This window comes from Microvirga sp. HBU67558 (assembly GCF_018069605.1).
GTDB lineage: Bacteria > Pseudomonadota > Alphaproteobacteria > Rhizobiales > Beijerinckiaceae > Microvirga > Microvirga terrae.
Genome location: NZ_JAGPUP010000534.1, coordinates 1 through 54,726, shown reverse-complemented (window position 1 = coordinate 54,726; position 54,726 = coordinate 1). Strand labels below are relative to the sequence as shown.

Annotated in this window: 43 protein-coding genes, 1 tRNA gene and 2 pseudogenes; 26 read left to right on the top strand and 20 right to left on the bottom strand. The window is 60.5% G+C overall.

The features are described from left to right. Positions 1-425: 425 nt before the first annotated feature. The 3 genes from KBI52_RS18900 to KBI52_RS18890 all read right to left on the bottom strand — a co-directional run bounded on the left by KBI52_RS18900 (position 426) and on the right by KBI52_RS18890 (position 4,017). Complete coding sequence (locus KBI52_RS18900) at positions 426-1,367, bottom strand: ABC transporter substrate-binding protein (RefSeq protein WP_173946892.1); 942 nt, start codon at positions 1,365-1,367, stop codon at positions 426-428. 104 nt (positions 1,368-1,471) lie between these two features. After that, entirely contained in the window at positions 1,472-2,467 is a 996-nt protein-coding gene (locus KBI52_RS18895; protein ID WP_262265675.1) for an ABC transporter permease, read from the bottom strand. Positions 2,468-2,472: 5 nt separating this feature from the next. Continuing rightward, on the bottom strand, positions 2,473-4,017 hold the full coding sequence (locus KBI52_RS18890; protein ID WP_210810272.1) for a sugar ABC transporter ATP-binding protein: 1,545 nt from the start codon (positions 4,015-4,017) through the stop codon (positions 2,473-2,475). A gap of 1,782 nt (positions 4,018-5,799) precedes the next feature. Here KBI52_RS18890 and KBI52_RS18885 point away from each other — a divergent pair. Further along, positions 5,800-6,438, top strand: coding sequence for an SGNH/GDSL hydrolase family protein (locus tag KBI52_RS18885; protein WP_173946894.1), 639 nt, complete (start codon positions 5,800-5,802; stop codon positions 6,436-6,438). A gap of 601 nt (positions 6,439-7,039) precedes the next feature. On the opposite strand, the gene KBI52_RS18880 is transcribed toward KBI52_RS18885, so the two are convergent. After that, positions 7,040-7,354 (bottom strand): hypothetical protein, encoded by a 315-nt coding sequence (locus KBI52_RS18880; RefSeq protein ID WP_173946895.1) that lies wholly within the window; start codon positions 7,352-7,354, stop codon positions 7,040-7,042. A 771-nt stretch (positions 7,355-8,125) separates the two neighbouring features. Beyond that, positions 8,126-9,640, bottom strand: a complete 1,515-nt coding sequence (locus KBI52_RS18875) for a hypothetical protein (RefSeq protein ID WP_173946896.1) — start codon at positions 9,638-9,640, stop codon at positions 8,126-8,128. A 3,385-nt stretch (positions 9,641-13,025) separates the two neighbouring features. On the opposite strand from KBI52_RS18875, the pseudogene KBI52_RS18870 reads away from it, so the two are divergent. After that, positions 13,026-13,207 (top strand): annotated as a pseudogene (locus KBI52_RS18870) (IS6 family transposase); the annotation flags it as partial. A 198-nt stretch (positions 13,208-13,405) separates the two neighbouring features. Here KBI52_RS18870 and KBI52_RS18865 read toward each other — a convergent pair. The 4 genes from KBI52_RS18865 to KBI52_RS18850 form a co-directional block, all read right to left on the bottom strand. Beyond that, positions 13,406-13,678 carry an SWIB/MDM2 domain-containing protein gene (locus KBI52_RS18865; RefSeq protein ID WP_247654499.1) on the bottom strand — a complete coding sequence of 91 codons (273 nt, stop codon included), beginning with the start codon at positions 13,676-13,678 and terminating at the stop codon, positions 13,406-13,408. A 143-nt stretch (positions 13,679-13,821) separates the two neighbouring features. After that, positions 13,822-14,091: a hypothetical protein gene (locus KBI52_RS18860; RefSeq protein WP_173946898.1), complete on the bottom strand. Its 270-nt coding sequence runs from the start codon at positions 14,089-14,091 to the stop codon at positions 13,822-13,824. Positions 14,092-15,473: 1,382 nt separating this feature from the next. Beyond that, a complete protein-coding gene (locus KBI52_RS18855; protein WP_173946899.1) occupies positions 15,474-15,728 on the bottom strand; it encodes a hypothetical protein in 255 nt (84 codons plus the stop codon). Between the two features lie 657 nt (positions 15,729-16,385). Then, on the bottom strand, positions 16,386-16,883 hold the full coding sequence (locus KBI52_RS18850) for a 3'-5' exonuclease (RefSeq protein ID WP_259060296.1): 498 nt from the start codon (positions 16,881-16,883) through the stop codon (positions 16,386-16,388). A gap of 441 nt (positions 16,884-17,324) precedes the next feature. Between KBI52_RS18850 and recA the strand changes: the two genes are divergently transcribed. Continuing rightward, positions 17,325-18,368: a recombinase RecA gene (gene recA / locus KBI52_RS18845; protein WP_285892598.1), complete on the top strand. Its 1,044-nt coding sequence runs from the start codon at positions 17,325-17,327 to the stop codon at positions 18,366-18,368. A 332-nt stretch (positions 18,369-18,700) separates the two neighbouring features. Here the strand turns inward: recA and KBI52_RS34215 are convergent, their stop codons facing one another. Next, complete coding sequence (locus KBI52_RS34215) at positions 18,701-18,856, bottom strand: hypothetical protein (RefSeq protein WP_173946902.1); 156 nt, start codon at positions 18,854-18,856, stop codon at positions 18,701-18,703. Positions 18,857-20,256: 1,400 nt separating this feature from the next. On the opposite strand from KBI52_RS34215, the gene KBI52_RS18835 reads away from it, so the two are divergent. Next, positions 20,257-20,394: a hypothetical protein gene (locus KBI52_RS18835; RefSeq protein WP_173946903.1), complete on the top strand. Its 138-nt coding sequence runs from the start codon at positions 20,257-20,259 to the stop codon at positions 20,392-20,394. Between the two features lie 296 nt (positions 20,395-20,690). After that, positions 20,691-21,572, top strand: a complete 882-nt coding sequence (locus tag KBI52_RS18830; RefSeq protein ID WP_210810264.1) for a hypothetical protein — start codon at positions 20,691-20,693, stop codon at positions 21,570-21,572. Positions 21,573-21,778: 206 nt separating this feature from the next. Here the strand turns inward: KBI52_RS18830 and KBI52_RS33060 are convergent, their stop codons facing one another. Further along, entirely contained in the window at positions 21,779-22,468 is a 690-nt protein-coding gene (locus KBI52_RS33060) for a hypothetical protein (RefSeq protein WP_247654497.1), read from the bottom strand. Between the two features lie 220 nt (positions 22,469-22,688). Continuing rightward, a complete protein-coding gene (locus tag KBI52_RS33055) occupies positions 22,689-23,753 on the bottom strand; it encodes a DEAD/DEAH box helicase (protein WP_247654496.1) in 1,065 nt (354 codons plus the stop codon). 88 nt (positions 23,754-23,841) lie between these two features. Here KBI52_RS33055 and KBI52_RS18820 point away from each other — a divergent pair. The 8 genes from KBI52_RS18820 to KBI52_RS18785 all read left to right on the top strand — a co-directional run bounded on the left by KBI52_RS18820 (position 23,842) and on the right by KBI52_RS18785 (position 29,728). Continuing rightward, positions 23,842-23,917: transfer RNA gene (locus tag KBI52_RS18820), tRNA-Lys, on the top strand. 205 nt (positions 23,918-24,122) lie between these two features. Further along, on the top strand, positions 24,123-24,749 hold the full coding sequence (gene nthA / locus KBI52_RS18815) for a nitrile hydratase subunit alpha (protein WP_210810260.1): 627 nt from the start codon (positions 24,123-24,125) through the stop codon (positions 24,747-24,749). Next, the gene (nthB, locus tag KBI52_RS18810; RefSeq protein WP_210810254.1) at positions 24,746-25,405 is read left to right on the top strand and encodes a nitrile hydratase subunit beta; all 660 of its coding nucleotides are present in this window, start codon (positions 24,746-24,748) and stop codon (positions 25,403-25,405) included. The genes nthA and nthB overlap by 4 nt, the downstream gene beginning before the upstream one ends. Then, entirely contained in the window at positions 25,392-25,775 is a 384-nt protein-coding gene (locus KBI52_RS18805; protein WP_371823191.1) for a nitrile hydratase accessory protein, read from the top strand. Before nthB ends, KBI52_RS18805 begins: the two co-directional genes overlap by 14 nt. Further along, the gene (locus KBI52_RS34210; RefSeq protein WP_371823190.1) at positions 25,702-26,043 is read left to right on the top strand and encodes a DUF3565 domain-containing protein; all 342 of its coding nucleotides are present in this window, start codon (positions 25,702-25,704) and stop codon (positions 26,041-26,043) included. Before KBI52_RS18805 ends, KBI52_RS34210 begins: the two co-directional genes overlap by 74 nt. 277 nt (positions 26,044-26,320) lie before the next feature. Further along, positions 26,321-27,046 carry an IclR family transcriptional regulator gene (locus KBI52_RS18795; RefSeq protein WP_262265674.1) on the top strand — a complete coding sequence of 242 codons (726 nt, stop codon included), beginning with the start codon at positions 26,321-26,323 and terminating at the stop codon, positions 27,044-27,046. A gap of 84 nt (positions 27,047-27,130) precedes the next feature. Beyond that, positions 27,131-28,357 (top strand): MFS transporter, encoded by a 1,227-nt coding sequence (locus KBI52_RS18790; protein ID WP_173946910.1) that lies wholly within the window; start codon positions 27,131-27,133, stop codon positions 28,355-28,357. 93 nt (positions 28,358-28,450) lie between these two features. Then, a complete protein-coding gene (locus tag KBI52_RS18785; protein ID WP_173946911.1) occupies positions 28,451-29,728 on the top strand; it encodes an alpha-hydroxy acid oxidase in 1,278 nt (425 codons plus the stop codon). Positions 29,729-29,828: 100 nt separating this feature from the next. On the opposite strand, the gene KBI52_RS18780 is transcribed toward KBI52_RS18785, so the two are convergent. Beyond that, a complete protein-coding gene (locus tag KBI52_RS18780) occupies positions 29,829-30,776 on the bottom strand; it encodes a LysR family transcriptional regulator (protein ID WP_247654495.1) in 948 nt (315 codons plus the stop codon). A 127-nt stretch (positions 30,777-30,903) separates the two neighbouring features. Between KBI52_RS18780 and KBI52_RS18775 the strand changes: the two genes are divergently transcribed. The 7 genes and pseudogenes from KBI52_RS18775 to KBI52_RS18745 form a co-directional block, all read left to right on the top strand. Further along, complete coding sequence (locus tag KBI52_RS18775; RefSeq protein ID WP_247654494.1) at positions 30,904-31,896, top strand: hydroxyacid dehydrogenase; 993 nt, start codon at positions 30,904-30,906, stop codon at positions 31,894-31,896. A 49-nt stretch (positions 31,897-31,945) separates the two neighbouring features. Further along, positions 31,946-32,620 (top strand): RraA family protein, encoded by a 675-nt coding sequence (locus KBI52_RS18770; protein WP_173946913.1) that lies wholly within the window; start codon positions 31,946-31,948, stop codon positions 32,618-32,620. Positions 32,621-32,791: 171 nt separating this feature from the next. Beyond that, entirely contained in the window at positions 32,792-33,748 is a 957-nt protein-coding gene (locus tag KBI52_RS18765) for a tripartite tricarboxylate transporter substrate binding protein (RefSeq protein WP_173946914.1), read from the top strand. Further along, entirely contained in the window at positions 33,748-34,212 is a 465-nt protein-coding gene (locus KBI52_RS18760; RefSeq protein ID WP_210810233.1) for a tripartite tricarboxylate transporter TctB family protein, read from the top strand. Before KBI52_RS18765 ends, KBI52_RS18760 begins: the two co-directional genes overlap by 1 nt. Positions 34,213-34,222: 10 nt before the next feature. Continuing rightward, on the top strand, positions 34,223-35,731 hold the full coding sequence (locus KBI52_RS18755) for a tripartite tricarboxylate transporter permease (protein WP_173946916.1): 1,509 nt from the start codon (positions 34,223-34,225) through the stop codon (positions 35,729-35,731). Between the two features lie 78 nt (positions 35,732-35,809). Continuing rightward, a complete protein-coding gene (locus KBI52_RS18750; protein ID WP_210810227.1) occupies positions 35,810-36,790 on the top strand; it encodes a D-2-hydroxyacid dehydrogenase in 981 nt (326 codons plus the stop codon). 3 nt (positions 36,791-36,793) lie between these two features. Then, positions 36,794-38,060, top strand: a pseudogene (locus KBI52_RS18745) (glycerate kinase); the annotation flags it as partial. Between the two features lie 304 nt (positions 38,061-38,364). Here the strand turns inward: KBI52_RS18745 and KBI52_RS18740 are convergent. The 3 genes from KBI52_RS18740 to KBI52_RS18730 form a co-directional block, all read right to left on the bottom strand. Beyond that, complete coding sequence (locus KBI52_RS18740) at positions 38,365-38,769, bottom strand: nuclear transport factor 2 family protein (RefSeq protein ID WP_173946918.1); 405 nt, start codon at positions 38,767-38,769, stop codon at positions 38,365-38,367. Between the two features lie 54 nt (positions 38,770-38,823). After that, positions 38,824-39,891 (bottom strand): aldehyde reductase, encoded by a 1,068-nt coding sequence (locus KBI52_RS18735; protein ID WP_210810221.1) that lies wholly within the window; start codon positions 39,889-39,891, stop codon positions 38,824-38,826. A gap of 139 nt (positions 39,892-40,030) precedes the next feature. Further along, the gene (locus tag KBI52_RS18730; RefSeq protein ID WP_173946920.1) at positions 40,031-40,477 is read right to left on the bottom strand and encodes a hypothetical protein; all 447 of its coding nucleotides are present in this window, start codon (positions 40,475-40,477) and stop codon (positions 40,031-40,033) included. 98 nt (positions 40,478-40,575) lie between these two features. On the opposite strand from KBI52_RS18730, the gene KBI52_RS18725 reads away from it, so the two are divergent. Beyond that, positions 40,576-41,256 carry a TetR/AcrR family transcriptional regulator gene (locus KBI52_RS18725; protein ID WP_173946921.1) on the top strand — a complete coding sequence of 227 codons (681 nt, stop codon included), beginning with the start codon at positions 40,576-40,578 and terminating at the stop codon, positions 41,254-41,256. Positions 41,257-41,736: 480 nt separating this feature from the next. On the opposite strand, the gene KBI52_RS18720 is transcribed toward KBI52_RS18725, so the two are convergent. After that, positions 41,737-44,169 carry an AI-2E family transporter gene (locus tag KBI52_RS18720; protein WP_210810213.1) on the bottom strand — a complete coding sequence of 811 codons (2,433 nt, stop codon included), beginning with the start codon at positions 44,167-44,169 and terminating at the stop codon, positions 41,737-41,739. A 238-nt stretch (positions 44,170-44,407) separates the two neighbouring features. On the opposite strand from KBI52_RS18720, the gene KBI52_RS18715 reads away from it, so the two are divergent. Beyond that, positions 44,408-45,433 (top strand): IS110 family transposase, encoded by a 1,026-nt coding sequence (locus KBI52_RS18715; protein WP_210810204.1) that lies wholly within the window; start codon positions 44,408-44,410, stop codon positions 45,431-45,433. Between the two features lie 512 nt (positions 45,434-45,945). Here the strand turns inward: KBI52_RS18715 and KBI52_RS18710 are convergent. The 3 genes from KBI52_RS18710 to KBI52_RS18700 form a co-directional block, all read right to left on the bottom strand. Continuing rightward, entirely contained in the window at positions 45,946-47,385 is a 1,440-nt protein-coding gene (locus tag KBI52_RS18710; protein ID WP_210810197.1) for an amidase, read from the bottom strand. 126 nt (positions 47,386-47,511) lie between these two features. Then, complete coding sequence (locus KBI52_RS18705) at positions 47,512-48,708, bottom strand: MFS transporter (RefSeq protein ID WP_210810191.1); 1,197 nt, start codon at positions 48,706-48,708, stop codon at positions 47,512-47,514. An 81-nt stretch (positions 48,709-48,789) separates the two neighbouring features. After that, a complete protein-coding gene (locus KBI52_RS18700; protein ID WP_173946925.1) occupies positions 48,790-49,437 on the bottom strand; it encodes a GntR family transcriptional regulator in 648 nt (215 codons plus the stop codon). Between the two features lie 206 nt (positions 49,438-49,643). Between KBI52_RS18700 and KBI52_RS18695 the strand changes: the two genes are divergently transcribed. The 4 genes from KBI52_RS18695 (at position 49,644) to KBI52_RS18680 (ending at position 54,552) form a co-directional block, all read left to right on the top strand. Next, positions 49,644-51,026, top strand: coding sequence for an SLC13 family permease (locus KBI52_RS18695; RefSeq protein WP_173946926.1), 1,383 nt, complete (start codon positions 49,644-49,646; stop codon positions 51,024-51,026). A gap of 52 nt (positions 51,027-51,078) precedes the next feature. Next, entirely contained in the window at positions 51,079-52,455 is a 1,377-nt protein-coding gene (locus KBI52_RS18690; protein WP_210810282.1) for a malonyl-CoA decarboxylase, read from the top strand. 62 nt (positions 52,456-52,517) lie between these two features. Continuing rightward, entirely contained in the window at positions 52,518-54,041 is a 1,524-nt protein-coding gene (locus KBI52_RS18685) for a malonyl-CoA synthase (protein ID WP_210810277.1), read from the top strand. Between the two features lie 274 nt (positions 54,042-54,315). Further along, entirely contained in the window at positions 54,316-54,552 is a 237-nt protein-coding gene (locus tag KBI52_RS18680) for a hypothetical protein (RefSeq protein WP_173946927.1), read from the top strand. Positions 54,553-54,726 lie beyond the last annotated feature (174 nt).

The window sequence follows — 54,726 nt, the reverse complement described above, 5'->3', positions numbered from 1 at the left end:
TGAGAGAGCGATCACGGTCATTTCTGCGGTGAGCGGTTCAAAGGAAAGGCTTTCCTTTGGTCCTCACGAACAGAATTCAACCGTGTCGCCGTTGCTGTCGATCACCCGGGAATGGTCCATCCAGCGATCTCCCAGCTTGATAGAGGTCTCGTCGAATACCTGTTCCTCCGCCCTCTGAGACCTCCATCTCAGTCGCTGAAACGCCGAGACAAGACGTTGCGATAGCGCCTTGCTTGGTGCTTGCAACACAACCCAAGCGAATACCCACAATGGTATCCGCTTGGGCCATCCCGTGGAGTCACATGGTTCACATGATCCACAAACGACCTGTGAAGCCCGCCTTCAGTCCACGTCACTTGCTCGCGAGTTGTCATGAGCCAATTGCCGCAAAGCTAGAGGCTTGTCCCTGTCACGACTACTGCCGCCTAGTCATACAGTACGGCTGCGATCTTCGGATCGCTAATATTGGACTTGTCGTAGTAGAAGAAGCCTGTGTCGATGATCTTCTCGAGCTTCTCGCCCTTGAGTGCATTGACGGCAGCCTCAACCGTCTTATATCCGATACCAACAGGGTTCTGCGTGATGGCTCCCGCCATTAGGCCTTCCTGGATAGCTTGCTTCTGCTGCTTACCGGAATCGTAGCCAATGATGACGATCTTGCGGTTCATTTCCCTGGCACCATTGACGACTCCGATTGCCGAGCCCTCATTCGCGCCAAAGATTCCCTTGAGTTTGGGGTTGGCCTGGAGGATCGATTTGGTGATCTCGGTCGATTTCAGGTGATCGCCTGAGCCGTATTGGATGCTTACGATATTGATCTTCGGATACTTTTCCTTGATCCGGTTCGCAAATCCATCTCGCCGATCGATACCCGTACGACTGGTCTGGTCATGCACCACGAGAGCAATGTCGCCCTCGCCTCCGATGAGCTCCGCCATCTTGTCAGCAGCCAGAGCCGCAGCCGCCAGATTGTTGGTCGCTGCTGTGGTCAGCGGAATGTCGCTGTCGACGCCGGAGTCGAACGCGATGACGGGAACCTTGGCGGCCTGCGCCTTGCGCAACAGAGGGATTGCGGCCTGACTATCGAGGGCTGCGAATCCGATGGCCTTCGGGTTCTTGGCAAGCGCTGCCGATAGCATGTCGATCTGCTTGTCAACCATGGTTTCGCTGTCTGGACCTTCGAACGTGATGCGCACGTTATAGTCCTTGGCTGCCTGCTCGGCTCCGGTTTTGACAGCCTGCCAAAATTGATGCTGGAATCCTTTCGAAATAAGTGGGATGTAGGTCTCCTGGGCCGCTGCAGGTCCGGCAAAACCGACTAATGCACCAATGCTGATGGCACCAATCAAAGTGCGTCTGTTCCACATCGTTTCCTCCTGATCGTTGTATACTTTGGCCTATTGGTGAATGAGTTAGGACAGATTACCGGGTCGCGTGCTCCTTTGGACTCGTGAGAAGTAAGGGGAGATCCTCAGGCCTTGCGGCGCAGGATGTCGGCATACACGGCGAGAATGATAATCACTCCGGTCACGACCGTCTGCCACTCCTGAGCCACCGAGAGAATACGTAGGCCGTTGGTGAGCACGCTGATGATCAGAGCTCCGATGATTGTCCCGAGAATGGTGCCGCGTCCACCGCTCAAGGAAGTGCCTCCGATGACGACGGCCGCAATGGCGTCGAGCTCGTAGCCTTGACCGAGCGCCGGTTGGGCAGAATTGAGTCGCGAGGCGATGATGAGGCCGGCAATGCCGCAGATCCCGCCTGAAACTGTGTAGACTATGATCTTCCAGAAGTCGGTATTCACCCCGGAGAGTCGCACCGCCTCCTCATTGGATCCCAGGGCAAATGTGTATCGGCCGAAGGCGGTGCGCGTAAGAACAAAACTGGAGGCAATCGCAACTATGAAGAGGATCAGGACGCCATTAGGGATCGGGAGAAACGGGAGGATCGCCCCGATCAAGGACTCTTGCGAGATCAGCGGAAAACTCGGCGTATCATTGAAATAGATTGGACGGGTTCCCGAGATCACAAGCGCGAGTCCCTTCAGCAACATCATCATGCCCAGAGTTGCGATGAACGGCGGGATCTTCATCTTGGCAATGAGGGTGCCGGAGACTGAGCCGCAGAGAGCGCCGGCGGCAATAGCCGCCACGATGCCGACAGGCATCGGCAGTCCCCAGTATGTGAGGAATACGCCGGCAATGACTGCGCAGAACGTCATCAACGTTCCAACCGACAGATCGATTCCGCCGGTGATGATGACGAATGTCGCCGCCACGGCGAGAACACCGTTCACAGCTGTTGCCTGCAGAATGCCGATGAGATTGTCAGGCTGAAGGAAGTTCTCGGAGGCAACGCTGAAGACAGCCATCAGGGCGATCAGGCTGGCGAAGGCCAGGATCTTCTGCCATGCTCCTTGGCTGAACGCGGCAGACTTGATGACGGTCTGGGCTTCCTTTTCTGCGATGGTCGTCACGTAGTTGATCCCTCGGTCGCCGCGTTTGATGTATTGGTTGTGAGACTATGCCGCTGCGTTGCGAGGCGCATGATGTCCTCCTGCGTGGCTCTCTCAGCAAGGAGTTCGCCGGTCAGCCGACCCTCGCACATCACGGCGATCCGGTGGCTCATGCGCAGGATCTCAGGCAGCTCGGAGGAAATCATCACGATCGCTCTGCCCTCGGCGGCGAGTGTATTGAGGAGCTTGTAGATCTCACTTTTTGCTCCGACATCAATGCCACGAGTCGGTTCGTCGAAGAACAGGATCTCGCAGTCGCGGGCAAGCCATTTTGCAATCACGATCTTCTGCTGGTTGCCGCCTGACAGAAACCGCACCTCCTGGGCATCAGAAGGCGTCTTGATCCGTAGCTGCCGGATACAGGAGCCTGCCATTTCACGGATGGCGCGCTTTTTGAGGAACATGTTCATGGAAAGGAAGCGTCCAAGGCATGGCATGACGATGTTGGCCGCCACGTCCATGCCTGTCGCTAGACCAAAGCGCTTCCGATCTTCGGATAGATAGCCGATGCCGAGCCGCACGGCATCCTGCGGTGACCGGATCGTCACGGGTCTGCCCCGGATTAGAATCTCGCCACCATCAAGGGGGTCCGCGCCAAAAATGGCGCGCGCGACCTCTGTCCGCCCAGCTCCCATCAAACCAGCGAATCCCAGGATCTCGCCCTTCCGCAGTTTGAAGCTTACATCCTTAATGACATTGCTGCGTCGAAGATTGCGGACCTCCAGCACGACGTCGTGGCTCGACAGATCCGGGACCTCCGTCTTCCCTTCGGAAAGACTTCGGCCAACCATCATTGAAATAATTGTATCAACGCTCGCAGCAGCGGTAGGAACAGTTCCAACATGCTCGCCATCGCGCATGACAGTGACGCGATCGGAGATTTTCTTCAACTCATCCATCTTGTGGGAAATATAGACAATGCCGACACCTTGAGCCTTGAGCTTCCGGATAATGCTGAAAAGCTCGCCAATTTCCGCATTGTTGAGAGCCGCAGTGGGCTCGTCCATGATCAAGACCCTGGATTTGAAGGACAGGGCCTTGGCGATCTCGATCATCTGCTGCTTGGCCACGGTGAGTTGGCCAACCTCGACCCGCGGATCAAGTTTGAGATGCATGCGTTCGAAAATTTCGGCAGCGGCTTGGTTTAGAGCCTCTTCATCGAGCAGAAGTCCTCCAACTCGCTTAGGTTCGCGGCCGATGAAGATGTTCTGTGCCGCCGTGAGATCGCTCATCAGGTTCAGTTCCTGATGGATGATGCTGATCCCAAGATCCTGCGCGGCCCGCGGCGAAGGAATATCAAGGGCAACGCCCTCAATGCAGATCTCGCCGGCATCCTTTCGATAGATTCCGGCTAGAATCTTCATCAGGGTGGACTTGCCGGCGCCGTTCTCGCCCATCAGGGCATGAACTTCCCCAGGAAGGAGTTCGAAGCGTGCCTTCTTGAGCGCCTTCACGCCCGGAAAAGATTTATCGAGGTCTTTGATCACGACAAGCGGTGTCATGAGCCGGGATCCAGCTGGCTGGGGCTCCTCACCTGCACGACGCTACAGAGTGAGCATGCAATAGCGACGACACCTGCCGCATCCATTACGTCTGGGGGATCGCTACACGTACGCCGGATCTCGCTCGGACACTTGAGATCCCAAGCCATCGCGGTCTCCGGCAGGAAGTATTCCTGTACCCGCATCGATCGCTCCCGATCACCATCCTGCGGCGATCTCGCGCTCTTGGCGGCTTTTCAGTTCGACCTCTTGCGAAGCCAGATCTGATTAAGACGCAGTAGCTCACGATATTTCGAGGATGATATTCATGAAGGCCAAGGGCAGGCAACTGAAAATATGGATCTGATCGACCTGCGAAGGGGACGTTCTGCAACACTATCCTGGCGGACCGGTGGCCGCCCTGAATGGATTGTTCTTCGGATAGGATGGCGAGCAGGAGAGGAGTGTCTTCGTCGTTTGAACCTGCGGATTTGCATCGGCCCGTTTAGGTCTGTTCCAACGGAACCGGCCAAGGCGTTCGGATGAGCATAGGAATACGCTCTTCTGAATCTGGTTCAAAAGCTTGAGGCAGCGGAGGTTGAGGGAGTTCGATGGCGCCGACGCTGTCAACCCAATCGAAACGCGGCCTTAGAGAAACGTATGATGGAAGGTCTGGGAATGGAATCGAGGTTGGAGTTGCAGGAACGACCTGCTCGGGTGAAGGCAGAGACGGCTCAACTGGCTCTGGGAGTGCAGGCATCAAGGTAGCCAGAGGAAAACTTGTCTCGGCCGTAGATGGCGGCGGTGGCATTGCGGCCTCCGATGGCACCTCTGGCAGGAAGGATGTGGGCGGCTCCGGCGGTGGCATTTCGACCAGCGATGTGGAAGGGAAGGTCGGTTCGGCAGGCTCCAGAGGTGGCGGCATCAGCTTGGTCACCGGAACCTCGAGTTCGGTCCTTTCCGAGAGCGACGGCGTTATGGCACCTATGGACGGTTCGTGCTTGACTGGAAGCTCCGTTGGCGATTGCGGTCCATGCACCAAATCAGCCTGATGTTGAAGCGATTGAACTCGCCTCACGGTTGCACTTCGGGTGACCAGATAGGAACGGATACCCGGACGGTTTCCGTCGTTCTCGGATATCGTCCCAGCCCGACGCCTCTCCCCCACGTTGTTCGGCTGTGGATTGGGCGCAGCCTTCAAAGGATGGAAATGAGGTATGTCGATCGCATTCACCACTCTTTCGGCGCAAGATGCGTTGGCCCAACTCACCGTAAGGGCAGTAAATACCCAAAACTTATGCATCCCCTCGCCAACCCTCCTGATCTAGTCGTCAGGGTAGCGAAGAAAAACTGCGCGGAGGAGATCCCGCGGCAATTTGCGCTCGGAATCAACAAGACTTTCTGAAAATCGTTGCACAAAGGGCGATCTGCGAACTGGGATTTGACCCTCGTTCCACTCTCGCGACATGCCATGCGGCATCAATACTCCTAAGCGTTGGATCAGCATCTTCTTCGCTGGTCGGCCCGGGACGAGGCAAGGGTCGAATCGTCACCTTGAGTGTTGCTTCAGAACCCATTCTAGCTCGTGGTGCTTGTGGTGACGTCGGCCTCGTTCCGAAGGCATTTTGGGAGACCCTCACGTACAGACCCGATTGTAACCTACAAACGTTTGAGCTTGTCCGACGGGCAAAAGCATTCGGCAATCCGTAGCATCCGTCGGCAGAGTTGGCTTTTACTCGTCGTGAGAGTGTTGACCGGCCAAGGACGCGGCCCTAGCGTGAAGTGTCAATGACAGATGTCTCCATGGCCCGCACCCTTCTCTGCTTCGGCGACAGCAACACCCACGGATCCCCACCAATTGTTACACGGGGAGAGGCCTACCACCGCTTTGATGCGGACACGCGTTGGCCGCGTCTGGTAGCATCAACACTCCCGGACTGGGAGGTCACGGAGGAAGGACTTCCTGGACGGACGGCTCAGTTCCCCGATCCGGTGGCAGGGGCCCACATGGACGGACGCGAGGGCCTGAAGATCGCTCTTCAGAGTCACGGTCCCATCGACGCTCTGGCGATTATGCTTGGGACGAACGATACCAAGACCCGCTTTGGCGCCACACCCGGAAAGATTACGGCAGGGATTGCCAGTCTCCTCGACATCGCCATGGGTCTTGAGATGCAGCAACGACATGGCGGCTTTCGCATCCTGGTGATCTGCCCGCCGCCGGTTCTCGAGCAGGGGCCGATCCGCTCCGAGTTTGTTGGCGCGCGCGAAGTGTCACTCAAGCTTCCCGCGCTTTATGCCGTACTGGCGGAGGCACGGGGAGTGGGCTTCATCGATGCCGGAGCGCTGATCCAGGTAAGTCCGGTTGACGGTATCCACTTGGAGCCTGACGCACATCGGAAGCTCGGCAAGGCTGTAGCGGAGACGGTCGGCCGGTTCTGAAAGCGCAGTGTCGAAGTCGACACTTCGTCGCGGGATCGACCGTGGCCAAGGTAGCACCTGGAGAGTAGCTGTCCTGATGACAATGACGGCAATTCTCATCCACAACCAGAACACGGGGGACGACGCCCCGCCCGGCGGGCGATCTCGCAATCGAGAAGCAAGCCGCGAGGTGCGCCGAGGTCATTGGAGCTAGGCGCGAGATCAGCTTCGCGAGACGGAGCGCAGCGAGGGCGGAGGCCATCCGCGATGTCGAGATCGTATCGTTCAGTTCTCTGTGTCCTGGCGACACCCTTCAAACTCGGTTCAAGGGATTATGCCAGCCGGGTAGGCTCCGGTCACCCGCTCAATCTGCTGGACGACGCTCGTATGGGTTCTGGCCGACCATTGGCTCGGGTCCTCGTCACATTCACCCAAAACTGCCTTTCAGGCGTGTCGCCGCCACCATAAGTTGGCATACGGCACCCCTCTGCAGCATGGGAACGAGTTGTCTCCTGCTCGTAAATCGTCCAGCGCACCCGCGTCGGCTCGCGCCTTGAGCTGCGCTGGCTTATGTTGATGAATTCTCTGCTGTTGTGTCAACGTCGCTGTGATGCAGCAATGTCTAGTCAGTAAAGCGAAGTGTTCCATCCTTACATGTATCGAGTTCAGGGAGTTCGGCCGTTGATTCATCCTCAAAGGTTGCGGCGACAGCTACCATGCAGCCGGTGACCCTTGGAAGCCTTAAAGTGGCTTTCGCCTTTGGAGCGAGTGGCTTTGTCAGCCGAACGGTCTGTCCATTCGCGCCAATAGCGATATCGGTTGCCGAGACATCGCGAGCATTGGTGACGACGACGGAAGAATTCGGCTTTGAAGGTGCAGCGAAGACACCAGTGGCAGCGAGCAGGAAGCTAGTGACAATCAGGGTTCGAACAATCATGGCAATTCCTCATTTTGCTGTTTGGAATGCATCGTTCATGGGAGGGATCAAACCCCGGCCCGTCTTCAGATCCGCCGCTTCGTTTGTTGCTGACGGACAGGCGCAACCTAGCTTAAGTGTACCGTCTTCATAATGGAGCGGTCATCAAAGTAAGAGCGCCGGTTGCGCTTGGCGCTCCAGGTAGACCTCCTTTCACGGCCAGTTTCAGAGGGAACAAGGACCATGCCATCTCGGCACGCAAGGAGGCTGCGCCTGCGGGGTTCACAAATGGTTTAAGTTCTTGACCAGAAGTTCCCTTCTCTCAACAACTCTCCCGGCAGGTATCTAGCGCATCGTGCGAAAAAGTGGACCCGGTTCTTCGCGGTCAGCGATGCGCCAGCCAAACGTGGAGCATCGTGCGGACCCAGCGGGCCACGCAAGTGAAAAGTGGATCCGGTATTCGCTGGCGTGGCCCGGCGGCAAGCCCTTTGGATTGAGCGGAAGATCTCCATCATCCGGATTATCACCGTCGAGCGCAGACGACTTCCCCACTTGGAACATCGCGGACTCAAGGCAGTGTCAACGAAACAGTGGATTGACCATAGCGGTGGTGTGCTACAAGCTAATCGCGCGTGCTTCCGAAAAAACCTGTTTGCGTACCCTGTCGAGGCCAAGCGCTCCCTTGGCTTCTGGAGCGGGCGCATCGGCCACAATCTTTCTCCTGGGCATTAGATTCACGTGACCGCGCGCCCGACGTCCGTTGGGCAACCTGCTTGCAAAGCAAACGGGTACCTAATAGAGCGCCCACAGCCCATCGACCGGCCGCAGAGTCACTGGAAGATCCGGAGTGAAGGGCCCAGGAGGAGCGGAGTTCCGGTTACTTGGCAGGCGAGCGCCGCGCTTGAGCTTAACGGGAGCGTCTCTGCTTGCCACGTCATCCGACTTAGGTTTGCTGGTGGGTGGCACAACCGGCTTCTGTGAAGTTTTCTGCGGGGGATCGCGGTGGATTCGCATCGTTCCGTCATCAGGCAGTTTGCGCTCCGTCTCGACGTTGAGAGGTGATGGCACCTGTCGATCCCTGGGTTGCAGGCTGGCGCCATCGATGCTGGTTCTGTTGTTCGACCGGACGCCACTCCGGAATGTTTGGATCACGGGCTCGAGTAGGATCGGTGTGGTCTGGAAAATCAATGTACCAGGGATGAAAGCTGTGTACGTCTCGAAAGCCTTCACTTGTCTCTCCAAGGCTTCTCGGTCCCGGAGGACCGTAGCGCTATTCTCCTTCTCCTGACGGAGGGCTTCCTTGATCGCAGCGCTGCCCGCAACTTGGGCTTTCAGAGCCAAAATTTCTCTTTGAGAGGCGCTTAGCTGCTGAACGACCGAAGCACTGCGCTCTCTCTCTTTATTTAGCTCATTCTGCAACTTGGCCTCACTCGCTCGGAGATCAGCGGGCTCACCCTGTCCGACTCTCGAGTGCTCTGGCGTCACATTTGCTGGTTCGTGCCCATTATGCGTTGAGTTTCTCGCCCCGGCTGAGCCAACTCTATCTGTCTCCCGCGAGACCAGTTCTCGCCTCAACGAGTCGATTTCGCCTGCTGACGCCTTTGCTGCATCTCTTTCCCGCGCGAGAGCCAACCGCAACTCGGTCACTTCTGCGGCGCTCCCCTCAAGGGCCGCAAGTTGTTCTTGCGCAGCAGTCAATTTGGCTGCGAGTTCTACCAGCGCAGCTTTACTCCTCTCCGCTTCTCTGGCATAGGCGTCGCGCGCGTCCGAGGCGCTTATCGCGTTTTGAGCCATTGCGGTCAGCTGCCCTCGCATGAGGTTCAGGTCATGGGCGGCTGAAGCCGTCCGTCCTCTTTCCTGCTCCAGTGATTGCTCTAGCTCTACCGCTCTGGCCCCCTTTTCTTTCAATGTTGCGAGTTGCTCTCGCACGGTGCGCAGCTCTTGTACCGCTGCCTCGGCACGCACCCTCTCCTTTTCAGCCATATCGTTCGGGCCTTTGCCATTCATGGCATTTGACGTGACCTCACCGGCTTCGATCCGTGCAGTCAACTGAGAGTCATGTTGCTCACGCGCTACAGCCAACAGCAAACTCTGTAGTTCCGGGTTATGAATATCATCTCCGATGAGTATGGCGAGTGTCCCGGCGTTGACAGCAAGGATGAGCCGCTGTCGTGCCCCGTCGAAATCATTCTGCTGCAGAGCTTTTCCAACATCAGCAGCAAGCTCGGTTCGGCCAGGGCTTGCTAAGAGGCTGTGGAGGAGCGACGGCCAATCCCTTTGCGAGGCATCGATGCGAGGGGATACCACATTGTCCCGCTCCGCGTGATTCGTTGGTGATTGTGCTGAGTCCCGTGGTGAGACCTCACTACTTTGAGGCAACCGGGGAACTGCTCCCACCAGCTCGTCACGTGCGAAACTGTGCGAGGAGCACGCAAATATAGCTGCGGCAACGATCGAGAGTATAAGGCGGCCCCGTCCGCTTTCCTCCATTGGTACGGATCGGATGCGGGTTGAGGTGCCTGAAAGCCAACTGATCTGTGGAACCATGACTTTCCTCCCAGGACGGTTATTGGTAGGCGAAATGCAGGTAGAGCACTGAAGCGAGTGGGGAGTTTCATGCTTGAAACAAGCGGGCTCCTGTAGTCTCCTCATGTAACTTTCAGCGATCCGCCCTGCGTGTAGCTCTAAGCCGTCTAGTCACGCCCCGCTTGAAGGGGAAGTCTGCAGTACTTTCTCAAAATTGCTTTCCTCCATTGGCCGTGACGTTGTCGTGGGCTAAGGCTTAGAACATCGCGGTGACGCGGCCTGCTTGATCCATGCGGCAGGTGACCCTGGCTTGCCGGATCTGCACGAGGCTACCTCGCTGGAACAGGATTCTCGCCTCGACGGGAGCTGACAGGCTGCCATCTTTGAGGTGGGAAACACGTCCCGCGCTGGCGACATCAACATGCAACGCTCCGTAGCGAACGGCGCCTGAGACAAGTGCGTCTCGGCAGGATTGAACGACGCTCAGCGACGTACCGGGCTTAGGTCGCAGAGGCTTGAGCAGGTATATGCTGCGAAACCATCCCCCGTCCCCTCCGCCGTTTTGAACCGGCAACAAGGATCTTGGGATGGCGGTCCCACTCAAGGAGGATATTGGAGGAGCGGTGGGAGCAATACTGGCAAGAAGCCCCGGATTCGGTGCCGCGGACGGAGCATGCTGATCAAGATTGGTCCCGCCTCTTGAGGCCGATGTACCTGTCCCGTCGAAGCCTGTTGCAGAAATTGCGCTCCCATTGGTTGCCAGACCTGCAGAATTCATATTGCCGCCAGTGAGTGTTCCGTTCCCGGCTGGGCTATGTCCCGCTCCGCGACTGGAGCCGAGTGACCCACCTGCGTTGACTGCACCGCTCGCGCTTCCCCTCGCGCTAACGCTATTTGTCCCGATACCTGCATTGGCGGCCACCCCTGTCGAGCTACTATCGACTCCCAGTGCGCCACTTATCCCATTCGAGCCGACGGCGGCGCCAACCGAAGCGCCGCTTCGTCCAGCACTAGCACCTCCGCCTGCACTGAGCCCATTAGACCCAGCACTTACACTAGCCGAGACTCCTCCTGCGGCTGTATCAACTTCACCTCCAGTACCACTGCGACCAAGGCTGCCGCTCGCGGAGGCCTGATTGCCGCCGCTGCCGAGCCCTGCTCCCGCACTGAGCCCGTCGGATCCAATGCTGGCGCTCGCTCCCGCGCCTAGACCGACTGCACCTGCGCTCACTCCAACATCGAACGCAGCCCCCTCCCGGACCTGCGCAACCGTAAAGACTGATAGGAACAGAGCCATAAGGGAGAACTTTGCACCCAAAACTGGTTGAGCTCGGTCGATCGCGAGACTACCCGCCACTGTCACGCTCCTGCAGGCACGACGAAGTACGTTCGGATCTTCAGACTATTGACCAAACGAGCGTGAGCAAGGCGGGCATAAGGCGATGTAGAGTACCCACTGCGGGTAGGGGCCGACCATGTGCGAACGGGTCTGCTCCTAAGTTGGCCAAGAAAGATGCTCATAACGGACATAGAGCGCACCTAGAGTCGGAGAACCTCTTGCACTTGGCGGGGGGCTCAGACAGGTAAATGAGGTTGTTGCAGAGTTTCGCATCGGTTTCTGTCGAGTTGGCTCATTGTTGCGACAAACCCGCAATCAGCGGAGTGCCGTCACTGCGCCGGATACGTTGAGCAGGCACATAATGCCGGACTGGCGGACCTGGCGTGCATTCGCCCGGGCGTACACGACTCTCACCGCCATCGGAGCCATGAGCCCACCGTCTGAAGTGCGGCTCACCCGCCCAACGCTGGCTGTGTCTACCTGCAGAGCCCCGTAAGGAAGCGCTGCCGTAACAATGGAGGCGCGACAGGCTTGTACAATCTGACCTGGAACGCCGGGTCGCTGAGCAAGTGGCTCTTGGAAGTCTGCAGTCGCTGAGCCTGACGCTTCAAGCCGGGGTAGAAGGGAGAGCGGCAGAGCTAATCCGGCGCTAGTTCCCTTGACCTGCAGTGCGGTCGAAGTTGGCGCAGCTGGCAGACTTGTCGCATTTGCGGTCGGGTGCAGACCTGCGGCGGCCTGGGTCGCGCGTAAACTCGTAGTGCTTGTCGTAGCTGGTGCTGCTGGCGGGGATGCTGAAGCCGGCGTGTTTCCGGTTTTACCCCCACTGTTACTGCTAGTCTGACTGGTTATGCCTCCACCGCTTGCGGCGCCTCTGGGGTCAACACTGCCTCCTCCCGCACCGCCGTCGCGGGAACCGTCACGGTTCCCGGCACTTTGATTGTTAGGTCCACCAATGCTCCCGCCACCTTTGCCGCCACCTGAGGGACTGTCGCCGGTGCCTCCACTTCTTTGGCTGGCGCTGCCACTGTTCCCGGAACCAAGACTCCCGCCGCCTCCGCTGTTCCCACCACCTTTGCCCACGCCATTTCCGTTGGCTTGTCCACCGCCGCCACTGCTCCCGGTGCTGCCGCCGCTACTCACGCTGCCCTGGCTGCCGCCACCGCTATTTCCGTTGCCTCGGCCGCCTCCACTCCCGCCACCATCTCCCGCTTTCCCGCCGCCCCCATGATCATTGCCGTGTCCTCCGGCTCCAGAACTGTCGCCCCTGCTACCTTCTCCGTCTCCACCCTTGGCGAAGCCGGGCTGCGTTGCCAGGAATGAAATGGTGATGATGGAAATGAGTGACACCCGAAGCATGGCTACTCCAGAAAGCCGCTGTGGTCACACGGGCGTGCGCAGGCTTCCGCGGCATGGTCTTGTGCCAACCTGTTCTCGTGGGGTGCCATGCTCCGAGACCTAGTTTCGAGGATAATCCCCGGGAGGTTGCCGTTGGAGCCCCCGAGAGATCCGCGGTAAGCAGAGTTGCGCTCTGCTAGCTAATGAGCCATCTGCACTCGTGATATGTCCGGTATTGGAACCGAATTGTGGCGTCAGGGAACGTTTTATTGGCAATTCGGAAGGATGATCCTTTTGGATGCTCCCAATAAAGAAGGGGAAAGGAGCCACGTCAGACCAAAACTCCGTCAGCGTTGCCGCTGCTGACCAATCATCGCACCCCCATAAGCCTCTCGAGGGTCACTCTGACCCACTTACTATTAAGGGAATTGTCGCAAGAGTTTGTTTCAGAGTTTCAGTTAATCCTCCCTGGGCTCAGGGATGGAGTGTAGCGTGTTCAAGGGCAGGCATTTTGATCGCTCAGCCATCCTGCTCTGTGTCAGGTGGCACTTGGCTTGCAGCTGAGCCTGCGTGATCTTGAGGAGATGATGGCCGGGCGCGGCATCACCGCCGACCATGCTACGATCCACTGCCGGACAGTCCGCTATGCGCCGCTCCTGCTGGAGCAGTTCAATTGCGGAGCAGTGTGAGCTGCTCACCTTATGATCGCTTCACAGAACTCTATCTCCTCTTTTGCCCCGTTCCGAATTTGCCACGCAACCTGGGGAGATCGTTTGGGCTGATACGCATCGCGCCCGGCATCTGTCCATTGAACGACCCAGCTTGAAAACTCATGCTCGGGCACGAACCCTGGCCTGCATCGATCTGTCTGATCAGGAGAGATGCTGAGCGAAATGCTTGTTCATCTCGAACATGCTGACCATGTCCTTGCCGCCGAAGACAGCCCGAAGCTTGTCATCGGCCAAGATCTCGCGCTTGTTCGCGGGATTCTGCAGATTGTTGGCCTTGATGTACTCCCAGACCTTGCTCACCACCTCCGTCCGCGGGAGCGGTGCCGATCCGACAACGGCCGCGAGTTCGCTCGAAGGCTGGAGCGGTTTCGCCAGGGCAGGGTTCGGCTTCTTGGCTGCTTTGGCTTCGGTCATGGTGAAACTCCTCAAGGACGCCTCACTGCCATCTGCAGAGGCAAAGGGGGCGGGACCATGGCCAGCAAGAGCTGAACACTTCCTTAATTCCACTCTGGCAATGCAGATCTCAGGGTGGTGGGTTCACATGACCTGCCCGATCGTCACCACCCACGCCGTTTGCCTTGTGGCTTGGCCATCATCTGCCGCATCGCTTCCTCCGCCCGAGCTTTGGCTTCTGCGTCATGGCTGAGGTTGCGGACTTCCGACGGCTCCTCTTGTTGACTGATGCCATTCTTGCGGGCGCGCCACTGCTTCGCCTGCGCAGCATTGGCCGCCGCGTTGGCCAGCTTCTCCAAGCGATCCAACTGGGGCGTACTGGCTGTCTCGTTCATTCCGGGTTGTTCGTCCTCTTGCTCGGGGCGCTTTGCCATCTCTTTAGCTTCCTTAGGATCAGCGTCGTGACGTACGATCAGCTGTTATGCGACTCCATCTCGGGCGTTATGGGTTAACTTCGTCTTAACCATAAAGGTCCGAGGTAAGCCGATGCGGAAGATACATCCCGGCTTCATCGCTCTCGCCGTCCTCCTGGGCCCTGCCACATTGATCGTTGCCCACGAGACAATCACCCGCTCTCCAGCCCAGCAGGTGTTCGAGGCGTTCGATCCTCCACCGACTGTGCGGCAGGCATACACACAGTGTGCCGTGACCCCAAAGACACAACGGTCACGCCAGTGTGACGAGTACGTCAGCTTCTTCGAGCAATGCGCGGCTCGGACGCATGAGTGCGACCCGCAATCCGTTTACGAGGTTCTTACCAAGCTCATTCTCTCGGGACGCCCGGAAAGTCCGAAGGATGATAGATTGGCCATCCGAACCGACATCTGATTGCGTCTCCGGTGGCAGCACGAAAGCAAAGCAGGAAAATGCAGCCGGTATGCGGGGCACTGCAACCAAGCCGCAAGTCGCCCCTCGATCCAGGGCGCCCGCCTCGAAAGCGCAGTTTCAAGGTGGTACTCGGCCTGCGACAGAGGCCTGAAGCGCTCGGCCAGATCGCCAGCCTCGATCTGCCGATCATCGGACGCCTTCGTTTCGTGGAAGCGCATCACCTCGAGGTTCGTCAGGACCGCGCCGCATCATCGTGTTCCGAACCGATGGTGTGCGTCGTCACACAGCGGCTCGTCGTGCGCGAATCTATATGGATCATGCGATGCCGGAACACATCGCACGCGCTCTGGTGAGAGGTCTGGTGCTCAGCCCCTCGCCGGGGCGCTTCGTACTTGTGCACAGGGTTCAGTTGCACTTCCAGCGTTCCTGGCGCATTGTGGTGGCGTGATGTTGCAACCGGCATCACAAAAGCGCCCTGACAGTGAGCTCCGCACGGCTAATTCTGTCAGGGCGTTGTCGTTTGTGAGCGCCTTGCTGTCATCGGCGGGAAGCATATCTTCATCGTGCCGTTTCTCTCCCTTGGACCAACAACGCCTTGACCGAGGCTTCAAGACAGCATCTCGGCCAAGGTGTCGTTGTATCTCCGCACAGGCTAATTCAGATCGACTACATCTCACTCCGTGATCAAGTGTTGAATCCAAAGCTCGGCAAACTGAGCAGGGCAACGATTTCTTTGAAATCGGCTTACCTGGTCCGAGCGGCCCATCATCGAGAACTTGAGGGGCAAAGGCCGGCGGCTGAGCGGAAACCATAGTGCGCGGTTCAAGATTGCCTCCCGCATCGTCCGCCATATACGAGTAAGAAGTTCCTCGATCCCTTGCATTCACTGGGTTCCAAGACCATTCGCCGCCGTTTTCTCCTCACCCCGTCATTCGCCCGCCTGATCCAGCGCGAGAGGGGCGGGCTGCACCACCTTGAGGGCTTCTTCCCCGAGCAGCGGGATCGGTCGTCCTGGGTCCGCCTCGAAGAGGAAAGAGGCCTGCTGATCCTCAAGACGGGCGGCCCGGTCAGCGAGGTTGAGGATCAGACGGAAATTCCGGTATCCCATGCCCATGTGCTTCTCGATGTCTGCGCCGGCGAGGTCGACTATACCCGGACAGCTCTGCCAATCGGCGACGGTCATGCTCTTGTTGACGAGCTTAGCCGGCCTCGCGTCCTGCACCTCGTCACCGTGGAGTTTGACGGCGTCGAGGAGGCGAGGGGCTTCCGTCCTCTAGAGTGGTTCGGGCCTGAGGTGACGGCGGATCCTCGCTATACCAACCAGGCCATCGCTCTGAGAGGCCTCGATCAGGTTCCTGAGATCGGCCCTGTATCCCGTTTTATCGCCCAGGCAGTTAAGGATGTTCGCAAAGTCTCATATCATTCGATCGCGGGTCCTGCCTACACTCGCCTGAACCTTGCAGAAAGGCGATGGCATGAAGCGGTTGGTCACGGTCACCGGTCCTATCACAACCGCCCAGCTGCATGGGTACCTCCTCGAGGAAAGGCTGTTGGATCAAATAATGATCCAGGTCAGCGACAGGGAGAACGGCAACTTGGAGGTTGCCTTTCACGAGCGGGATCGGCGCTACCTGTCGCAGTTCTCTGCCGCACAGCAAGCCGAATGGCTGCAGGACGCAATGACCCATATTGAATCTGGGTGTCCGTTGAAGACGCCTGATGGGAGGTCAGCCTGGATCACTGATGAAGTGCCAGCCAGACCAAGTTCCTCCATCAAAGCCATGAGGCCAGCGCGACAGGAGCACGACCTACCACCAGGCTTGGAGTTCTTGAGGCGAAGCTAACTCTTGTTCTCGGGGAGACCGAGCTTCTGAAACAGATGGGCTGCCAACAGCGCATCGTTCAAAGCATCGTGCTCGGCACGCAGGTGAGCAATGCTGATGCCGGCCTGCGAGCAAGCCTGACGGAGCTTGCCAGGAAGCCCGGATCGCTTGGCCAGAGCCATGGTGCAATAAAAGCGCTCTCGTGGATAGATCGGCTGTCCTGTGCGCTCGAACTCCCGTTTGAGGGTGTTGTACTCGTAGGCATAGTTGTGGGCGATGATTGTATCAGCGCCGACGAAGTCGATCAGGTCGTGAATCACATGCTCAAAGTACGGCTCATCCTCCAAGTCAGCCAATGAAATGCGATGCACTGCGTAGCAGAAGGGGCTCATGGATGACCGGGGCTTGACCCGTCGGACGAACGAGCGCGGGGAGATAGCCCCGCCGATGACTTCAACAGCGGCGATTTCGATGACATGATCGTAAGATTGTGCTGTTTCGACGTCGATAACCACATGTCTAATCATGATGGACTGCAAGGCAAGAGACAGAGAAATCGGCTCACGAGGAGGTTTCTGGAAGAGAGACGACCCAATTACCAGACGGCGAATCCGGATGCGAGGCCGATCTCGATATAATCGGCAACCCGAAGGGCATCTTGCACGGCACCTAGGTCATGTGGGAAAACAGACCTATAGTCTGACACAAGACCTAGCTAACAGCCTTGGCTAGCGCCAGCTTCCAGACGCTTTTGCCAAAAATGGCGTCAGATCAGAACAAGCCGAACTTCGTTCAACCCTAACGAGCAGCCTGAGGATCCGCAGCTGTCCCTGTAACAGGCTCCTGCTTAGCTGCAGAGGCTGACAAGTTACCGCAGTTCCCGTTTTGTTCTGGATTTTCCGCACTGTTCGGGATAGCCTCAGTTCGATCCAGATATTTTGATGTGCGGAGCCATTATGAGCTTGGATAAGAATAAGGCGATCGAGACAGCGGTCGCCCAGATCGAGCGTGCCTTTGGTAAGGGCGCCATCATGCGTCTCGGCGGCGATCAGGTGGTTGAGGTCGAGACAATCTCCACCGGCTCGCTTGGCTTGGATATTGCTCTTGGTGTGGGCGGTCTGCCGAAGGGACGGATCATCGAGATCTACGGCCCAGAATCTTCCGGCAAGACCACTCTGACCCTGCATGCGATTGCGGAGGCGCAGAAGAAGGGTGGAGTGTGCGCCTTCATCGATGCCGAGCATGCCCTAGATCCGAGCTATGCCCGCAAGCTGGGGGTCGATCTCGACGATCTCATCGTCTCCCAGCCGGACAATGGCGAACAGGCGCTTGAGATTGCTGACACCATGGTCCGCTCTGGCGCGATCGACGTTGTGATCATCGACTCCGTCGCTGCGCTCACACCGAAGGCGGAGATCGAAGGTGAGATGGGCGAGAGCCGTCCTGGTCTCCAGGCCCGGCTGATGAGCCAAGCCCTGCGCAAGCTCACTGGCTCGATCCACCGCACCAACACACTGGTGATCTTCATCAACCAGATCCGCATGAAGATCGGCGTCATGTACGGCTCGCCGGAGACGACCACGGGCGGCAACGCCCTGAAGTTCTATGCCTCGGTTCGGCTTGATATTCGCCGGACCTCGACTCTCAAGGACCGCGACGAGCCAATCGGCAACCAAGTGCGCGTAAAAGTGGTCAAGAACAAGGTCGCGCCACCGTTCAAGCAAGTCGAGTTCGACATCATGTTCGGCGAAGGCATCTCCAAGATGGGTGAGCTCATCGATCTTGGCGTGAAGGCGAACGTGGTGGAAAAGTCCGGCGCCTGGTTCTCTTATGACAGCCAGCGGCTGGGTCAGGGCCGCGAGAACGCCAAGACCTTCCTGAAAGACAATCCCGAGATTGCGACTGACATCGAGAGCAAGATCCGCCAAAACGCTGGTCTCCTGATGCACGATTTGCAGGCAAACGATACCGGCGATGCCGTTGCCGACGACGTGGCATAGTCAAGAGAAAGGCCGGTTGAAGAGCCGGCCTTTTGCTCAACCAATTTTGGCGACGTGTTCACCGGCATTGAGCGTGGACGCCGAGCCCGACGAACAGCAGCAATCTCCTGAGCTACGACGCTCCGATGCTGGAAGCATTTTGCTGGAACCTGCGACGCACTGCGTTCGTTTGATCCAGACTAAGGCATCGTGCGGAAAAGTGGATCCGGTGAGGACCAGCCTGCCTCAGTGGTGAGCCGCCCGTTTCTTATGAGATGTGCGATGCCGCTGGACGCTACCGGTGTTCTGCGGAATTCCAAGGACACCCTTGACCCCGCCGACGACGCCGCCCGTCATGCCGCCAACGGCACCGCCGACTGCTCCGCCAACGGGACCAGCAGCCCGATTGCCCACGGCGGCTCCTTGCTCGGCGCCGCGTATGATGCCCTGTGCTTGAACAGCGGCAGGCAGAGCGAGAACAGCCAATCCGAGCGCAGAAAGGAAAACATAGCTTTTCATAGAGTTCCTCCTCTTTGCAAAGACTTCAAACCCGATCGGGAGAGGAGGTCCCATGCCGAATGCTCGTCTAGATGTCAGCCCCGGAGAGCCGAAGCTCGTCGATCCCTTTGCGACAGTAGACGGCGACGCGACAGGAAATGCTATGTGCAGCGCAGCAGATGCAACCGCTCAACATTCGTTTCATCCCGTTCTACGACTGATAGCTCCGCTCGTTCTCGACACAGTTTGGGATGGCGGACAGGCTGCCCGTTCCATTGTCTATCATGGGCATGCACCTCAGCCGAGCCAACGGTGAGGAGTGACGTCATCGACGCCTCTTGATCAGGCCCCTGTTGCCGACTTGGTCAGCAGACGATTTGCGGTCGCACTCCCTCACAAGCCGAACCACAGTTGGCGGGGCTTCCTCCTCACAGGGAACGCTTCCGAAGTCTTCATCTGTCACACCGCGTGCGGCGCACGAGCCACCTGAGAGGTAGAGGCGACCGCCTCCCGCTATGACCTTCAGGTAGTGTTCGCTCAGCGCGCCGGCGCCTAAAGGATCGGACGTGTCATCGAACTCACGCCCGATGCTTTGAGCGTTTGTTTCAAAGCATCGTTTCACGCAAAACTGGTTCCCGCTTTTGCGTCCGATGCTCTAGTCCAGTCAGGGCGCTCCTAACCTGCTCACGCATCAGTTGAACTGCATTTCCTGCTAAGAAAGCGCGGATCTCATGACCTGCCTCAACTGCCGCCGCTGCGACAAAGATCGCGAGCGTTGCCTTGGTTGGGTACTCAGGGCCACAGGGGATATGGACGAGAAGACCGGCATATTGGTCTCTAGGAGCGTTGCCTCTGCGGATTATGCTCGTGGCCTGCTCTGGCTTCAACAGGGGGCCTCTGACTATTCCAGCTCAATCCGTCGAGCCCTACCCCAAACGTCAGTTAAGCTTCATCACTTTCGGACAAGCGTGCGGTCGGCAACTTGGTTTGATCCTCGGGACGACGGCTCTGCCGCAGCCATCGCGCGACGCCCTGTCCGCACAATTGCCACAAATGACCGCTGTTTTTCACGACAGAGACCCGATAAGGGCGGGAACATAGGGGCATTTACCGGCACTGCGTGCCGCTAATGAAAGTGTTTCGATGCAGGCTCTGCACCCGATTGAAGCTCCGACGGCTACGTCTCCTTTCCCAACTCATGCCGTGCTGAACCAGTCTCTCGATTCCGGTGAACTCAACTGGTTGGGAGAACGGCTGCGGATCGCCTGTGGGCCAGTCGACGTTTCCCTCCCGCCTCGCTTGTCAGAGCTCGTGGAGCAGCTCGTGCGACTTGAGCAGCGCAAGGCTTAAATTTGAACCATTACATCATTACGATTGCAGGCACCTGCTTACGATAGAAAGGAATACACTCATGGCTGGCAAATCCCGCGCGCGACCTTCGTTCAAGAAGCACACCAAACGCTACAAGGAGGTGATCGCCCCAGCCAAGATACTCGAAGGGATGAAGAAACTCACCAAGAAGAGGCGATACGCCAACCGCCACGGTTAGCCAAGTATGACCCCTTTCAGATCCCGTAGAGCCTGATCGCATCGCTCGACATGTTCGCCGGCTCGTCGTTGTACCTCAACAGTGTTGCGGCAGGGTGCATCGACCTCTTCCTTGCAGAACGGGCAAATCATCGACGTGACCTCCTCTTTAATGGTCCGTCAGGCCAACAAAGATGCACGATCAGGGTTCCGGTTAGTCATTTTCCGGTTCTATAGGAAGAGGCACTGCTGGTGAACGCAGGGGCGGACGCACTTTGAATTTGAGCATCCGAGCTTCACGCTGAATGCCATTTCGTCATGAGACGTCAGGATCACTGTCATCAAAAAGCCAAGGTATCTGGCCTTGATTTCGATATGAGCAAAGCTCCGAAGCGCCCGCGCCAACGTGACAGCCTCAGACAGCCGGGTGATGTGGCTGGTTCGCAACCCCCGAAATCCTCCAACCGCAAGCCGCGCGTGGCTCCGAAGCGCAATGTAGACACGGTATCGGACTCCATGAGCGCAGAACTGGCCAGAGGAGCGATGGAAGGCCCAGAGGGCAGTTCTGTCCCAAGCGGAGGATCCAAACGGGGCGATCCTCTCGCCAGAGACCGGAGCTTTGTCGCCAAAGGCAACCAGAACGTGTCGGATCAGCAAAGCCCACACAGCGGAGTCGAGGACGAGCAGTCGGTACAGACGGTCGCACTGGCGGATGATTATGGTCCAACAGGCCTCAATCAGGGCATCGCGGGTGGTCTACCTCAACAGACTAGCGAAGGCGCAGAGATTCCAGCTAACGTGAGGCAGGAATCAACTCAGCATCACCTCATTGCCTCTGATCCCGAGGCGGACAGTGGTGGAGATGATGAAGACCCATCCCGCATGGCTGCTGAGGCGACATCGGATCGAGTGAGGAATGCCCCAGGACGGGTGAAGGTCTGGACCCAAGAGGGAATGGCGGGTGGGATTCAGATGAACCAGCAGACTGATGAGCGAGCAAACCCCATCTACATTCTTGCTGCCATCACTCTCGGCATCCCGGCTCTTCTGACAGTTCCCTTGATCGGATTGAATCCTGGAGTCCAGGAAGGCACTTTCACCACTGTTCTGGGCTTTGTCCTGCTGTCCGCCTTTGTGACGGCAGTGGTGTTTGAAATCAAGAGGCTCGTTGATCAGCCGTCCGACGCTGATCACCACTAGAACATTTTTCGGAGGAGTGGATCCGATTCGCCGTCAACAATGCGGCACAGCCAAGACGAGAGGTGATTCCACGCCAGTGGAAACGGCTCTAGAGAGTGTCATCGCTTGATCCGATCAAGTGTAGCGGCTAGGCAGAGAATGCCCATGAATGATGTGGCGGGGTCTTCGGCTGATCTGTGCCCAGTCCACGCCGGTAATCGAATGTCCTATGGGGGCGAACTGCCCTTCGGGGTGATCTTCGCCGACGCCGAGCGTTGAGCCTCAGAGCTGGATTGGGAGGACAGTTGGTCCCAGACCAAGCGGCGCCGTCGAGCCGCTGTCCAAGCATAACGGGGATCGCCTTCCAAGTGGTGGAGGTAATCACTGAGGCGGTTGCGCTCCAACCAGGTCAAAGCTGCCTCGAGTTCAGGCAGGGTCATCTGGCCTTGTCCCTTGTTGCCGAACACCCGCTTCAGCACCGCATTGGAGCGATGGTAGAGCCCCTCACCAACATGCGGCACCTGCAGGCCGGCTTCGTCCTCCACTGCCTGAGCGGCAACGGCCTCACCGATGCGAGCCCGCAGCCGCCTTTCCGTTGCGGATGGCGGCTCGATCAGGTGTGCTTGGTCGGCTCTTTGTTCTCGGCGGGCCTCTCTGAAGACCGGGCCAGGCTTGAGCGTTGCGAAGCGTAGACCCAACGCATTGCTCTCCAAGGGCGTAATTCCACGTCCCTCTCCTTCATCCCGGTGTGCCGCGAGATGCTCGGCGAGCCAAGATGGTGTCTCCGCCTCAGCATTGCGCTGGCGTTGACGGGCCAGCATCCCCTGCTCAGCCTCGATGCTGTGGCGGAAGCGGACAAACAGCGGATCGTCCGGGTGGAAGACGAGGGCGCGTTGGCTCTCGTAGGGACCCAGCATGAGGATCCACTCGCGTGGCTCGGGTGATCATCTGTTCAAGCCAGGGGCGGCTGCGGATGTGGGTGAGGGCAGCCACCACCGCGACCTCCGGCGCATCGAGCCCCTCATAGGCCATGGCCACTGTGACCAGGATCGCCGGCTCCGGTGTCAGCCGAAAGGCGGCCAGCGCCTCGGGTGCACCACGCTCATTCGAGATCGCCAATCGCACCTCCCTCTCGGCCTACCGGAGTGGCATCCAGCTTCGCAGCATCTCACAGTAGCGTTGGGCGCTATGCTGATCAGGTGCTACCACGAGCAGCTTGCCGAGACCCAGGACGGCCTCATCGGCAGCCAGCCCCCGCTCAGCCCGCCGGCGTGATCTGAGATTGCATGTGGCCCTGAAGGCCTCCTGGAGCAACTCCCTGGCAAAGCCGATCCGCAGAGTGGTGAACAGGGCAGGGCGGGTGGTCTCGGTCGGGTAGGGGTCGGACAGGCGATGGGGGCCCAGCCGGACGTCGTCCATCGCGGTTCGCCCTGCCTGCAACCAACTGGCTTCACCATCGAGGGCACCAAAGGTGATGGGGAGCACCGCGCGCTCGGCTACCGCCTGAGCTCGTGAGTAGCCGGTGATCGCCCAGCCGGGAGCCTCCAGATCAACCTCCTGCGTGCCAGCGTCGGGTCCAGTGCGAGAAGGCAGCCACAGGATGCGCCGGCCATCCGCACGTTCCAGGGTCCCCGAGAGAAGCAAGCGCAGGGCTGCGGACTCCAGAAGCGGCAGCAGCGCCCGGCTCCAAGCTGAGGCATCTTCGTTCAGGGAAGGGGCTCGGCCGGTACTTGCGGAAGCGACTGGCTCATACTCGCTCAGAGTGGGCAGGTGATGCACCTCATCAACCACGAGCAGGGTGCGATGGCGGCGGAGTTCGGCCAGATGCAGATCCGGTGCCGCCGCGATCGCCTGGTAAGTGGTGATGTACCCAGCCAAGCCCCGGCTCGGGTTTGATTCGTTGTCGGCTGCACGAACTGAGAGCCCGTGGCCAAGCACGGCTCGCCAGACCGGGTCGGTAAAGGCCTCTTCGGCTTGTAGGCGGAGGCTGTCGCGGGGCACAACCCAGCAAATGCGCTCGGCGTAGCCGGCCTCGATCAGGCGAGCCGCAGCAATCACGGGGAGGAGGGACTTGCCGCCGCCAGGCATCACTGCCGCCAGGATCTCGGTCACTCCCGTCGCTTCCTCGCGTGCGATTGCAGCGACAAGGCCTGCAAGAGCCTGCTGATGCGCGCGTAGGGGCTTTTGAGAAGACGTGGGCATATGGACCCGTCCGAAGGCAAATCACCAGCATCCAGCATGGGGCGTTTCCGGCGACGTGTGAATCCCTCCGCCAGTGCGGCGCACTCTTGAGATCACTCAGCGGCCGCAAGACGCTCTGACTTTTAATCAGAGGGTCCTGGGTTCGAGTCCCAGCGCGCTCACCAACAACATCAAAGGGTTGCCGGCATTTGCCCTTTGAGCCGTTTTCTTCCAGGTAGCCAATAGGTAGCCAGACGATCTCTTCGGCTGCTCATCACTTTCGACATAGGACCACTGTCGAGAGGGTGATCAGCCGCGCGAGGCTGGCCTCACCCCCATCACCCGATTTAGCATGGCGGCGACTCATTCGAGGAGGCGAGGGCGGTACATATGGGGCACGAGCATCACCACGATCATGACGGCCACAGCCATCTCTCGGACATCGAGCTGCGGGTGCGCGCACTCGAGTCCATCCTGGTCGAGAAGGGCTATGTCGATCCAGCCGCCATTGATGCGCTGGTCGAGACCTACGAGGTCAAGGTCGGACCGCGCAACGGGGCCAAGGTGGTCGCCAAGGCGTGGGCCGATCCGGCTTACCGGGAATGGCTCCGGGCGGATGCGACCGCTGCCATCGCGTCCCTCGGCTTCGTTGGCCGCCAAGGCGAGCATATGGTGGCGGTCGAGAACACCCTGGATCAGCACAACATGGTCGTATGCACCCTGTGCTCCTGCTACCCCTGGCCGGTGCTCGGTCTTCCTCCGGTCTGGTACAAGTCTGCCCCGTACCGCTCCCGGGCTGTGCTCGACCCTCGTGGGGTTCTGGCCGAGTTCGGCGTGCACCTGCCGCAGACCACCCGCATCCGTGTCTGGGACTCGACCGCTGAGGTCCGGTACCTCGTGATCCCGATGCGACCCGAAGGCAGCGAGGGCATGAGCGAGGAGGCACTGGCCGAACTCGTCACCCGCGACTCCATGATCGGCACCGGGCTCGCCCGGCGAGCGGAGGCGATACGATGAATGGCGCCCAGGACCTTGGCGGCATGATGGGCTTCGGCCCGATCGCAATCGAGCACAACGAGCCTTGGTTCCATGCCGAGTGGGAGCGACGGGCCTTTGGCTTGACCCTAGCGATGGGAGCCACCGGCAGCTGGAACATCGACATGAGTCGGCACGCCCGGGAGTCCTTGCCGCCTGCCGAGTATCTCACCTCGAGCTACTACGAGATCTGGACCAAGGGTGTTGAAAGGCTGGTCGTTGCGGCAGGGCTCGTCTCCAGGGAGGAGCTGACGTGTGGCCAGTCTCTTGCGGAACCAGCGCCGATCAAGCGCGTACTGAAGGCCGAGGACGTGCCGGCCGTGCTGGCCCGCGGCGGCCCGGCAAAGCGCCCGATCGAGCAGCCCGCGCGTTTTGCCATTGGTGACCGGGTCCGCACTCGCAACATACACCCTCAGGGCCACACCCGCCTGCCGCGCTACGCTCGCGGCAAGACGGGCGTTGTCGAGCTGGTGCATGGCACCCACGTGTTTCCGGACGCGAATGCTCACGGACAAGGTGAGCAGCCGCAATGGCTCTACACGATCTGCTTCTCCGGCCGGGAGCTGTGGGGCGAGCAGGCGGATCCAAACATCAGTGTCTCGATTGATGCCTGGGAGAGCTACCTTGAGCCGGCATGAAGATTTGGTCCGTGTGGCCGCGAACGTCGCGCCGATCCCTCGCGGGGATGATGGCGCGCCTGTCTTTCGCGAACCGTGGGAGGCTCAAGCCTTCGCAATGACGCTGGCTCTCTACGAGCAGGGCCTGTTTACCTGGACGGAGTGGGCTGCCGCGCTCTCGGCTGCGATCAAACGGGCCCAAGCGACCGGTGACTGTGATGATGGCTCGACCTACTACCAGCACTGGCTCTCTGCGATCGAGCAGTTGGTCAGGGACAAGGGCTTTGTAAGTGAAGAGGCTCTAGCGGAACGGCGAGATGCTTGGGACCGCGCGGCACACGCCACGCCGCATGGGCAGCCAATCCTGCTCGAGAATGATCCACTCCGCTAATCTGCACGCTGCGAGGGCGCAAGTGGCGAGGGAGAACACGTGTTGCTGGAACATGAAGAAACGGATTGTCGGGTTTCACCTTGACGAAGAACAGCACTGGGTTGCTGAACTTGAATGTGGCCACAACCAACATGTCCGCCATAATCCGCCCTGGACCATTCGTCCGTGGGTGATTACCGAGGAGGGCCGAGATAGGGCGCTAGGCCACGACCTGAACTGCAAGAAGTGCGACGTCGGCGCGCCACCCGACCAGAGTGATCTCGATTAACGCCTCACCTGGCACCAAGCCGAAGTAGACGGAGCGTCTGCAGTCGTGGGGTCAGCAGACCTCTACACGGTCACGCTTAACAGCTCAGTTTGATCCACTCCAGACCTTCCTCACCGAGTGGCAGTACGACGGCCGCGTCACGAAAATCTCTCACCTTAAGTGGTGCTTTGACAGCGGCACACTTCGAGGCTATTTCATAGAGAGGATTATCGTTACATAGAGTGAAACGTCCATGCCCAGGGAAGCCTTGGATAGCGAAGCGCGGGAGGAAGGTGGGGTGATTGCCGTCGAGCGTGCCTTAGCAGTGCTCGATGCTTTCACACCTGACGACCGGTCCTTGAGCTTGGCGGAACTGGCACGACGGGTCGACCTGTCGAAGCCGACCGTTCTCCGTTTCACGAGGTCGCTTGCCAGAGCCGGCTACCTCGTGCGCAACGACGACGCGACCTTCCGCCTTGGACCGAAGCTCGCCCTACTGGGAACGCTCTACCAAGCCGGCTTCCGGATCGAGGATTATGTCCAGCCAGCTCTGCGTCGCCTGGCTCAGGAAACCGGGGAAAGCGCGGCGTTCAACGTTCGCGAAGGCGATATGCGGGTCTGCCTCTTTCGCGTGGATTCGCCGCAATCCATCGGGCACCACGCCCGGACCGGTGATCTGCTACCCCTTGACCGCGGTGCGCCAGGACGCGTGCTTCTTGCCTTCTGTGGCGAGCCCGGAGAGCCATATGATCAAATCCGCCGTGACTTGTTCCATATCACGTTTGGCGAGCGCGATCCGCAAGTAGCCGCCATTGCCTGCCCCGTATTCAGCTATGGCCAGCAGGTCGCCGGGGTTATTGGCGTGGCAGGCCCGACAAGCCGTTTCGATGAAGAGGCTGTCGCCCACCATCTTGAGTTGCTGAGGTCCATCTCCACCGAACTTACACGACAACTCGGCGGAACGCCCTTAAGCCAGGCTTCGACCCACAGGCCAAGCACGTCTCCCCGCGTCCGCGCTGACTGAGCCCAGTCAGCAGCAATCATAAAGAGAGGAAGCCGTGCTGAAGGTTCCGGAAACACCTTGTCCCTGTGCATGGGCCGCATAACCATGCAAAAGGGGTGGCATGGCGTACGCGCGGCCTTGTCCGAGGCCAATTATCGCAATTTCACCATCGGCAACGTCTTCTCGCTCGTCGGAACCTGGGTTCAGCGGGTTGCACTCGGCTGGCTCGTCTGGGAACTGACGGGCTCAGGGGCATGGCTGGGGGCGGTCGCTTTCGCCGACCTGTTTCCGATGGTCGTCGTGACCCCCTTGGCTGGCGCGATGGCCGACCGGTCCGAGCGACTGCGGGTCACGCGGATCAGCCAGGCCTTGCTCATGCTGCATGCGGGACTGCTCACCATTCTCAGCGCCCTCGGCCTGCTCAACCCGGGCCTCGTGTTGGTACTGGCACTGGTCGGCGGAGTCATCACGGCCTTCAACCAGCCCTTTCGGATGGCGCTTCTCCCCAGTCTCGTCGAGCGCCCGAACCTGATCAGTGCGGTCGCGATCAACTCTGTCGCGTTCAACGTTGCCCGCTTCGTCGGTCCCGCCATCGCGGGCCTCGTGATTGCGAAGGGCAGCCTCACACTGGCTTTCGCGATCAATCTCGGGACGTTCGCAGTCTTCTCCTGGACGCTTGCCAGGATACGTCTAGTTTCCGCCGAAGCCACCCGGCCCGCCAATGGCGGATTGATCACGTCAGTCGTCGAAGGTTGGCGCTATGCCGCCGGGCATGTCGGCCTCGGCGCCATGTTTCTTACGCTGACGGTCGTCTCGCTTTGCATACGCCCCATTCTCGAACTCATGCCGAGCTACGCGGCCCTGTTCGGCCCTGACGCCAGTAAGTTTGCCTTCATGACATCCGTGATCGGCCTCGGCGCCCTGGTCGGGGCACTCTGGCTGAGCCGGCAGGCCGATCCTGCGGCCCTGGCCAAAATGGCGCTGTCCAATGGCCTCCTAATGGGCGCGGCATTGTTCGTCGCGTCGGTCGTACGTCAGGAACTGCTGGGACTCGTCGCCCTGTTCGTCGTGGGCTTCGGCATGGTCTTGAGCGGGATCGCCAGTCAGACCGTGATTCAGCTTGCTGTGCCCGATCACCTGCGGGGTAGGATGCTTGCTCTGCACAGCATGATCTTTCGGGGGGCACCGGCCCTTGGTGCCTTGGTAATCGGAGCCTTGTCGGACCTAACGGGGCTGCGTGGTCCCCTGGTCGCAGGCGCAGCCGTGACCTTCGCCTTCAGCGGGATCGTTTATTCCCGGCGCAAGCTGATCCTCAAGAGCCTCGGTCTATGAACGAGATCCGGGATGGTCGGGGCGCAGGGTACGCGACGGGTCACAGCGGCAAGGCGCACGGCTTATTCATTGGCAACCGGAGAGAAGAGTCTCATGAGTAGTCCTGACACGCCGCGCGGCATGGAGCGCTCCACGACGGATCTGGAATCGACGCCGGTTAAGGATATCGTGCAAACACCTCCTGCCGCTCTGCCGCGGCGCCTCCGTCGGATCCTCGCACTTGATGACTTCGAGATTGCGGCGCGCCGCCACCTGCCTCGGCCGATCTTCGGGTACGTGTCAGGGGCTGCCGAGACCAACGCCTCCCTCCGCGACAACCGATTGGTCTTTGAGGAGTTTGGCTTCGTCCCGCGGGTGCTCGTCGATGTATCGAGGCGTACTCAGGCAGTTGAACTGCTCGGCAGGACATACGCGGCCCCGTTCGGGATCGCTCCTATGGGAATCAGTGCCTTATCCGCCTACCGAGGCGATCTGGTCCTGGCGCGAGCGGCCGGGCAAGCTAACATTCCGATGATGATGAGTGGGTCTTCGCTCATCCGGTTGGAGGAAGTCGCCGAGGTGAACCCTGCGGCTTGGTTCCAGGCCTATCTGCCAGGCGAACCTGACAGGATCCTCGGATTGTTGGAACGGGTGGAGCGGGCAGGCTTCGGGACGCTCGTGCTGACCGTCGACACGGCCGTTCTGGCCAATCGCGAGAACAACGTCCGGAGCGGCTTCTCGACACCTCTCCGGCCCAGTCTCCGCCTGGCCTGGGACGGCATGATACGGTCGAACTGGACGCTGAACACGTTCCTGCGAACGTTGCTGAAGCACGGCATGCCCCACTTCGAGAATTCCTACGCCACACGCGGAGCGCCGATCCTGGCCAGAAGCGTGATGCGGGACTTCGGAGCCAAGGATCATCTGAACTGGCGTCATCTGGAACTGATCCGGGAACGCTGGAAGGGACGCCTGGTCGTCAAGGGCATTATGGCCAAGGAGGATGCCTGCATCGCCCGGGACAGCGGTGTCGAGGGGATCATCGTGTCGAACCACGGTGGCCGGCAGCTCGATGGGACAGTCTCGCCCCTCCGCGTCCTACCCGCCATTGCGGATGCCGTGGGGACTTCGATCCCCGTCATGATGGACGGCGGCGTCCGGCGAGGTTCCGACGTGCTGAAGGCCATCGCCCTTGGCGCTGCATTCGTCTTCGTCGGCCGTCCGTTCGTCTACGCGGCCGCAATCGGAGGCGAACACGGTGTCAGCCATGCCATCAACATTCTTTCGACCGAGATCAGCCGGAACATGGGCCTTCTCGGGATCAACTCGCTCGGTGAACTGGGTCCGGAGCGGCTTCTCAGGATCAGAGGCGTAGATGTGTCCAAGTCTTGAGAGAGGCTTCGACGGCCGGCGCCACGGTAACACTCGACAGCATCGCCCCAAAGATGTGGTCGTCCGCGATCGGTGCGGGATCGGCTTCGTAGGGCGTGTCTCAGCGCGCCACACCGTACTCGCCACTGAAACTCACGAGATGCTGGTGCAGCCGGTCGATCACGATCGTTCGCGTGCTCGTGCGGCGTTCGATCAAACCGATCTGACGATGGACCTGCGGATTCCCGAACGGAGCTGACACGACCTCGCCAAGGGCCTCCTTCAGGGCGCTGTAAGGGGCGACGGATGCACCAAGGCCGTTGACTACACATGCGACGACAGCGGTCATGGTGTCGGTCTCCGCGATCAAGTTCGTAACGATGCCACTCCTTGCCAATTCGGTATCGATCAGTTGAGTAAGACGAAACCTGCTGTTGAACCTCACATATGGGAGGGTCGAGAGCATTTCCGTTGCAGACATTTGCGGCGTGCCGGGCGGTGCGATCGCAAACAAGGGCTCGTTGATGAATGGGCTCCATCTCAGCGCTGCGGGAACTCCGGAGTGCTCCGCGACCATCGCCGAATCAAGCCGCCCCGACACGACATCGTTCAGGAGTCCGTCGCTGTTGGCGACATGAAGCTTGATCTTGAGATCGGGATAGTCCGCCTTCAGCGCGACGATCGCCCGGGGCAACAAGGACAGGACACTGGACCGAATGGAGCCGATCGTGAAGGTGCCCGTGATCGCCTTTCCGGATATGGCGTCGATCACGTCATCGGCGGACCGGACGAGGTTGCGCGCGGCGTCGAGCATTTGAAGCCCGTGACTGTTGAGCGTCATCGGCCGAGTCGAGCGGTCGAACAACTCGGCCTGGACCTCGATCTCCAGGGCCTGGATCTGTTGGCTGACTGCGGAGGGTGTCAGCCCGACGGTATCCGCCGCCTTGGCAAACGTTCCGTGCTCGGCAATCGCGATGAATGTCTTCAGTTGGCGGATGTCCATCGAACCTTGGCCGGCGCTTATTAAGAAAATCTGTTCATGTTTGCCAGAATTATTCGCTTTTTTCAAGAAATCCTTATGTTACGAATCGTCGCCAACGAAACACCGAGCAAAAAAGCTTCGGGAAATGGGAGGATGTGATCCAAGGTGCGATATCTCGCACCTAGTCCTCGCTCATCCCGACCGCGAGGAACGCATGGACAGCCGCAATATCCTGGTCACTGGCCCCGCCATCAACGAGCAAGCCGTCAAGCTCATCGCCGACAATGGCTACAGTGTAGCTTATGTCCCTCCCTATACGAACGAGGAGGACCTGGTCCGGATCGTTGCCGAGGTCGACCCGGTCGGGGTCGTGGTCCGGATGGGACGCTTCGGGGCATCCGCGATTGACGCCGCACCATCGCTGCGCGTCCTTTCCAAGCACGGTGTCGGGGTGGACAACATTGACGTCGATGCCGCGACCCGTCGTGACATCCCTGTTGTCGTAGCAACCGGTGCAAACGCCCGTTCCGTCGCCGAGCATGCGATTACCCTCGTGCTGACCACCGTCAAGCGCATCGTACCGCTCGACAGCGGTTTGCGCGCCGGCCGTTGGGAAAAAGCCGGGTTCTCGGGCGTGGAGGTCGCGGGTCTGACCATGGGCCTGGTCGGCTTCGGGGCCATCGCGAGGCACACGGCCGTCTATGCGAAAGCCCTCGGAATCCATGTCCGCGCCTTCGACCCCTTTGCCGATGACGCGACCTTCGCCAATGCCGGCGTCACCCGGGACGCTGCCGTCGAGGACCTTCTCGCCGCGTCCGACATCGTCAGCCTGCACTGTCCCCTGACGCCTGAGACGCGAAACCTACTCGACGACAATGCGATCGGCCTGATGAAGCCTGGATCCTACGTCGTCAACACGGCCCGCGGCGGACTGATCGACGAGGACGCCCTGGTCAGGGCCATCGACAGCGGCCACATCGCGGGCGCCGGCCTCGACACGTTCGCAACCGAACCTCCCGCTCCTGATCATCCCTTCTTGGGACGGCAGCAGATCGTCGTGACCCCGCACGTCGGCGGCGTGACAAAGCAGGCCAACGTCCGGGTCGGAGTCGACGCGGTCGAGGGGATCCTGGCCGTCATCCAAGGCCGCGATCCGGGTCGGGAGAGGATCGTGAACTACCGGGCCCTCGCGAAGGCATCGACCTGAGCGAATTTCATATTCGACATCCAGTACCGAAAACCATGAGGAGAAGACGTTGAGCATAGGATTTAGGGTTCGGAACCGGGAGCGCGCCGTCGACCAGGAATGGGTCGAGAAGTTCAAGGAGTTGCCCGTCGCGAATGTCAGCGACAGCATGTACCGCATGTACGCCGCCGGCGCGCAGCTCCGCCCGATGCACCGAGAGGGCAAGCTCGCCGGCCGCGCACTGACGGTGAAGGCGCCGCCCGGCGACAACCTGATGCTGCACAAGGCCATGGACATGGCCGAGCAGGGTGACGTCATCGTCATGGATGCCGGCGGTGAGGTGACCCACGCCCTGATGGGCGAGATGATGCTCGACTATGCACGCAGGCGCGGCATCGTCGGCTTCGTCCTCAACGGCGCCATCCGCGACGCGGATGCCTTTCTGGAAATGAACGTTCCGTCATTCGCCATCGGAGTGACCCATCGCGGACCGTACAAGAACGGTCCCGGCGAGGTGAACTGCCCGATCGCCATCGGCGGAATGGTCATCATGCCCGGCGACCTAGTCCTCGGGGATGCCGACGGCGTGGTGGTCGTGCCGATCGACGACGTGGCTGACGTCTACGAAAAGACGGTTGCCAAGCACGCCGCCGAGAACAAGCAGATGGACGCCATCAAGGCAGGCACGCACAAGCCGACCTGGTTCAACGAAACGCTCGCCAAGATGGGCTGCGAATTGCCGTAATAAGGCTGCCACGGTATCGGCCCGCATGAGCGGGTGTTCGGCACTCGCCCATGGGTGAGTGCCGAGGAAGTCCAAGTCACCATCGGTTACGCGGTGGAACCTGAATGAGTTCGGAGGGGAACTCCGAAACGTTTGAGCGGTCACGGTGACCGCTGTCCATGGGAGGAACGAATGAAGCACCTGATCCGGAATACCGCACTTGCCACGTCGATGCTGGTCGGCATCGGAGCCGCTCATGCCGAGTGGCCGACGGACCGGCCGATCGAAATGATCGTTGCCTTCGCCCCAGGCGGCGGCACGGACGTGATGAACAGGACCCTCGCGCCCTACATCGAGAAGGAGCTCGGCGCGAAGATCACCATCCTGAACCGACCCGGCGCGTCCGGTGAAATCGCGTACACCGCGATGACGCAGGCGAAGCCCGACGGCTACACGTTGTCCTCTCTCAACACCCCGGGCTACCTGACGATGCAGATGGACCGAAAAGTTCGCTTCGATCCTAAGAAAATCTGCCCTGTTGCCCGCATCGTCGAGGACCCTGGCGCATTTATCGTGCAGGCGAATTCCGAATTCAAATCGCTCAAGGACTTGGTCGCATACGCCAAAGCCAACCCAGGTAAGGTCAGCGTTGGCACGACCGGCCTCGGAACGGACGAACATCTCGCCCTGCTGCAACTGGAAAAATCGGCTGGTGTCGATCTGACCCCGGTAACGTTCAACGGCGCGAACGAGGCGAGGACGGCACTGCTCGGCGGGCACATCATGGCCATGGGGATCAACGTCGGGGAGTTCGTCGGTGGCGAACATTCCGCCTTCAAGGCACTCGGCCAGTTTGCCGACCAGCGGTCCGTCATCGCTCCCGACCTGCCAACGGCCAAGGAGCAGGGCTATGATGTCCTCATGAGCTCGGAGCGCGGCATCGCAATGAACTGCGAGGTTCCTGAAGCGATCAGGACGAAGTACTCGGAGGCTGTCAAGAAGGCTCTCGACAATCCGGAATTCCAGGCTCAGGCCAAGCAGCAGTCCCTCGCACTTTCCTATCGCTCGTCGGAAGAGTGGAACAAGGAGCTCCCTGCAAGGGCGGAGCGGCTTGGGGAAATCTGGAAGTTGGCCAAGGAACAGAAGTGATGGCGGATCCGCGCAAGGCTGGGGGGACGGGCGATCGCCCGGACCTCCTGACGGCCATCATGTTCGTGGGCATCGGTGCGCTCGGCCTCTGGGCCGGGCGCGACCTGACCATGGGAACGGCCGCCGCCATGGGCCCAGGCTATCTGCCAAGGATCGTCTGCTCGCTCCTGATCCTCGTCGGCCTAGTCGTCGGCGGAATCGGATTCTTCCGAGCCCGAGAGGACATCGTGGCACCGAAGCTCCGTCCCCTGTTGATCATCCTGCTGTCGGTCGTCGGCTTTGCCTTCATTGCCGAGTACTTCGGCTTCGTGGCCGCGTCCGTCTGGCTGCTGGTGGTCGGAAGCCTCGCGGATCGCGAGTCCAAATGGCGTGAGGTGATCCTGCTCACCGCCGGGCTGACCGCCTTCGGCGCGCTGGTCTTTATCGTCGGTCTCGGCGTCCAGATGCCCATCTGGCCCTTCTGAGGAGTGAACCATGGAATTCCTCCACCTGCTCGCGCTCGGGTTCGGCGAAGCGCTGACTCCGATGAACCTGGGCTTCTGCCTGCTGGGAGCCCTTCTCGGGACGCTGATCGGTGTGTTGCCGGGCATCGGCCCGACCGCGACGATTGCCGTTCTCCTGCCGATCACCTTCTACCTGCCCCCATTGGCCGGCATCATCATGCTCGCCGGCATCTACTACGGGGCGCAGTACGGCGGATCGACAACCGCCATTCTGGTCAATCTCCCCGGTGAGGCATCATCGGTGGTGACCGCGATTGACGGTTACAAGATGGCGCAGAAAGGCAAAGCCGGATCAGCGCTTGCCATCGCGGCGCTCGGATCATTCTTTGCCGGAACCGTATCGACGTTCGGCCTCGCGATTGCAGGCCCGACGCTCTCGTCATTCGCGCTCTCGTTCGGCCCTGCCGAGTATGTGTCACTGATGCTCTTCGGCCTGTTGGCCGCCACCGTCCTTGCCAGAGGGCCCGTCCTGAAGGCGATCGGCATGATCCTACTCGGCTTGGTGCTCGGTATGGTCGGCATCGACGCGGCATCTGGCGAGGAACGCTTGACGTTCAATGCGATCGAACTCTTCGACGGCATCGACTTCGTCGTGATCGCAATTGGCGTTTTCGGCTTCACCGAGATCATCGAGAACCTGGAAAACGTGGAAGCACGAGGCGTCCTTGTCAGCAAGCTCAGCCGCCTGTGGCCCACGCGGGAGGACTTCCGGAAGGCTTGGCCGGCCGTCCTGCGGGGGACGGGTATCGGGACGTTTCTCGGAATCTTGCCGGGTGGCGGTGCGACGCTCGCGTCATTCTGCGCCTACTCCCTGGAAAAGAAGGTTGCGAAACATCCTGAGGAGTTCGGGACCGGAGCCGTCCAGGGCGTGGCGGGGCCTGAAGCCGCCAACAATGCCGGCGCACAATCGTCATTCATACCGCTGCTCACGCTCGGCATCCCATCCAACAACATGATGGCTATGATGCTGAGCGCGTTCATCATCCATGGGATCACGCCTGGGCCAACTGTTCTGCAATCCCAGCCGGAGATCTTCTGGGGCCTCGTGGCGAGCATGTGGGTCGGCAACCTGATGCTGGTCGTCATCAACCTGCCGCTGATCGGCGTCTGGGTGAAGCTGCTGACAGTACCTTACCGTCTCCTGTACCCGGCCATCCTGTTGTTCTGCTGCGTCGGAGTCTACAGCATCAACAACCGGATCTTCGACGTGGTGCTCGCCGCAGGTTTTGGGCTGCTCGGATACCTGTTCCGCAAAGCGAAATGCGAACCGGGCCCCTTGCTGCTCGGCTTTGTTCTCGGTCCGCTGCTGGAAACGAACATCCGTCGCGCCCTAGTGATCTCTCACGGAAGCCCGAGCGTGTTCTTCGAACGGCCGATCAGCCTCGTCCTGCTGCTGGCGACCGCCGCGATGTTCATCCTGATGGTCCTGCCATCCTTCCGCAAGACCCGCGAAGTGGCGTTCCAGGAGGAAGAGGCCTGAGGCCCCCTGAATAAAACAACGGGACAGGGACCGCGGCATGCGCACCCTGTCCCTCGATCACGAACAGGTCCATTACCCATGTCCGAGAGTCTCAAGAAGACCGCGCGCATCGTCGTGCTCGACCGCGACACCCTGCCTGAGGACATCACCTTGCGGGCGTTCTCGTTTCCCCATGAACTCGTCGCGATCGCCCGGACCAAGCCGGAAGAGGTGGCGGAACGTATCCGCGACGCCGACATCGTCATCACCAACAAGGTCCCCGTTCGCCGCGAGGCGATCGGAGACGCGAGGAACCTCCGGCTCGTTGCCATCGCCGCAACGGGCACGGACGTGGTCGACGTCGCCGCCTGTGCCGAACGCAGGATCGGCGTCACGAACATCCGTAACTATGCCGTCAATACTGTGCCGGAGCATACGTTTGCGCTGATCCTCGCGCTGCGCCGCAGCCTGGTCGCCTACCATGATTCCGTCCGCGCCGGGCGTTGGCAGGAGACCGGCCAGTTCTGCTACTTCGATTACCCAATTCGCGACCTTGCCGGCTCGACCCTCGGCATCATCGGGGACGGGGTTCTGGGACGTGCCGTGGCCGATCTTGGCCATGCCTTTGGCATGAAGGTGCTCTTCTCGGACTACAAGGGCACGACCGGAATGGGTCCGCTCTACACGCCCTTCGAGCAGGTCTTGCGAGAGAGCGACGTGATCACCCTTCACTCTCCCCTGATGCCATCCACCCGCAACATGATCTCCACCGACGAGTTCGCGATGATGGCCCGTCGTCCGTTGCTGATCAACACGGCCCGCGGAGGGCTCGTCGATGAGATCGCCCTCGAGCGTGCGTTGCGGGAGAGGCAGGTCAGTGGGGCAGGATTCGACGTGGTCACGACCGAACCACCGCCGCCCGACCATCCGCTGATGCGGCTGCTCGACCTTCCGAACTTCATTCTCACCCCGCACGTCGCCTGGGCTAGCCACGAAGCTGTCCAGGGTCTTGCCGACCAACTGGTCGACAACATCGAAGCCTTCGAACGTGGACAGCCGACGAACATGGTCGCGGCCTGATCGATGGCCGTCGATCACGATCCCAAGACCTTTCTGACGTCCCTGTTCGCCGCAGCCGTGACCGCCGCGGATCCATACGAGGCGATCAGGGCCAATCTTCCGGCAAGGCCAAAGGGGCGAACGATCGTCATCGGGGCCGGCAAAGCATCCGCCGAGATGGCCCGAGCCTTCGAGGCGCTTTGGGACGATCCCCTTGAAGGTATCGTGGTCACCAGGCGCGGATCACATGCTCCTTGCAACAGGATCGAGATCATCGAGGCCAGTCATCCCGTTCCGGATGTCGCGAGCCTGATGGCGTCCCGTCGTCTCATGGAAACCGTCTCGGGCTTGAGCGAGGACGACCTTGTCGTCGCGTTGATCTCGGGCGGCGGATCCTCGCTGTTGGCATTGCCTCAGGACGGTCTGACCCTGGACGACGAGATCGCGGTTGCGGAGGTGCTTCTGGCGTCAGGCGCACCCATCTCCGCGATGAACGTCGTGCGCACCCAGCTCTCGGCGATCAAGGGAGGACGCCTGGCGCTTGCAGCCTACCCCGCGAAAGTCGTTACCCTCATCGTATCGGATATCCCGGGCGACGACCCAGGGCTGGTTGCCTCCGGTCCGACGGTTGCCAACCGGGCATTGCCCGCGGAGGCCCTCCGGATCATTGAGCGGCATCGCCTCCGCCTGCCTGCGCGGGTGATGGACTTCCTGAAGCGCCGGAACGGGACGGATGCTGATCCGGACCATCCGTGCTTCGCCAGCAATGAGGTCAAGGTCATCGTGTCTGCGGCGGCCTCCCTTGCGGCGGCTGCGGCGCGGGCGCAAAAACTGGGGGTGCGGGTAGTCGTCCTCGGAGACGCCATCGAGGGCGAGGCGCGGGAAGTCGCCAAGGCGCATGTGGCAACTGTCGACGATATCCTCCGCAAGGGTGGACCGTCCGAGAGGCCCATGGTCCTGCTGTCGGGTGGGGAATGCACCGTTACGATCCGGGGATGGAAAGGGAGGGCGGAATACGGAGTTCCTTCTTGCCCTCGCGATCGAGATCGCCGGAAGGGGCGGCCTCTTCGCCCTGGCCGCCGATACCGATGGAATCGACGGTTCCGAAGACAATGCCGGCGCATTCAAGGATGGGTCGGCTGTCACCCGGTTGGCGGCACGCGGTCTCGAGGCGCATCACCTTCTCGCAAGAAACGACGCCTGGACCGCGTTCAATGCCGTGAACGACCTGTTCGTTACGGGTCCGACCAGAACGAACGTCAACGATTTCCGGGCCATCCTGATCATGTATGTGGGCGCCTGCCATAGTGCGAATGTCGCTTATTGGCACGTTCCGGAAGTAGGCCGAACTTCTGCAAAGGCACGACGAGCGGACCTTCAATTGGTCCGCCCAACGTTACTCCTTGACCCACAGGAGACGTTGATCCGGCAGATGGGAATGGATCGGCAGGCTGGCCGTCGACCGCCGGCGGAGTGCCTTGCCCTTAGCAGACGCAGAGACATTGCGATGCCGCTTAGGACGACTACCTTCGTCCTAAGCGGCATCGTGAATCGAGGGGGATCATGCCCTGATTGAGGAGGTCGACGGACTTTGCCTATCGAATGGCCGTGGCTTGCGACCAGACGACCATCCAATGTCCATCACGATGCTCATAAGTGTCGGTGTGCCAGTAGTCTCTGAGGGGAACTTTGTGCCCGCCGAAGACAACCTCAAGCTGAGCGCTGTACCGAAGAACCGCGCCCCCCTCATAGAGCCGCACGGCGATATCGCCTGGCTGCCATGCCAAGTACTTGAGCTGCCCGGAGGCGATGGCGCCCATATAGTCCTGCTTTGAAAGAGCCACGCCGATCGGCGTTATCAGCTGGAAGTCTGGGGCATGAAAGTGTTGTGCCCGATCAATATCAGCGCTGACCAGGGCGCGAAGCCTGGCACGTTCCGTTTCCCGCAGGAATTCGGCCTCATTGGCCGGTGAGAACGCGCCGGTGGTGGGGATTGTCATGGGTGTTCTCCATTCTGGGAAATAGATCGATAGGTCTCTGCTGGAGGCGGCGGGTCAAGCGTGCTGGTTCGGCCTCTCGACAGATACCAACCCCAGGTCGATGAGGCTTTGTGCGCTGGCCCGGATACACTCCTTGTCCGGCCGTGAGCTCCAGTTCAGGATACGCCTTGCTTTTGCTGCGCTGACGCTCAGATCCCGACCGAGTTCATGAACGATCGTTCGTGCATTGGGATCGAACTTCGCCATGTCTCTGACGACGTCATCGGGAACTTCACGGGTCGGTAACCGGGAACCATGGTCGGGAAAGGAGCGCGCAAGAACGGCCACCAAGTCCTTGAGCCAGAAGAACCCGCCTCCGACAATGAAGCGTTGCCCGCCAGCGGCTGGATTCGTCATCGCCCGAATGTGGGCATCCGCAGCATCGCGCACATCCACGACGGAAAAGCCAAAGCGTGGAATGCCCTCGAAGTGTCCGGACATCAGGTGATGGATCAAGCCCACGGACGTCCCAATCTTCGTGCCGAGCAAAGGCCCAAGGATCACGCTCGGATTGATGACGGCGAGGTCGAGCCCGACTTCTCGTGCAAAGGCCCAAGCAGTCTGCTCGGTGAGCGTCTTCGACTTGTAATAGGGAGTCGCACGGGGGCTATCCGGGTCGGTCCAATTATCCTCGGTGTAAGGTGCCTGGCCGTCGCCATGGTTCGTGGCCGCCACCGATGACGTCATGACGACACGCTCGACCCGCGCTTGGTGTGCCGCGCGGAGCACGCGCAACGCACCATCGTGGGCTGTGCGGATCAGCTCACGCTCGTTCTCGGGAAAGCCGGGGGGAAAGGGTGACGCCGTGTGAATGACATATCGGCAATTCTCGACAGCGGCAGCCCAGCCATCATCGCTGTCGAGATCGGCCTGCACAAAGCTGAGGTTCTCCGTAACATCCCCATGACTGTGGGATCCAAGTTCGTCGCGTATCGCATCGCTCCTATCGATGCGCCGCAGGCTTCCTCGCACCCGATACCCTTGTTCAAGCAGTTTCAAAGCGATGTGGCCAGCGAGGAATCCGCTGATGCCTGTCACCAGGACAGTCGTATCCCGGGGATCTTCATCCAGCACAATGGTCATCGGATTTCCTTTCGTCCGAGCCTGCGGCTGCTTCCAGAAATTAGACAGGGGAGTGATTGGGGCGAGATCGACTTCGCCATGCAGAGTGCTGGACCAGATCCACAACGACGTCGCTCCTTCCGACAGGGCGTCAGATTGCTTACTTCGTCGTGACGGTCACCAAGGCGGTCACCGGCTTGCCGTCCACGAGAACGGGCCTGTGGTGATCATCGGCGAGGAGGACGCCGATTACGTGTTGGCCCGTAGCCTTCGGGCAATGGCCGAAGCGAGCCTTGATGAGGTCGCCTCCGAAGTCGCTGTTCATGCTGTTGTATGGCTTACCCGGGATGTTGCAGGTGTCGCCGTCCGGATCGATCTTCATATGCACATGGCCGCATTGGCGGTTCGCGCCGCACTGACCTGCGGGGAGCAGTGTGAAGTTGCTCTTCACCACTATGCCTGTCGCCTTCTCAGGATCATTCCCAAGCTCGACAGCCGAACCGGGCTGCGGCCAAACGATCTCCAGGATGGGGCGGTCTTCGGCGTAAGCCAACCCGATCGGCGATGCCAGGAGAGCGAGACTGGTCAACAAGGCGGAACGAAGCATGTGGATCTCCATCGAGGGTGTAATCAGTGATTACATGCAACAGAGACTGGGTCAACAAAATAATCGCTGATTACATTGAAGCGTGCTATCAGTCAGAAATGGCCGAAAAATCCGTCACGAAGGCAGGCGACCAGCCCAAGCCCTATCATCATGGCAACCTGGTCGAGGCGCTCATTGCGGCGACTGTCGAACTCATCGAGGAGCGCGGGGTCGAGCAACTGTCCGTGCGCGAGGTGGCAAAGCGTGCAGGCGTTTCGCCAGGAGCGCCGTTCCGGCACTTCCGATCAAAAACGGCGCTCCTGACGGCTGTCGCCGAACAGGCGATGGATCGGCTTACACGATCAGTCGCCAGAGCCGCGTCGGAAGTCGATAGCGCTGATCCCGTAGCCGCGTTCGAAGCGATCGGTCAGGGCTATCTCGAATGGGCGCTGGCCAATCCCACCCACTTTCAGATCATCAGTTCCCGTACCGTGATTGACTTCGAAGCGTCCCCCAGTCTGCGTGACCAGAACAGAGCTATTCGTGAGACAATGGTTGAGTTGTTGACCCGAGTCCAACATCAGTGGCGGCTTGCCCTGGATGTTGATCTGGACTATCTCGTTCTGGCTGCCCGCGCCTATGTCTATGGATTGGCCCGCATGGCCATCGATGGTCATTTCCCGGAGTGGCATCCGTCCGAACCGCCTCCCGTCGCCGTGCGCAAGGCGCTCCGTCTCTTCATAAGCCAAATGATCGTTCCACCGAGATGTGACCTCAGGAAGCCGAAGAAGCCCTCTTAATAGAGGCTCTCTACCGGCGAGGGCTCACCGGACGATCCACCAACGCATTCATGTTCCAGTCGACTCGTTGAGCAATCCGACGGACCTTGCCGCCTTCCGCACCCTCGCACGTTCAGGCTCAACCTCCTCGGCTATCGTGACTCCCACGGCAGTGCGCCGGCAACCCGGACGCTCGACGATCAGACAGACCATGAGGCGGCTCGGATGTGCAAGCCTGTTGACGAGTTGGTGCATGTTGTCGACCACTCGGCCGGCGGCGCCGTTGAACCGGATTTGGCTCGCTCGGGCGAAAGTCGGGATCACCGGCACGAGGCTGGTGATGACACGAGGAGGGATGTGCCTCTCCCTTCCCCGTCATGGCCGGGCTTGTCCCGGCCATCCCGATTGTGTGAAGCGCCGCGCCTCACCGATCGAGACCACCGGGACAAGCCCTGTGACGATGGGGGAGGTGTGACAACGGGGGAGGCGTGACGACGGTGGTCACGAGATGACGGTGGGGGGTTGGGTGACGAGGTCGGCTTGGGGGCTGCCCATCTGTTCCACAGAGCGACGCTCGATCTGGCTCATCAGTTCGTCGGCCATGACCTGGAGGCGCCGGCAATCCGGCTCCTGGAACTCGCGGGGCCGCATGTCGATGACGCACAGGGTGCCGATCACCAGCCCCGCCGAGGTCCGTAGCGGAGCCCCGGCGTAGAAGCGGATGCCCTTCTCCAGCACTAGCGGATCGTCGGCAAAGCGCGGATCCTCCGTGACGTCCTCGGACACCAGCACCTCGTTCGCCGTGATCACGTGCGCGTCGAGCGATTCCTCGTGAGCAGCCCGCTGCGCGGCCTGAGTGTCCTGGGGCAGGCTTGCCGCGTCCGGCTGGGGATGCTGCACCTCGTCCACGAAGGAAACAAGGGCAATCGGGACGTCGAACGCCTGCGCGACTTTCCGGGACACCTCGTCGAACTGACGGCTCTTTGCCGAGGCCAGACCCAGGTCATGCAGCGCCGCAATCTGAGCCTGCTCGGCGTCAGGAAGGACCGGCGGCGCTTCACCGGGCAATGCAGGGAGGTGGACCCACGCATTCACCTGGTCGACACAGGCGTCGAGCGAGACGAAGATCGCATCGGCCGCCATCTGCCTCTTGAGGTCTTCCGTCTGTCCCGTCCCGGGCGCCAGGTTCCAGCAGCAGACGATCTGCTTCAGGTGCGGCGCCCGGCGGCGCAGGCGACGGCAGATGTAGCGGGCATAAACCTGCGGCTGCGGATGCAGGTAGGACAGGCACACCACATCCACGCCTTTGAGATCGAGCTGCCCCAAGGCCCCCTGACTGACGGCGATCGGCGGGAGAACCCGAGTGCCGATGCCCTGTTCCTGGAGCACCTGCGCCATCATCTCGGCCGCCGCGCGATCGAGTTCCGTGCGTCCTGCCAGGCAGAGGACCGGCGAGGGCCGTTCCTCTCGTACGGACGGTGCGCGATCCTGATCTATCGCCCCTTCACGAGGTGAGGCGGCGTTCTCTCGGACATGGTCCTCAACCTCGCGCACGACGCAGATCGCCGTGTCGGCGACGAGCCGTCGGTAGTTGGTGTCGGTGGTGCTGCGTTGGCGGTCGTTCTCGGCCAGACGAAGGGACGGGATGGCCACGTTGTCATAGAACTCGCGCGAGGAGTGCTCGTCGACATAGTCCTCGGCCATCTCCACAGCCTCCTCCAGGTTGCCGGCCAGCAGGCGTTGGTAGAGGCGCTCTTCCGGCGCAAGCACCGGGTCGCTGCCGAGGAGAACGCCGAGAAACTCGAGCTGCGGCACATAGCGTCCGATCACAACGAGGCAGACCGTAAGAGGCGTTGCGAGGAACAGCCCGACCGGACCCCACAGGCTGGTCCAGAAGATCGCCGCCATGATGATGGCCAGTGACGACAACCCGGTGCTGGAACCATAGAGCCACGGCTCGATGACGTTGTTGCTGATGAGCTCGGCCACCAGGAACAGGCCGACGACCCAGAACAGCATCGTCCAGCCCGGATCGACCGCGATTGCGAGGGCAATCGGAAAGAGGGCCGCCAGGAAGGGACCGAGGTAAGGGATGAACCGCAGCACCGCCGCCAGCAGGCCCCATAGCAGAGCATTCGGCACGCCGATGAAGTACAGAGCGATGCCGATCGGGATCCCGTAGGTCAGGTTCACCACGAGCTGCATGAGCAAATAGCGGCTGACCCGGGCTGCTGCATCGTTGATGGCCTGGGTGCTCTTCTGGAGATCGCCTGCTCCCGCCAGCTTGATGAAGCGGTCGCGCAGGTCCTCCCTCTCGAGCAGCACGAAGATCACGAAGATCACCACGAGGCCGGCCGTGGCCAGTGGCGCGAGCAGGGGGCCGACAACGGTCTGGATGATCTCGAGAGGCTTGGCCTGCGGGGCTTCCAGCCGCACGGTGACTGGCTCCTGCGCGGTGCCGTTGCCGAGCCGGGACCCGGGTGTCTGCGCCGGAACATCGTCAGGAGGCTTTTCGCCGGAGATCTGCTTGCCGACATCCTGGATGGTCGTCGTGACCTTGTCCACGATCCCTCCGCCGGGAGCGGAGGCCTGCAGAGAGCGGATCTTGTCGGTGATGGTGGTCTGGTAGGTCGGGAGATTGTCGGCAAGCTGAACGAGCTGGCGCCCGACCACAAAGGCGATGCCTGCGATCAGGATGAAGGCAAGCGTCACGGCCACGAGAACCGCTGCAATTCGCGGCAGCTTCCAGCGTCTGAGCCAGTTGACCAGCGGCGTCAGGGCGAAGCTCAGGAGGATGGCGAGCGCGAAGGGAACGAACAGATCGCGGCCGAAGTAGAGTCCCGCGATCGCCAGAACGATGCCGCCGGCGGTCAGGATGGGGGACCCCGCAGGCCGGAGGGCTGGCGGAGGTGGCGCCGGAGCCAGATCGGCCATCGTGTGGTGCCTTTGGTTTAGGTTGCTCGCAAGACAACCCAATACCGGTGCGTTTGATCCGAACAATGGTTCCCGCTGGAATTGCCCCTGGAGGAGTCCTCCTTCCCGGCCGCTTAAGATGGATGGGGATTGGACGGCGCATGCTGGGGAAAGGTCCGCTCCTGATGCTGTGGACGGCTCCCACCCAGCGGTGAGGTAGCATGGTTGCTTCAAGCAGCCAGCGACACAGGAGCAGCCCATGCGCACGGTCACCACCATTGGCCTGGACATCGCCAAGTCCGTCTTTCAGGTGCATGGCATCGATCCCGAAGGGATAGTGATGATCCGACGCCAGGTCAGGCGCGGGCAGGTGCTCAAGTTCTTTGCCAGCCTGCCGCCGTGCCTGATAGGCATTGAGGCGTGTGCCTCGGCTCATCACTGGTCGCGTGAGCTCCGGAGCCTTGGCCATGAGGTCAAGCTCATGCCGCCGGCTTACGTCAAGCCGTATGTGAAGCGGCCGAAGAACGACATGGCCGATGCCGAGGCGATCTGCGAGGCCGTTACCCGGCCCACCATGCGCTTTGTCGAGACGAAGACGTGCGAGCAGCAAAGCATCCTGATGCTGCACCGGGTGCGGCTGATGCAGGTGCGGCAGAGGACCATGCCCACTAACGCCATCCGGGCTCACCTGGCCGAGTTCAGCGTGGTGGCGAAGATCGGCCGGGAGGGTGTCGACGAGTTCTTGCTTTTGGTCCGCGATGAGGATGAGCGCGTCCCGGAGCTGGCTCGGTCCTGCGTTCTGGCGCTCGCCGAGCAACTGATGCTGGTCAAGCGCCAGATCCTGGAGATGGACCGGCGCATCGCCGCCTGCCACCGGGCCAGCGAGGTCAGCCGCCGCCTAGCCGAGATCCCAGGCGTGGGTCCGTTGCTCGCCAGTGCTCTGGTGGCCCATGTTCCTAACCCGAAGACTTTCTCCTCGGGTCGTAATCTCGCGGCCTGGATCGGCTTGGTGCCCAAGCAGAACTCCAGTGGTGGCAAGGAGCGGCTCGGTGGGGTGACCAAGCAGGGCAACCGGTATCTTGGCTCCCTGCTGACCGTGGGCGCACTGGCGGTGATACGCTTTGCCCAGCGGCATGGAACGAAGCGGCCGTGGATCGTGCAACTGCTGGCGCGGCGGGCCACCAAGGTGGCGGCCGTGGCCCTGGCCAACAAGATGGCCCGGATGGTGTGGGCGATCATGGCCAAGGGCGAGCGCTATCGTGAGCCTGTTGTGCAAGCGGAATAATCATCGCTGAGAGAGTTCGGCGATCAAGAGGTTGGGAAGGGCGCAAGGACGTTAATGCATGATCCGGTCGAACCGGGAAGCGGGACAACTCATTCGTGCCAGAGCATCTTGGAATGCGAGCTTTTGGTCGGGACCCCTTCGCGGAGGGCATTATGGCCAGCGGTCAGGTGTACCGCACCAACAGGTCGAACACATGGCCGCACCGACCAACCCGGCAGAAGCGTTCAACAAAACCCTTGCCAAAAGGGAGCCGTCCACACATGGCACACTTGGGACTCTAGCCCGAGGGCAGCAATCCTCACGCAACCAGACATTCCGAAAAGTGGACGAACTTCACCGCCTAACCCCGAGCGGACCTTCCTGTGTAACAAATTGGCTTTCCAAGATCGGCACAGTAGCTCACTCATGACAACGCGCAGTTCCACAGGTCCTCGGTCACCGAGGATGCCGCCACACCATGCTCGCTACTATAGGGCTGCTAGCAAGCTTAGATGCCATCCGAAGCTGATAGGCTAACTCGGTAGGTTCACCGCTCGCGGGGACTGCGGATCAATTGGCGTGGTGCCTCGCAGCCCAAGAATGTCCTCCAGGACACGCGCTCCGGCCAGGACCCTTCCTTCCGCACGAGTGCGGCCGACAATCTGCAGCCCAACCGGTCGTCCATCGCGGGTGAAGCCACAAGGAAGGCTGAGGGCCGGTGAGGCGGTCAGAGTAATGGCGTAAGCGATGGCGAGCCATTCGACATAGTTCGAGAAGCTGTGGCCAGCACATTCGCTGACATAGCGCTCCCCCGCTGGGTAGGCGGCGACAATGGTAGCGGGGCAGAGAAGCAGATCATAGCTGTCGAAGAAGACGTTCATCCTCCGAAACAGGGTAGCGCGCTGGTTCTCCGCCCGGACAACATCGGCCATCGAATAGTTCAGGCCCTGCTCGATATTCCAGATCACCTCCGGTTTCATCTTGTCCCGATGGTTCTGCAAGAGATCGGCATGGCCGACGGCAAACGTCATCCCGCGCAGAACCTGGAAGGTATCATGGGCTTCCGACAGGTCGGGGTGCGCCTCTTCGACGATGGCACCCAACTCCGTATACCGTTGGGCCGCGGCTCGGCAAATGGCGGCGACCTCCGGGTCGACGGGCGTAATACCCAGATCGGCGGAGTAAGCCACTCGCGCTGGTCGCCACCCCGAGCGTGCCGCAGCCAGAAAGCTTTCTGTCCTGGGCAGGGAGATGGGATCGCCTGGGTTCTCCCCTGTCATGGCATCGAGAAGCAGGGCGGTGTCCTCCACGGTGCGGCCCATGGGGCCGTTCACGCTCAGGAGCCGGTCAATCTTCGCACCAGGCGTGCTGGCGACCCGGCCGGGGCTCGGCCGCAGGCCGACCACACCGCAGAAGCTGGCTGGATTGCGCAAGCTGCCACCAAGGTCGGATCCCTGCGCCACCCACGCTGTTCCCGTGGCGAGTGCGACTGCGGCCCCACCCGATGAACCCGCGGCGGAAAGTACTGTGTTCCAGGGATTCAATGTGGTGCCGAAGACCTCGTTGAACGTGTTGCCGCCGGCGCCGAACTCCGGCGTATTGGACTTGGCGTAGATCAACCCACCTTCAGCTTCGAGCGTCTGGACCAGGATATCCGAGGCCTCAGGCACGAAGTCCGCGAAGATGGGCGAGCCGTGGGTCGTGCGCACCCCCGCCACGTCGGTCAGATCCTTGATCGGCACAGGCAGCCCAGCCAGACGGCCACGTTCACCGAGGGGCCGTTGCATCAACCAGCGGGCATGCTCGCGAGCCCGCTCGAAGCACAGAATGGAAAGCGCGTTGACCGTACTGTCCACGGCGGCTATGCGGGCCTCTAAGGCGTCGAGGCAATCGAGCGGGGAGACCTCGCCCCTTTGCAGAAGGTCGACAACCGCACAGGCTGTGAGTTTGGTCAAACTCGTGTCAGTCGTCATGATCCTACACCCTTGCGTTATCGTGCCATCACGTCAGTTTATGTCCACTGCATAGCACATCCTATGCTGGTCCAAACATCAGCGTGCACAGGGATTGATGGAGGCACTGGTAATGGCCCTCAGCCATCACGCCGCGGGAAGAGCCGATGATTGTGGCGATGTCTGAGCAGCGAGCAGAAAGCAAATCGAGCAGAGAAAGATCACTATTCCAAAAGTGACTGCTGCGCTCAAAACAAGGGTGAACCCGCTCATCCCGTGTAAGAGCGCGATGAGTGGCACGGCCAGACCGCTCGTCGTGAACCCAAGGAAATAGCGGACACTGAAGGCCCGGGCCCTGTACTGAGCAGGGACGTAGCGGGCGACCATGGCATCGTTGACGACCACCTGCCCATAGACCGCCGCCATCGCCAGGACCAGTCCGGCCAGCATGGGGATCCCACCCATCAGGGCGGCGAGCCCAAGCCCAAGCGGTTGAAGGATCGACAGCCCAACGAAGATCCGCGGCAAAGTAAACCTGTCGACGAGGCGGCCCATCAGGAGCTGCGTCAACGCCCCGAAGACAAACACGAGTGTAGCCAGGGATCCGATCAGGACCAGCGGCAAGGCGGTACCAATGCGCTCGTCGATGATCTTGGGGAGCGCGATGGTCGTAATGTTGAAGGTCATGCCGCCGGCCACGATCGCCGTCGCGAACAACAGGAAGAGCGTCATCGGCCGTGTCACCGGGATGACAGCATGAGCGCTGCCAGGTTTGCCATGAGGATCTCCGTCACTGGGCACAAGGCTGACAAACGCGATGCCGGCAGCGAGGCAAACAAGTCCGGGCAGAATGAAAGCCGCGCGCCAGCCGAGGGTCGTGGCCAGAAGGGCTGTCACTCCCGAGGCGAAGGCCGCACCAAGATTGCCCCACACTCCGTTGATCCCGAGGTCGCGTCCAAGCTGATTTGTATGGGTGACCAGCATCGTAGAGCCGATCGGATGATAAATCGCAGAGAACACCCCGAGCACGAAGAGCCAGATGCCTAACATGATCGGCGAGTTCGCCGTCGACAGCCCCAAACACGCAATCCCGCACCCGCCGAAGAAGATACCCAGCAGGTTGCGGCGCCCTAAACGATCCGCGATCCAGCCCATTGGGAGTGAGAACAGGCCGAAGGCCACGAAGGCACCCGTTGAGAGACCGATGAGGCTGGCGTAGGACAGTTGCCGCTCGGCCGCGATCGCGATTACAGCCGTCGGATAGATCAGAAGGACGAAATGATCGAGCGCGTGCGCGATGTTGACGAAGGCAATTGTGCGGCGAGAGAGCAGGTCAGGAGACATCCTTCGCATCCTTCTCCGTTTCGTGGGCGACACTCCACAGCAGCCTGCTTCTACCAGAACCCTGCAATGCTAAACCGGCGGCTAGGCTGCCCGATCGAAACTTGCGATAAAGTCGGCCAGGCGTTCGCCCTGGATCAGGATGTGCTCCCGGAGGAGGCGCTCCGCCCGCTCGCTGTCCCCGGCACGGATGGCCTCTACGATGCCCTGGTGCTCCGCCAATGAAGTTGCCACACGGCTGCGGGCCCGCAGCTGGAGCCGCCGATAGGGTTTGAGACGGGCATGAAGGTGTTGGGCCTGCTCCGCCAGAAAAGCGTTCTGGCAGGCTTCGTAGATGACGTGGTGGAAGCGCTCGTTTGCATAGTAGTAGGCATCGGCGTTTTCCTGCGATGCCTCCCGAACGCAGTCTTCGTGCGCTTTCTCGAGCTCCTTCTGCATTGACTCGGTGATCCGCCGGGCCGCCAGAGCCCCGCACATGCCCTCGAGAGCGGCCATGACCTCGAACCGCTCGACGACGTCTTTGAAGCTGAGAGAGGCGACGAAGGCGCCTCGTCTTGCCTGCAATTCAACCAGTCCGGTCGAGGCAAGCTGCATCAGGGCTTCTCGGATCGGGGTCCGGGAGACCTCGAAGCGAGCGGCCAGGCTCTGTTCGTCCAAGCGCTCGCCAGGGCGAAACTTGCCTGTAACAATGTCCTGCTCGAGGGCGTCTCTCAAAGCTTGAGCGCGTCTCATCTCACATGTCCTGCTCACGAGCATCCTAGATCAAATGCATATAATCTTACAAGACATTTCTTGTATACAAGAACATTGACACCTAATGCAAATGCGCGCAGTCTTTCCTGAAAGGGCAATGAGGGATCCGCCTGCGCAATCCCCGCGAGTTGGTCTAAAGCCAATCGTCCATCCGACGCAGAGGAGGAAACAGAGGAGCGGGTGCCATGTCACCACAGCTGATCTCAATCTACGCCCTCATGGCCATGTTCGTGGTCGCCACCATCCTGCCGATCAACATGGGTGTGCTGGCTTTCGTTGGCGCTTTCTTGGTCGGAACCCTGGTGGCCGGCCAGACCACCAGCGCCATCATCGCAGGCTTTCCCGGCGGTCTGTTCCTGACCCTCGTCGGGATAACCTTTCTTTTCGCCATTGCTCAGAACAACGGCACCATCGACTGGCTCGTCCGGCTGGCGGTTCGGGGCGTGCGGGGACGGATTGCCGCGATCCCATGGATCATGTTCGGGATCTCTGCGGTTCTGACGTCGGTTGGCGCCGTCAGCCCGGGCGCGGTTGCAATCATCGCACCGATCGCGCTCGGCTTCGCTCTCAAATACAGCATCAATCCGCTGCTCATGGGCTTGATGGTTGTCCACGGGGCTCAGGCCGGCGGCTTCTCGCCAATCAGCATCTATGGCGGCATCACCAACCGGATCGTGGCCAAGGCCGGACTGCCGCTCAACGAGATCGCGACCTTCCTGGCGAGCTTCGGCGTCAACCTGGCCGTCGCCGTCCTGCTTTTCTTCGCGCTCGGCGGCCGCAAGCTCCTCCAGGCGAGGGCAGTCGCGCCGGCTGCCGTTACCGTCTCCCCCGTTCAGATAGCGATGCCGCAGTCAGGCCCGCAGATCTTCGGCGATTCCGAAGCCGAGGCCCTTAGCGAGGAGATCAGGCTCGAAACCGGACAGAAGCCGAACCGTTCGATCATGGATCGTCCAGACGAGGCATCGACAGTGCCAGATGGCGGTCTGTACCAGATCGTCACGCTGCTTGGACTCGTCGCTCTCGCGGTTCTCGTCCTTGCCTTCAACCTCGACATCGGCTTTGTGGCGATCACGATTGGCCTGATCCTCTCCCTGATGGCGCCAACTCTGCAAAAGCGCGCGATGGGCCAAGTCGCATGGCCGGAAATCATGCTGATCACGGGCGTGAGTACCTATGTGGTCGTCCTCGAGAAGATGGGCACCATCTCGTTTGTCGGGGACAGCGTCGCTGGTCTGGCTTCCCCGATGCTCGCTGCACTGCTGCTGTGCTTCATCGGTGCCGTCGTGTCAGCCTTTGCCTCCTCCACGGCTGTGCTTGGATCCCTCATCCCACTTGCCGTGCCGTTCCTGCAATCAGGCACCGGTGTCAGCCCGATCGGCTTCATTGCTGCCATGGCGGTTGCGTCGACCATTGTTGATGTGAGCCCCTTCTCGACCAATGGCGCTCTCGTCCTGGCCAACGCCCAGGGTGTTGACCGGGAGGCGTTCTTCCGCAAGCTCATGGCCTATGGCGCCCTTGTGACGGTGGTCGCACCGATCGTCGTTTGGGCTCTGTTCGTCGTGCTGTGACGCTAATCGTCTGGTGTGGATGAAGGAGATGAACGTGAAGCTTTCTCGATCAATGGCAGGGTTGGAGGCGGCGCCAGCCTTCCTGAGCGATCTGATAGATACACTGACTGAGCGAGGGCGTTCCCTGCTTGGTCAGAAAGCGGCGCGGGAGATCGTCGCTAAGGACGCTCTTCCCACCGTGGGTGAGATGCTGCTCTCTCGGAGAGGTGAGGCATCCGGCGTGGCCCTCGCACAGACGCTGTTGGCAACTTACAGCGCCGCACCGGGCGAGGACCGCCTCGCATTCCTCCAGGCACTGGCGGATCGCTTCGGACCCGACCGCCGCCGCATAGCGCAAGCGATCGAAGCGGTGCGTCAGGATCAGGGAACGGATGCGCTTGAGGGCCTGCACGCCGCAGCCGAGCCCAGACGGCAGGAGCTGATCCGTCGCCTCAACCTGGCTCCTGGCGGAACCTCCGCCTTGGTGCGGATGCGCGAGGAACTGCTCGAGTACCTGCCCAAGCACCCGGAGCTGAAGCCGGTCGACGCAGACTTCACCCATCTGTTCTCATCCTGGTTCAATCGGGGGTTTCTGGTGTTGCGGCCGATCGACTGGACCACGCCTGCCAATATCCTGGAAAAGATCATCCGCTATGAGGCCGTGCATGCGATCCAGAACTGGGATGACCTGCGCAACCGCCTCCAGCCGGACGACCGCCGCTGCTATGGCTTCTTCCACCCGCAGCTCGTCGACGATCCGCTGATCTTCGTCGAGGTGGCGCTGACCAAGGAGATCCCCGGCGCGATCGGTCCGCTGCTTGACCTAGGCCGCACCCCGATTGCTGCAACTGAGGCGACCACGGCCGTGTTCTACTCGATCTCGAACACTCAGAAGGGCTTGGGCGGGGTGTCCTTTGGCAACTTCCTGATTAAGCAGGTGGTGGAGAACCTCAAGCGCGAACTGCCGAACCTCAAGACCTTCGTGACCCTCTCGCCGGTCCCGGGCTTTGCCCGCTGGCTGGAACGCGAGCGCAAGACGGAGGAGTCGGCCTGCCTCGATGCCACGGCCAAGGAGAGGTTGATGCTTCTTGATGAACCAAGCTGGAGCAGTGACCCAGGGAAGGTGGAGGAGGTTCGTGATGCCCTTCTCGCGGCGGCGGCCTATTACTTCCTGAAGGCCAAGGATCCTAAAGGTCGTCCCGTCGATCCAGTGGCCCGCTTCCATCTCGGTAACGGGGCGCGGCTTGAGCGTTTGAACTTTGTCGGCGATCTCTCCGCCAAGGGCTTGAAGCAGTCCCATGGGCTGATGGTCAACTACCTCTACGCTCTCGATGAGATTGAGAAGAACCACGAAGCCTTCGCCGAGAAGGGCGTGGTCGCTGCTTCACCGACGGTCCGCAAAGCCTTGCGAACTGATCTCCCGTCTCGCGATCTGGTGCCTACGCCATGACCGCCATCGCCCACGATATCTTAACCGGGTCCATCATCGACCCTCGCTTCGGAGCCCACGCCATGAACGCGAACCTGTTCGATCGGCTCGAACGCTCGATCACTGATTCCTCAAAGACCGCCATCACGGCACCCGCCGGTGACACTATCAGCTATGCCGACCTGATTGCCCTCTCGGGGCGATTGGCCAACGTGCTGAGCGCCCGCGGGGTCAAACCCGGCGACCGCGTGGCCGTCCAGGTCGAGAAGTCGGTGCCGGCTCTCGTCCTGTATCTGGCCACCGTTCGGGCTGGTGCCGTCTATCTGCCGCTCAACACCGCCTACACGCTGGCGGAGCTGGAGTACTTCATCGGCGATGCCGAGCCGTCGCTCGTCGTCTGCGATCCTTCCAAACGCGAAGGGATCGAGCAATTGGCTTCTAAAGTGGGAGCGGCCGTTGAAATGCTCGATCCTGCAGGGCAGGGCTCTCTCATGGAGGCCGCGGTCGAGGCCCCTGACGCGTTCGAGACGGTGCAGAGGGCCGGCGATGACCTCGCGGCGATCCTCTATACGTCAGGCACGACCGGCCGCTCCAAGGGCGCCATGCTCACCCATGACAACCTTGTTTCCAATGCCATGACCCTGAAGGAGGTCTGGCGCTTCACGGCTGACGATGTGCTGATCCACGCCCTGCCGATCTACCACACCCATGGTCTGTTCGTGGCGAGCAACGTCACCTTGTTCTCCGGTGCGTCGATGATCTTTCTGCCGAAGTTCGATGCCGATGAGATCCTGGGGCTGATGTCCCGCGCCACGGCCTTGATGGGCGTGCCGACCTTCTACGTTCGCCTGCTGCAGCATCCTGGCCTCACCAGGGAGGCGACCTCCGGCATGCGCCTGTTCGTGTCAGGCTCGGCGCCCCTGCTGGCCGAGACCCACCGCGAGTGGAGCGCCCGCACCGGTCACGCCATCCTGGAGCGCTACGGCATGACCGAGACTAACATGAACACCTCCAACCCCTACGATGGCGACAGGGTACCAGGTGCCGTTGGCCTGCCGCTGCCCGGCGTGTCGGCCCGCATCACCAACCCGGACACCGGTGAAGAGCTGGCAACGAACCAGATCGGCATGATCGAGGTGAAAGGTACGAACGTGTTCAAGGGATATTGGCGCATGCCGGAGAAGACGGCGTCCGAGTTCCGCCCGGACGGCTACTTCATTACAGGCGATCTCGGCAAGATCGACGAGCGCGGCTACGTTCACATCCTCGGGCGCGGCAAGGACCTGGTGATCACCGGAGGCTTCAACGTCTACCCGAAGGAGATCGAGGACGAGATCGATGCCATTCCAGGCGTATTCGAGAGTGCCGTGATCGGCGTGCCGCACAAGGACTTCGGCGAGGGGGTGACCGCAGTCGTGGTCCGCTCGAAAGAGGCAGAGGTGGACGAGCAGACGGTCTTGGCGGCACTCGACGGTCGCTTGGCGAAGTTCAAGCTGCCGAAGCGTGTCGTTTTTGTCGATGATCTACCCCGCAACACCATGGGCAAGGTGCAGAAGAACGTACTGCGTGAGAAGTTCGCCGATCTCTACACGGCCAAGGCCTCGTAAGCTGTCAGCCGAGAACCATTCCTGATACGTTGAGGATCGTAGCCTAACATCTACGGTTCCCAGCTTGTCCTAGCGCCACGGTGGGTGGCGTTCCTCAACTGAGAGACCCGGTGGACAGGGCTGGAGGGAAAAGAAGCACCAAAAGCCTATGCGTCTATGTACAGGCTGCATGACGAACATGCAGTCTTGCCTGTTTTGAACGGCCAAGTGAACAGCCATATAAACTGAAGGAAACGCTCAAGGGCTCTTAGAATTCCAGTAAGGAGTCTGTTCCTTGACGATCATCGCTCTACTTCGCCATTCGCTGGCCAATCTTCGCCTTAAGTCAATTCAATTCCAACAGCAGAAGGCTCTCCGCTCCCGTGAGAGAAGCTACGGCTTCTGGACAACCTTGGTTGCGGCACGACTGCAGGAGGCGGAACTCATCGCTAGCCGGTATATCCCGCGCCTGGACAATGCGGCCGCTGGGGAGCCCATCCCCCATTTCAAAGGCTGGACGCAGCACCGCTGATGGTAACCAACCTCTGCTCAGAAATCGCTATAAGATCTCGGATGTTTTGCCGAGCTCCTGAAGGGCAGCCAGAGCCTTGGATGGCTTGCAGCGGACATCCGTAAAATTCCCTGCGACGTCAGCGGCCAGCGGTTCTCACCGGTAACGCGGAGGCTGCGCCAAGAGAAACCCAGG

Bases quoted from the DNA above. Each gene is read 5' to 3' on its own strand.
- KBI52_RS18900 (WP_173946892.1), bottom strand. From the start codon at position 1,367: ATGTGGAACAGACGCACTTTGATTGGTGCCATCAGCATTGGTGCATTA.
- KBI52_RS18890 (WP_210810272.1), bottom strand. From the start codon at position 4,017: ATGACACCGCTTGTCGTGATCAAAGACCTCGATAAATCTTTTCCGGGC.
- KBI52_RS18885 (WP_173946894.1), top strand. From the start codon at position 5,800: ATGGCCCGCACCCTTCTCTGCTTCGGCGACAGCAACACCCACGGATCC.
- KBI52_RS18880 (WP_173946895.1), bottom strand. From the start codon at position 7,354: ATGATTGTTCGAACCCTGATTGTCACTAGCTTCCTGCTCGCTGCCACT.
- KBI52_RS18865 (WP_247654499.1), bottom strand. From the start codon at position 13,678: ATGACCGAAGCCAAAGCAGCCAAGAAGCCGAACCCTGCCCTGGCGAAA.
- KBI52_RS18860 (WP_173946898.1), bottom strand. From the start codon at position 14,091: ATGGCAAAGCGCCCCGAGCAAGAGGACGAACAACCCGGAATGAACGAG.
- KBI52_RS18855 (WP_173946899.1), bottom strand. From the start codon at position 15,728: ATGACCGTCGCCGATTGGCAGAGCTGTCCGGGTATAGTCGACCTCGCC.
- recA (WP_285892598.1), top strand. From the start codon at position 17,325: ATGAGCTTGGATAAGAATAAGGCGATCGAGACAGCGGTCGCCCAGATC.
- KBI52_RS34215 (WP_173946902.1), bottom strand. From the start codon at position 18,856: ATGTTTTCCTTTCTGCGCTCGGATTGGCTGTTCTCGCTCTGCCTGCCG.
- KBI52_RS18835 (WP_173946903.1), top strand. From the start codon at position 20,257: ATGGCTGGCAAATCCCGCGCGCGACCTTCGTTCAAGAAGCACACCAAA.
- KBI52_RS18830 (WP_210810264.1), top strand. From the start codon at position 20,691: ATGAGACGTCAGGATCACTGTCATCAAAAAGCCAAGGTATCTGGCCTT.
- KBI52_RS33060 (WP_247654497.1), bottom strand. From the start codon at position 22,468: ATGCTGGGTCCCTACGAGAGCCAACGCGCCCTCGTCTTCCACCCGGAC.
- KBI52_RS33055 (WP_247654496.1), bottom strand. From the start codon at position 23,753: ATGCCCACGTCTTCTCAAAAGCCCCTACGCGCGCATCAGCAGGCTCTT.
- nthA (WP_210810260.1), top strand. From the start codon at position 24,123: ATGGGGCACGAGCATCACCACGATCATGACGGCCACAGCCATCTCTCG.
- nthB (WP_210810254.1), top strand. From the start codon at position 24,746: ATGAATGGCGCCCAGGACCTTGGCGGCATGATGGGCTTCGGCCCGATC.
- KBI52_RS34210 (WP_371823190.1), top strand. From the start codon at position 25,702: ATGCTTGGGACCGCGCGGCACACGCCACGCCGCATGGGCAGCCAATCC.
- KBI52_RS18790 (WP_173946910.1), top strand. From the start codon at position 27,131: ATGCAAAAGGGGTGGCATGGCGTACGCGCGGCCTTGTCCGAGGCCAAT.
- KBI52_RS18785 (WP_173946911.1), top strand. From the start codon at position 28,451: ATGAGTAGTCCTGACACGCCGCGCGGCATGGAGCGCTCCACGACGGAT.
- KBI52_RS18775 (WP_247654494.1), top strand. From the start codon at position 30,904: ATGGACAGCCGCAATATCCTGGTCACTGGCCCCGCCATCAACGAGCAA.
- KBI52_RS18765 (WP_173946914.1), top strand. From the start codon at position 32,792: ATGAAGCACCTGATCCGGAATACCGCACTTGCCACGTCGATGCTGGTC.
- KBI52_RS18760 (WP_210810233.1), top strand. From the start codon at position 33,748: ATGGCGGATCCGCGCAAGGCTGGGGGGACGGGCGATCGCCCGGACCTC.
- KBI52_RS18755 (WP_173946916.1), top strand. From the start codon at position 34,223: ATGGAATTCCTCCACCTGCTCGCGCTCGGGTTCGGCGAAGCGCTGACT.
- KBI52_RS18750 (WP_210810227.1), top strand. From the start codon at position 35,810: ATGTCCGAGAGTCTCAAGAAGACCGCGCGCATCGTCGTGCTCGACCGC.
- KBI52_RS18740 (WP_173946918.1), bottom strand. From the start codon at position 38,769: ATGACAATCCCCACCACCGGCGCGTTCTCACCGGCCAATGAGGCCGAA.
- KBI52_RS18735 (WP_210810221.1), bottom strand. From the start codon at position 39,891: ATGACCATTGTGCTGGATGAAGATCCCCGGGATACGACTGTCCTGGTG.
- KBI52_RS18730 (WP_173946920.1), bottom strand. From the start codon at position 40,477: ATGCTTCGTTCCGCCTTGTTGACCAGTCTCGCTCTCCTGGCATCGCCG.
- KBI52_RS18725 (WP_173946921.1), top strand. From the start codon at position 40,576: ATGGCCGAAAAATCCGTCACGAAGGCAGGCGACCAGCCCAAGCCCTAT.
- KBI52_RS18720 (WP_210810213.1), bottom strand. From the start codon at position 44,169: ATGGCCGATCTGGCTCCGGCGCCACCTCCGCCAGCCCTCCGGCCTGCG.
- KBI52_RS18715 (WP_210810204.1), top strand. From the start codon at position 44,408: ATGCGCACGGTCACCACCATTGGCCTGGACATCGCCAAGTCCGTCTTT.
- KBI52_RS18710 (WP_210810197.1), bottom strand. From the start codon at position 47,385: ATGACGACTGACACGAGTTTGACCAAACTCACAGCCTGTGCGGTTGTC.
- KBI52_RS18705 (WP_210810191.1), bottom strand. From the start codon at position 48,708: ATGTCTCCTGACCTGCTCTCTCGCCGCACAATTGCCTTCGTCAACATC.
- KBI52_RS18700 (WP_173946925.1), bottom strand. From the start codon at position 49,437: ATGAGACGCGCTCAAGCTTTGAGAGACGCCCTCGAGCAGGACATTGTT.
- KBI52_RS18695 (WP_173946926.1), top strand. From the start codon at position 49,644: ATGTCACCACAGCTGATCTCAATCTACGCCCTCATGGCCATGTTCGTG.
- KBI52_RS18690 (WP_210810282.1), top strand. From the start codon at position 51,079: ATGGCAGGGTTGGAGGCGGCGCCAGCCTTCCTGAGCGATCTGATAGAT.
- KBI52_RS18685 (WP_210810277.1), top strand. From the start codon at position 52,518: ATGAACGCGAACCTGTTCGATCGGCTCGAACGCTCGATCACTGATTCC.